Here is a 57,671-nt window from a genome sequence, read left to right as displayed (position 1 = left end):
GGTGGAGGGGATGACGTTCACGGCGCTGCCGGCCGACAGCACGGTCGGCGTGGTGCTGGGCCGCACCACCGCCGCCGCCAGCGCGCCGGCCCGGCCCAGCCGCGCCACGGTGGCGTCGACCGCGGCGTCGGAGCCCAGGTCGACGGGCACGCCCAGCGCCTCCCCGGTCCGCACGAGGTACTCGCGCACGGTCGGCGTCAGCTGCACGGGCCAACGGTGCGCCGCGATCCGCGCGAGCGCGGCGACCAGCGCCACCACCGCGTTGTCCGGGTTGGGGCGCGAACCGTGCCCCGCCCGCCCGGAGGCGGTGAGCCGCAGGTGCATCGTGCCGCGCTCGGCGGTGCCGATCGGGTAGAGGCGCACCCCGCCGACGTCGAGGGTGTACCCGCCGCCCTCGCCGATGCCGGCGCCGCAGCCCGCGAACAGGCCCGGGTGCTCGGCGACGAGCCACCCGGCGCCGTACTCGCCGCCGGTCTCCTCGTCGGCGACGAAGGCCAGCACGAGGTCGCGCCGGGGCGCGACGCCGCGCGAGCGCCAGGAGCGCAACGCGGACAGCACGGTGGCGCACATGTCCTTCATGTCGACCGATCCGCGGCCCCACACGCAGCCGTCCCGGATCTCCCCCGCGAACGGCGGCACCGTCCAGGCGGCGGCGTCGGCCGGGACGACGTCGAGGTGCGCCTGCACGAGCAGCGCAGGCAGGGCCGGGTCGCGTCCCGGCACCCGGGCCACCACGTTCGCCCGCCGCGGCGCCGACTCCAGCACGAGCGGCTCGACGCCGACCTCGTCGGCCAGCACGGACGCGACGAGCTCGGCCGCCTCCCGCTCCCCCTGCGCGTCGCCGGACGAGGTGTTGGTCGTGTCGATGCGCACCAGCGCGGCGCACAGCTGCGCCACGCCGTCTGCCGGATCAGCCGTAGGCACCTTGCACCGCCCCGCTCGCGATCGCTGTGACGATCTTGAACGCCTGCATGGCGTCGGTCATGCTCGCCGCGTCGAACCCGACGCGCCGCACGTCCACCTGCTCCACGGTGGGCACCACCGCCGCGGCGTCCGCGAGGTGGGCCGCATCGAACTCCACCTCGATCCGGTGCGGTCCGGGCCGGCCCTCGCGGCGCCCCGCGCGAGCCGTCGCGGCCCGGGCGGCGTCGCCGATCAGCGCCGCGGTGCGGGCCGGGGGCAGGCAGATCGCGGCGTAGCGGCTCACGCACTCCTTGACGGCCACGCGCGCGGCGTCCGGCGCGTAGTCCGCGGCCTCCGCGCACGCGCGGTCGTCGCCGGTGACCAGCAGCACCGGCACCCCGTGCTCGGCGGCCAGCGCGGCGTTCAACCCGCCCTCCCCCGCCTGCGCCCCGTCGAGCCACACCCCGGTGATCGAGTTCGTGAGGTAGGTGTGCGCGAGCACGCCCTGCGCCCCGGCGCCCGCGTGGTAGCCGAGGAAGACCACCCCGTCCACCCCCGCGTCGACGCCCTGCATCATCGACAGCGGCTTGTGGCGGCCGGTGAGCAGCCGCGCCCGGTCATCGAGGTCCTCGAGCAGCAGGTTGCGCTGGGACGCGTGCGCCTCGTTGACCAGGACGTCCGTGGCGCCACCGGCGACCAGACCGGCCACCGCGGCGTTCACGTCCCCGGTGAACAGCCGCCGCATCCGCTGCCACGGCTCGGTGCCGGGCACGCAGTCATCGGTCCACGTGACGCCGGTGGCGCCCTCCATGTCCGCCGAGACCATGATCCGCATGTCACGCCACGCTATCGGCGGGCTACCCATTGACGCCATCCCCGCGCGGTGGTTGGTTTCCCCCCACCGCCGCAGCGCTGCGGGGGCCGATCGGGGGGAAGCGATGCTCGGGGGAATCGTCCGCAGATCCGTCATGTCCGCTGCCGCGGTGCTGGCCGCCGCGGCGCTCGCCCTGTCCGGCGCAGGCGTCGGGCAGGCACAACCGGCGACCGGCACCACGATGCGGGTGGCGCTCACCCAGGACATCGACTCGCTGAACCCGTTCGTCGCGGTGTTCCTGTCCTCCACCCAGATCAACCGGCTCAACTACGAGAACCTCACGGTGGTCGGCCCGGACAACGCTGTGCAGCCGGGGCTCGCCGAGAGCTGGGAGGCCTCGCCGGACGCGCTGACCTGGACCTTCCACCTCCGCGACGCGCAGTGGTCGGACGGCACGCCCATCACGGCCCGCGATGTGGCCTTCACCTACCGACAGATCATGGACAACCCGGCGGCCCAGGACGCGAACGGCTCGGCGGTCTCGAACTTCGCCTCGGTGACCGCCGTCGACGACCGCACCGTGCAGATCACGACGACGCAGCCGCAGGCCTCCATCCTCGCCACCGACGTCCCGATCGTGCCCGAGCACGTCTGGGCAGGGCGGGTCGGCCGGATCGGCACGCTGAACAACGCCGAAGAGCTCCCGGTGGTCGGCAGCGGCCCGTACGTCGTCACCGGCTACCAGGAGGGCCAGTCGGTCACCCTCAGCGCCAACGACCGGTTCTGGCGGGGCCGGCCGACGGTGGACACCGTGCAGTTCGTCCGCTACGAGAACACCGACGCGGCCGTGCAGGGCCTGCTCAAGGGCGACGTCGACCTGGTCCGCGACCTCACCCCCGCGCAGTACGACTCGCTGGCCGGCAACGACGCGGTAGCCCGCAACGACGGCCGCAACCGCCGCTTCACCGAGATCCTGGTCAACTGGTCGAACCCCAGCGGCGTGGACGGGCAGCCGTTCGGAGACGGGCACCCCGCGCTGCGCGACGTGCGGGTGCGCCAGGCGCTGCACCACGCCGTCGACCCGGCCGCGGTCGTCGAGCGCGTCAAGCAGGGCCACTCCGAGGTGATCCACGGCCTCATCCCGCCGGTCTACCCGGACTGGACGTTCACGCCGTCCGACGGTCAGCGCCGCGACCACGACCCCGAGCGGGCGAAGGCGCTGCTCGACGAGGCCGGCTACCGCCCCGGAGCCGACGGCGTCCGCGTGGGCCCCGACGGCAGGCCACTGACCCTGCGGCTGATCGCCGGGAACCAGGTGGCCACCAACCCGCAGCTGCTCGAGTTCCTCGCCGGCTGGTTCACCGCGGTCGGCGTCGGGGTGCAGCCGCAGATCATGTCGTCCAACCAGATCGACGACGCCACGGTGGCCGGCAACTTCGATCTCGCCGTGAGCGGCTGGAGCGTCAACCCCGACCCGGACGACATGCTCTCGCAGCAGACCTGCGCGGTGAACGGCACGTCGAAGTCCGACTCCGGGTACTGCAACCCGGCCTACGACCAGCTCTACGCCGCACAGCGGGCCGCCGTCGACGAGGGGCAGCGGCGCGAGCTCGTGCAGCAGATGCAGTCGCTGCTCTACGACGACGTGCACGCGATCGTGCTGACCTCGGACACGCTGCTCGAGGCCTACCGCGCCGACCGCTTCACCGGGTTCGTCACCCAGCCCGAGGACGGCGGCGTCATCACCGGGCAGACCGGCTACTGGGGCTACTACGGCGCCACACCGGTCGCCGCCGACGAGGCGGGCGCGGCGGCCGAGGCCGGGGGCGGCAGCGGCGGCACGATCGCGGCGGTGGTCGCGGCGGCCGTCGTCGTGGTCGGCGGCGGCGCGTTCCTCGTCACGCGGAACCGGCGGCGCGGCCGCGACGAGCGCGAGTAGTCGTGTCCGAACTGCCCACCACGGCCGTCCCCGCCGACCGGGCGCCGCCTCCGTCCGGGCGCGGACGCGGGACCGGCGCGTTCGTCCTGCGCACGCTGGGCGGCGGCCTGGTCAGCATCGCACTGATCGTCGTGCTCGGGTTCTTCCTGTTCCGGGTGCTGCCCGGCGACCCGGTGCGCACGATGACGCGGGACCGGCCGGGCAACCCCGAGCAGCTGGCGCGGCTGCGCGCGGAGTTCGGCCTCGACCAGCCGCTGCCCCTGCAGTTCGTCGACTACGTCGTCGACCTCGCCCACGGCGACCTGGGCACCTCCTACGTCTACAGCCGCCCGGTCACCACGATCATCCTCGAACGCCTGGGCCCGACGGTGCTGCTCACCGGCACCGCCCTGGTGATCGCGGTGGCGCTGGGCCTGTGGCTGGGCAGCCGGGCGGCGTGGCGGCACGGCAGCGCGTTCGACCGGCTCGCCACCGGCACCGCGCTGGTGCTGTGGTCGGTGCCGACGTTCTGGCTGGGCCTGATCGCGCTGATGGTGTTCTCGGTGGGGCTGGACCTGTTCCCCACCGGTGGCATGACCTCCCCCGGCGGCGTCGAGGGGTTCCTGCCCGCGGTGCTGGACGTCGCGCACCACCTCGTGCTGCCGTGCCTGACGATGGTGGCCGTCGTCTACGCGCAGTACCTGATGGTGATGCGCTCCTCGTTGCTGGAGGAGATGACGGCCGACTACCTCACCACCGCACGCGCGAAGGGCCTGCGCGAGGACCTCGTGCGCCGCCGGCACGCGGTGCCCAACGCCCTGCTGCCGACCGTCACGATCATCTTCCTGCACGTCGGGCTGGTGATCGCAGGAGCGGTCACGGTGGAGACGGTCTTCTCCTGGCCCGGCCTGGGGCTGCTGACCTACCAGGCGCTCGCGGTGCCCGACATCCCGCTGCTGCAGGGCACGCTGATCGCGCTGTCGGTGGCCGTCGTGCTGATGAACACGGTTGCCGACCTCGGCTACCGGTTGCTCGACCCGCGGGTGCGTGCGGCGTGACGGCGGCGATCGCGTGGCGGCGCAGGCGGGCGGCCGCCGCCGGGTTCGCCCGCTCCTACCTGGCGCAGCCGCCGGGCGTGGCCGGGGCGGTCGGGCTGCTCCTGGTGCTGCTGGTCGCGCTCGCCGCACCGCTGCTGGTGCCCGCGGAGGAGCTGTCGGTGATCACCGCGAGCGGCGGCGTGCTCGAACCACCCAGCACCGGGTTCCCGCTCGGCACCGACGAGAACGGGTTGTCGGTGCTCGCCCTCACGGTGACGGGCACCCGGATCTCGCTGCTGGTCGGCGTGTCCGCCGCCCTGCTGTCGGTGGTGATCGGCACGCTCGTCGGCATGGTCGCGGCGCACTTCGGCGGCTGGTTGTCGGCGCTGCTGCTGCGGCTCACCGACTTCTTCCTGGTGCTGCCGTCGCTGGTGCTCGCGATCGTGCTGTCCACCGTGCTGGAGCGCGGCGTCCTGACGATCATCGTCGCGATCGGGCTGACGTCCTGGCCGTCCACGGCGCGGCTCGTGCGCGCGCAGACGCTCACCGTCGAGGCGCGCCCCTACATCGAGCGCGCGCACGTGCTCGGCGGCGGGCACCTGCACGTGCTGGGCCGCCACGTGCTGCCCGCGGTGCTGCCGCTGGTACTGGCCAGCACGACGCTCGCCGTGGGCAGCGCGATCATCGCCGAGTCGACGCTGGCGTTCCTCGGCCTCGGCGACCCGACCGTCGTGTCCTGGGGCGGCATGCTGAAGTCCGCGCTCGACTCCGGCGCGATCACCGCGGGGGCCTGGTGGTACCTGCTCCCGCCGGGGTTCGCGATCGTCGCCGTCGTGCTGGGGTTCACCCTCGTCGGGCGGGCCCTCGAGATCGTCCTCAACCCGGCGCTGGCGGCCCGCCGATGACCCCTGCGCTGCTCGAGTACCGGGACCTCACCGTCTCCTACCGCACGGCCCGGGGCGTCGAGCCCGCGGTGCGCGGGGTCTCGCTGGCCCTGCACGCCGGGGAGACACTGGGGCTGGCGGGCGAGTCCGGCTGCGGCAAGACCACGCTGGGCATGGCCGCGCTGCGCCTGCTCCCCCGTTCCGCCCGCATCGGCGGTCAGGTCCTCGTCGGCGGCGCGGACGTCGGCGGGCTGTCGTGGGGGAAGCTGCGGGCGCTGCGGTGGGCGCAGGCCTCGATCGTGTTCCAGGGCGCGATGCACTCGCTGAACCCGGTGCGCCGGGTCGGCGACCAGATCGCGGAGCCGATCCACCTGCACCACCCGGGCACCCCCGACGTGCCGGCCCGGGTCGCCGCGCTGCTCGACCAGGTCGAGCTGCCACCGGAACGGGCCGCGGCCGCCTACCCGCACGAGCTGTCCGGCGGGCAGCGGCAACGCGTCATGATCGCGATGGCACTGGCCTGCGACCCGCAGCTGGTCATCGCCGACGAGCCGACCACCGCGTTGGACGTCGTCGTGCAGCAGCAGGTGCTGGAGCAGCTCGGCACCTTGGTCGCCGAGCGCGGCATCGGCATGGTGCTGATCAGCCACGACCTGTCGGTGCTCGCCGCGAGCTGCCGGCGGATCGCGGTGATGCAGCACGGCGAGGTCGTCGAGAGCGGCCCGTCCGCCGACGTGGTCCGCCGCCCCTCGCACCCGCACGCGATGGCGCTCGCCGCGGCGTTCCCCACGGTCGGTGACCCCGCCTCGCGGCAGGTGCCCTCCGGAGCGGACCCGGGCCCCGCGCTGCTCGAGGCCGACGGGCTCGGCGTGCGGTTCCCGCTGCGCGGCGGCGGCGCCGTCCAGGCCGTCGACGACGTCTCGCTGACCCTCGGGGCACGCGAGATCGTCGCGCTCGTCGGGCAGTCCGGCTCGGGCAAGACCACGCTGGCCCGCTGCCTGCTCGGGCTGCAGCGGCCCGACCGCGGCGAGGTGCGGTTCGAGGGCCGGCCCCTGCCCCGCACGGCGAAGGGGCTCAAGGCCTACCGGCGCCAGGTGCAGCTCGTGCTCCAGGACCCGACGGGCGCCCTGAACCCGCGGCACACCGTCTCCGAGGCCGTCGCCGAGGGCCCGCGGGTGCACCGGCTGCCCGGCGACGAGCGCGAGCTGGTGGCCGCGGCTCTGGACCAGGCCGAGCTGCGCCCACCGGAGCGCTACCTCGGCGCGCTCCCGAGCGAGCTCTCCGGCGGGCAGCGCCAGCGGGTGGTGATCGCGGGGGCGCTGGCGCTGCAGCCGCGGTTCCTGGTGGCCGACGAGCCGGTCGCGTCCCTGGACGCCTCGGTGCGCGGGGAGATCCTGGCCCTGCTCGTGCGGCTGCGGGAGACCCTCGGCCTGGGCGCGCTGGTGATCACCCACGACCTGGGGCTGGCGTGGACGATCGCCGACCGCGTGGCCGTGATGCACGAGGGCCGGATCGTGGAGGAAGGCCCGACGGAACAGGTCCTGCTCAACCCCGAGCACGCGTACACGAAGCTGCTGCTCTCCGCCCTGCCCGCCCCCATCGGTCGCTAGCAGGCGCCCACCGCGCGCAGGGTGGTGGCGTCCGCGTCCAGTTCCACCTCCGCGCCCAGGGGCACCGTCAGCTGGCCCCTGCAGTGGCCGAAGCCCATCTCCTCCACCAGCGGCACGCCCAGCCCGGCCAGCCGGTCGAGCACGACGTCGCGCACCTGATCGGGCGGGCCGCAGTCCTGCCACGACCCCAGCGCGATACCGGCCACGCGGTCGAACCAGCCCGCGCGCAGCAGGTGGGTGAGGAAGTGGTCGATCCGGTACGGCGCCTCCGTGACGTCCTCGAGAAGCGCGATCGCGCCGTCGGGCGGCCGGGGCGCACCGGGGACGCCGAGGCCCGAGACGAGCAGGCTCAGGGTGCCGCCGACCGTGACCCCCCGCGCGCGCCCGCCCACCAGCGCGCGGGCGTCCGGACCACCGTGCAGCACGGCGGGCGGGTCGAACAGCGCCCGCCGCAACCCCTCCCTGGCCGCCGGGTCGTCGGCGACGGCCTTCGTGGCGACCATCGGCCCGAACAGCGTGACCAGCCCGCACCGCGGCCCGAGCACGGCGTGCAGCGCGGTCGTGTCGCTCGAGCCGACGAACAGCGTGGGGCCTGTGGCCGCCATCGCCTCGAGGTCGAGGTGGTCGAGCACGCGCAGGCAGCCGTAGCCGCCGCGGGCGCACAGCACCGCGTCGACGTCCGGGTCGCACCATGCGCGCTGCAGCTGCGTGGCCCGGGTCGCGTCGTCGGCGGCGAGGTAGGGCAGGGGCGAGTCCCGGTCCCCCGCGCCGCCGTACGTCCGGATCCGCAGCCCCCAGGACTCCAGGACGGCCAGCCCCGCGGCCAGCAGGCCCGGCGGCGCGGGGCCGGCGGGCGTCACCACGGCCACCCGGGCGCCCGCGCGCAGCGGCGCCGGACGGACCGCGCATGCCGTCACCGCGACCGTGCCGCGACACCCGCGCGCGCCACGCCGGGCCGCCTGCTCACGGCTGCTCCCCACGCAGCCGGTCGGCGCCCGCCGGGCCGTAGCGCTCGAGCACCCGCTGCCGCACCACCGGATCGGTGCGGGGCACCGGCTCGAGGAAGATCTCGCGCAGGTCGGGGAACCGGTCGTGCAGCTCGGCGTCGATCTCGACGCACGCCCGCTCGACGCCGGCGGCGTCGAGGGTGTCGGCGAAGTCGACACGGGCGCACAGCAGCACCTCGTCGGTGCCGAGGGTCATCGTCAGCAGGTCCACGACCTGCTCCACCTCCGCGCGGTCGGCGAGCGCGTCGCGCAGCGCGAGCACGGTGCGCCGGTCGGCCTGCCGGCCGATCAGCAGGCCCGCGTTGGTGCGGCCGAGCAGGTACGCCACGCCGGTGAGCAGCAGCCCGACGAGCAGCGACGCGAGTCCGTCCCAGAACGACGAGCCGGTGAGCTGGTGCAGGCCGACGCCGCCGAAGGCGAGGAGCAGGCCGACGAGCGCGGCGCTGTCCTCGAAGAAGACGCTGCGCACCGTGGGGTCGTCGGTGCTGCGCAGCCAGGCCATCGGCGTCGTCGAATCGCGGCGCGCCGCCTCCCGTACCTGGCGCACCGCCTGCAGCCAGGAGATGCCCTCGAGCACGAACGAGACCGCCAGCACCGCGTAGGCCACCCATGCGAGCGTCTGCTCGCTGTCCTCCCCCAGGATCGTGCGGACGCCCTCGATGATCGCGAAGACCGCGCCGGAGACGAAGATGCTGACCGCGGCGATGAGCGCCCAGAAGAACCGCGCCTTGCCGTAGCCGAAGGGGTGGCGCCGGTCGGGCCGGCGCGTCGAGCGGCGCAGGGCCGTGAGCAGGAGCAGCTCCGTCGCCGTGTCGGCGACGCTGTGCCCGGCCTCCGCGAACATCGCCGCCGAGCCGGTGAACATCCCCGCGACGAACTTGAGCACCGCGATGGTGGCGTTCGCACCGGTGGCCACCAGCACCGTGAAAGTGCTGTCCCCACCCGCCGCGTCCCGCGCCACGCGGCGAGGCTAACGCGGGCAGGGCACCCACCGCCGTGTCCGGCACCGGATCGTGCGGCGCGAGGTCGTCGGCGTTCTGCGGCATCCCGCGGGCGGCTGCCGGGTACCCGGCGAGGTGTCCACCAGCTCCACCGCTCCCGAACCGCCCGCCGGTGCCCGCACGCACCGCCGGACCGTCGTCGTCGGTCTGCTCGCCGATCCCGGCCTGCCGACCAACGTCGCGCGCCGGATGGCCGAGGACCTACCCGACGTCCTCGCCGCGCAGGTCAGCGACGCCGTCGACTGGGCGATGGAGATCGTCGACGAACCGTTCGAGATCGCCACCAGCTACCACCGCGTGATCGACAAAGCGCGATCCCGCGTCGGCGGCACCGACTGGGACATCGCGATCTGCATCACCGACATCCCGATGGCGACCGGCAACGGGATCGTGGTCGCCGACGTCAGCCTGCAGGACCGCGTGGCGCTCGTGTCGCTGCCGTCCCTCGGCGGGTTCTGGCTGCGGCACCGGATGCGCGTGCTCGCCGTCGAGATCATCGAGGAGCTCGTCCCGCACCTCGACCCGGCCCTCCACGACGGCGCACTCGCCGACGGCACCCTCACCGACGGCGGGGTCCCGCCGCGCGAGCGGCCCTCGATCCCCCACCTCGCGCGGCGCGTCGCCCCCCTCGATCGCGACGTGGACATCGAGCTGGTGACCTCCCGCCGGTCCGGCATGCTGCGGCTGCTCGCCGGGACCGTGCGGGCGAACCAGCCGTGGCAGTTGGTCGTCGGGCTCTCGACGGCCCTTGCGGGCGCGGCCGCGGGAAGCGCGTTCGCCATCCTGTACTCGGCGATCTGGACGCTCGGCACGGTGCTCGAACCGTGGCGGCTGGCCGCGGGGACGCTCGCCTCCATCGCGGTCCTCGTGGTGTGGCTGATCGCCGGGCACGGGCTGTGGCAACGCGGGCGACGTCGGCTCCGGAGGCTCGACGACCTGCTGAACATCGCCACGCTGCTCACCGTCGTGAGCGGCGTCCTGGTGTTCTACCTCGCGCTGTTCGTCCTCAACGCGTGCGCCGCCGCCCTGATCATCCCGCCGCAGTACTTCGGCGAGGTCGTCGGCCACCCGGTCGACTGGACCGACTACCTGCGGGTCGCCCTCATGGCCTCCGGCATGGGCACCGTCGCGGGTGCGGTCGGCTCCGGGCTGGAGAACGACGCCACGGTGCGCAAGGCGGCCTACAGCACGCGGGAGCAGCAGCGCCGGGCCGGGTTCGGCGCCTGACCGGGCTCACGCAGGCGGTCGAACCGTCCGGGCGCCGTCTCCGGCACCAGCGCCGGTGACGATCACGTCGGCCACCCGGCGACGATCTCGGCGACGGCGCGGGCGGCGTCGGGTCCGAGCTCGTGGTCGGGCGGGCGGACGGCACGGGCGCACAGGCCGAGCCGGTGCACGGCCTCCTTGACGACGGCGACGTTGTCGGCCGCGCCGCCCCTGGCCCTCAGCTCCTCGAACCGCCGCAGGCGCAGCCAGATCTCCTGCACCCGGTCCGCGTCGCCCGCGCGCAGGCCCGCGAGCAGATCGAGCGACAGCCGCGGTGAGACGTTCGCCGGCCCGGAGGTGAACCCGCGCGCCCCCGCCTGCCAGTAGGCGGGGGCGTATGGCTCGGCGAGGCCGCAGATCCAGAGCAGGTGCTCGACCCCGGTGTCGGCGCGCGTCGCGGCGACGTGCACGGAGGACGGGCTCACGCCACGGGCACCGCGAGGCCGGCGGCGCCCAGCTCGGAGGTCACGAGGTCGGGAGCCCCGCGCCGCAGGAACGACAGACCGATCTCGGCGCGCCGCACCCGCTCGCGGGACAGGGTGACGTTCAGCGCCTCGTGCTGGGCGCCGCTCGGGTAGACGTCGGGGTGGTTGCGCAGCCCGAACTTGACGTAGATCGGTGCGAGCACCCGCACCAGCTCCGCGATCTCGTGGTGGCGGACGAACCCGCCCAGGGTGTCCGGGGCCTCCACGTACATGTCGATCGGCAGCTGCGCGGCCGCCCGGATCGATGCCAGGCGCGGCAGTGGCAGACCCGGCGGCACGTTGTAGGTGTCGGCACCCAGGTCCTGCATCAGCCGCACGCTCACCGGGTTGGACGCCATCATCTGCACCGACACCTTCACCACGAAGTCGGCCGCCAGCAGGCCGGCCTCCTTCATGTGCCGGGTCATCAGCAGCAACCCCTCGTCGGCGACGAGCGCGCCGCGCACACCGAGCTCGTTGGCGCGGACCAGGTCCTCCATCGCGTAGGCGAGCTGGTCGGCGCCCTCGTGCCGGCAGCCGACCAGCCCGCTGGTGGGCGTGCGCGCCTGGGCGCCGATGTCCCACGGCGCCCGCGGCCCGACGAACAACGAGAGCTCGACGCGGCGGGCGGCGCACGCCCGCACCATGTCGGTGATCTCCGCGTCGGTGGCGAGCATGATCCCGCTGCCGGACGACACGCGGTGCACGCGGACCCCGCGCACGTCGGCCTCGTCGAACACCGCCGCCAAGGCGGCCGGCCCTTCCACGCTGGGGATCTCGGTGCGGTAGTGCGCGCCGTCGGGGAAGCGCACCGGCGAGTCGGGCAGGTCGTTGACCTCCCGGGCCGGGTAGCCGAGGCGGGTCAGCAGATCGGCGACGGCGCCGCGGTGCGGGTCGGGGCTCACCACGTCGCCACCGCCTCGCCGCTCCACCTGAAACCGCTCGCCTCGCACGGTGACCTCACCAGTTCCCTCCCGGGGTGCCGCAACGCCTCGCTGTCGCCGGGATCCTCCGTGCCGGACGGGTGCGACCGCAACGGGAGTGGGCCGCGACACACCTGCACGCGGGCCGGCCCCGCGTGACGGGTCAGGCGCCCAGCAGCATCTGCGGGAGCTCGGCGATCGCGCGGCGGAACGCACGACCTGCTGGTGGAGTTCCTCGCCGGCTGACGCCGGGCGGCCGTGATCAGCTGTCACGGGCGTCGCCGGGTGATCACCGCGTAACGCGGCCGGCACATCCCGACGACGTCATCCCGGACGCCGACCCCCGGGAGGACTCCGTGAGCGCCGACATCGACCGACCCGCCTGGTTGGGGCCCTACCGCCTCGAGGGCCTGCTCGGCCGGGGCGGGATGGGCGAGGTCCACCGGGCGTTCGACACCCGGCGCGGTCGCCTCGTGGCGCTCAAGGTCCTCCCCGCCGAGCTCGCGCACGACGAGGCCTTCCGCGTCCGGTTGCGGCGCGAGTCCGACAACGCCGCACGGTTGCAGGACCCCCACGTCATCCCGATCCACGACTTCGGGGAGATCGACGGGCGGCTGTTCATCGACATGCGGCTCGTCGACGGCGTCGGGCTCGACCGGCTGATCGCGGCCGGGCCGATGGACCCGCGGCGCGCGGTCGCTCTCGTCACGCAGGTCGCCGAGGCGCTGACCGACGCCCACGCGCACGGGGTGCTCCACCGCGACGTCAAACCCTCGAACATCCTCGTGACCGGCTCCGACTTCGTCTACCTCGCCGACTTCGGCATCGCCCGTGCGCTCGCCGACGACGCCACCGCCCTGACCCGCAGTGGCGCGACCATCGGCACCCTCGCCTACATGGCGCCCGAGCGGTTCGACGGCGGCGCGCCGGACGCCCGCTCCGACATCTACTCCCTGGCCTGCACCCTCGCCGAATGCCTGATCGGACGCGCGCCGTTCGACGCGACGAGCCTGCCGTCCCTGATGAAGGCGCACCTCACGAGCGATCCCCCGCGTCCCAGCCGCATCCGCCCCGACGTGCCACCCGCGTTCGACGAGGTGATCGCGCGCGGGATGGCGAAGGACCCGGGTGCGCGGTACCCGACCGCCCGCGACCTCGCCGCCGCGGCGCAGTACGCGCTGTCGCAATGGGGGCCGCTCCCGGCCGCGGCGCACGCACCGGCGCCGGCACCGGCGCCGGCACCGGCACCGGCACCGACACCGGCACCGACGGCCATCGCGCCGGTTGCGGTGCGCGGCCGGTCGCGGATCCTCGCGCTCGTCGCCGGCGCGGCGCTGCTCGCGGCGGCCGCCGGGGGCACCGGCTTCGCCCTGGGGCGTACGTCCGCGCCCGCGAGCGTGCAGGCCGCGCCGACCACGGTGCCACCGGCTCCGCAGCCGCCCTCGACGGCGTCGCCCGCGGCCCCGACGACGACGCCCCGCCCGTCGTCCAACGCAGGACCGATCGCGATGGGCGGCGAGCGCGCGCCGGCGTACGTCTACACGGTCGAGTCGAACTACCCCGTGACGTTGTTCTACACCGACAGCCAGGGCGACCAGATCAACGCCACCTCGGTCCCGGCGCCCTGGCGGCTGGAGGTGGACACCTCCGCCTGGGGTGCCGACGCCACGCCGTCGCTCACCGTGGGGTCGACCTCGACCAAGGGCGACACCACGGTGACGTGCACGATCACCGACGACCAGGGCACCGTGGTGGCCACCCAGACCCGAGAGTCCGCCTACGCCTCGGCGTCGTGCGCCGTGTTCTTCTGACGGTCGGTCAGACGGTCAGGTCGACCACCCCGGCCACCGGCTCCGGGCGGTGGCAGGTCGTCGTGAGCTCCACGCTCGTGTGGTCGTCGGCGGCCTGCTGCACGGACTCCATGATCTCCAGCACGTGCAGGCCGAGCTCGTCGCCCGCGCGGTGCGGCCGGTCGTCGGCGAGCGCGAGGGCGAGGTCGGCCAGCCCGTGGCCGCGCCCGGCGCCGAGGTAGCCGGCCTCGACGCCGACGTCCACCCAGCCCTCGTCGGGAGCGGTCGCCGAGAACAGCTCCACGGGGCCGTCGAAGTGGTTCGGGTCCGGTACCGAGAGCGAGCCCCCGGTGCCGTGCACCTCGATGCGCGGCAGCCGAGCCGCCCAGATGTCGAAACTCATGATCAGTGTCGACAGGGCTCCGGAGGCGTGCTCGAGGACGCCGGTGATCGTGGAGTCGACCGTGACGTCGAACGACTCCCCCGCCCGCGGGCCCTTCCCGATCGTGCGGGTGACCGACGGGCGCGCCGAGGCGCCGGTGACGCGCACGACCGGGCCGAGCAGGTGCACCAGCGACGTCAGGTAGTAGGGGCCCATGTCCAGCAGCGGCCCGCCGCCGGGCTGGTAGTAGAACTCGGGGTCGGGGTGCCAGCGCTCGTGCCCGGGCGTGGTCATGAACGCGGTGGCCGCGTGCGGCGTGCCGATGCGGCCCGCGTCGACGACGGCGCGCGCCGTCTGCACACCGGTGCCGAGCACCGTGTCGGGCGCGCAACCCACGCGCAGCCCGGCCGCGGCCGCCGCCTTGACGACCTCGCGGCCCTCGGCGACGGAGCCGGCGAGCGGCTTCTCCACGTACACGTGCTTGCCCGCGGCCAGCGCCGCCAGCGCGACGTCGGCGTGCGTGGACGGAAGCGTGAGCGCCAGCACGGCGTCGACGTCCGGCGCCGCGAGCAGCTCCGGCAGCCCGAGCACGCGCGCGCCGTCGTGCTGCGCGGCGAGCGCCTCGGCGCGGTCCGCACGCAGGTCGCAGACGGCCCTGACCTGCAGCTGCGGCAGCCGCGCGAGGCAGGTGGAGTACTGCCCGGAGATGTTGCCCGCCCCGACGATCCCGACCCTCAGCGCCGAGGGTTCGCTCAGCGCCCATGGTTCGCTCGCACGCTCGCTCACCGCGCCGCCCACAGCAGGCCGCGCTCGATGATCGTCGAGACGTTCGGGTTGCGGACGACGTCCATGTCGTGCCCGGGCGTGCAGACGAAGACCTTGCCCCGGCCCCACTCGCGGGTCCAGATCGCGGGCGAGGTGACGGGGCGCTGCCACGGCTCCCACTCGTGGGAGGCCACGGTGGTGGTGGCCAGCACGTCGTTGTAGGAGTCGGTGAGCACCCAGTACTGCTCGGTGACCAGGTCGAAGTCGCCGATCCCCTGCGTGATCGGGTGGTCGGCCGCGGCAGGCAGCATCTCCACCCGGTACGGGATGAAGTAGTCGGACTGCTCCCCCGTGCGCTCCTCGGCCTTCTTCGGCGGGTGGCAGGCGAACTGCCCGCCGATCATCTGCAGGTAGTCGCTGGAGTTGCGGTAGGAGTCGGCGATGCCGCCGTGCCAGCCGGCGATCCCGGTGCCGTTGGCGACGGCGGCCGTCAGCCCGGCCAGCTCATCCTTCTCGATCGTGCTCATCGTCATGCACTGCACGACCAGGTCGACACCCGCCATGTACTCGGCGTCGGCGTAGACCTTCGGCGAGTCCTCGACCCGGACGGCGAAGCCGTTGTCCTGCAGGTGCGGGATGAAGTGGTCGGTGGCCGCGACCGGGTGGTGTCCTTCCCAGCCGCCGCGCACCACCAGTGCCTGCCGATCCGTCACGGGATTCCTTTCACTTCGAGAAGCCGGCGGTCATGCCGGCCAACAGGTGCCGCCGACCGACCACGTACAGCGCGAGGATCGGCAGCGTCGCGAGCACCACGGACGCGAGCACGGCGGGGACGTTGATCCCGTACTCGCCCTGGAACGCCCACAGCGCGAGCGGGAGCACGCGCATCTCGGGGCTCTGGGTGAGCACCAGGGGAAGCAGGAACGCGTTCCACACCTGCAGCCCCTGGTAGATCGACACCGTGATGAGCGCCGGTTGGGTCAGCGGGAACGCCAGCCGCCACATCGTGCCCCACTCGCTGGCGCCGTCCATGCGCATCGACTCGAACAGCTCGTTCGGGACGTCGCGGATGAAGTTGGCCAGGATCAGCACGGACAGCGGGATGGCGAACGCGATCGAGGGCAGGATCAACGCGAGGTGGCTGTCGTAGAGGCTCAGCCGGATGATGATCAGGTAGACCGGGATGATCACGGCCTGCGTCGGGCACGCCAGCCCCATCAGGAAGACGGTGTTGCTGACCCGCAGGAACCGGCCGCGCCCGCCCCGGACGATCGCGAACGCCGCCATGAACGAGAGCAGCACCGCGGGCACGGTCGCGCCGACGGTGACGATCACCGAGTTGACGAAGTAGGACAGGAAGTCGGCCTCGATCACCGCCTGGTAGTTCTCCAGGGTCGGCTCGGCCGGCAGCATGGGGTTGCTGGTGTAGTAGGCCGACTGCGGCTTGAAGCTGGTGATGACGACCCAGTAGACCGGGACGATGATGATCGCGAGCCACAGGAGGCCCGAGAGGCCCCCGAGGTAGTTGGGACGATCGGCGCCCGCCGAGCGCCGTCGCGGCGCCCGCGCGGGCGCCGGACGCGGCACGGGTGCCCCGGACCCCACGTCGGGGGCGGTGGTGCTGGTCGGTGTGGCCATGTCAGGCTCCTTCCAGCTGGCTCTGGCCCGCGTCCTTGCCACCGAGGCGCTGGATGCCCATCGCGAGCAGCACCGCCACCACGACGATGATCAGCGCGATCACGCTCGCGGGACCCATCGCGTTGCCCCGGAACCCGCGCAGGTACATGTCGAGCGCCAGCACCCGGGTGGCGTCGCTCGGACCGCCCCCGGTGAGCACGAAGATCAGGTCGAAGAACGCCATCGAGCCCGCCACCATCAACGTCGACGACGTGATCAAGGTGTACTTCAGCTGCGGCAGCGTGATCGAGAAGAACTGGCGCGCCCGCCCGGCGCCGTCGATCCGGGCCGCCTCGTACAGCGACGCCGGGATCTGGCGCACCGCGCCCTGGTAGATCAGCGAGTGGAAGGGGATGAACTGCCACGACACGATGAAGACCACCGTGGCGACCGCCAGGACGGGGTCACCCAGCCAGTTCTGCACCAGCAGCGGGATACCCAGCGAGGCACCGAGACCGAAGTTGGGGTCCAGCAGCGCCTTGTAGGTGATCGCGATCGCCGCCGAGCTCAGCAGCAGCGGGGTGAAGTACAGGACCGCGAGCACCGCGCGGTAGCGCTGCTGGCCGGCGATGAACACCCCGACGAGGATGCTCAGCGGGGTCTGCACCGCCCAGGACAGCGCCATGATCAGGAACGTGACGCCGAGGGAGTGCAGGAGGCCGGGTTCGGCGAGCACCGAGACCCAGTTCGCGAAGCCGGCGGGCGTGATCTCCCCGATGCCGTTCCAGCTGGTGAAGCTCAGGACGAGCACGCCGATCAGCGGGATGATCCCGAAGGCGGTGAAGAACGCCAACGCCGGCAGCACGAGCCACGTGAGCGACCCGTGACGCACGCTGACCGGACCGCTGGTCACGACGAGGGGACCGCGTTCATGTTGGCGGCGAACTGCTCCGGGCTGATCGACAGCGAGAACAGCTGCTCGATGTTGTTGAGCATCTCCTCCGCCGGGCCCGGCAGCAGCGCCTGGTCCCAGGAGTGCACCCACGACTGCGCCTGGGTGGCCGAGTCGTAGACGAACTGCTGGAACGCGGCGTCGGGCCCGGAGAACTTGCTGTCGACGCCGTTGACGATCGGGACGGCGCCGCTGGCGACCCACCCGTCGATGTCGGCGTCGGTGAGCAGTCCGTTCGCGAAGTAGTCCAGGGCGATGGCCTTCTGCTCCTCCGAGGCCTGGGAGGACAGCGCGAGGAACGAGGCCGGGTTGCCGACGCCGGTGGTCGGGTCGCCCGCGCCGCCCTCGATCGCCGGGAACTGGGTCCAGCCCAGGTTCCCGCCGGTGACGAAGTCGCCGCCCTCCTCCTTCATGGTGCCGTAGGTCCAGGCGCCGTGCAGCATCATCGCGGCCCGGCCCTGGTGCAGCAGGGCCTGGTCGGCGTTGGCGTCGGCGGCGATCGACTGGAAGCCGTTGACGAACCCGTTCGCCCGCACGAGGTCCTGCACCTTCGTCAGCCCGGCGATCGCGGCCGGGTGCGACCAGGCATTCGGCTCGCCCGCCGCGATGGCGTCGAAGACCTCGGGACCGCCCTGGCGGTCGAACAGGAACTCCAGCCACATCATGTTGGTCCAGCGCGACTGCCCCGCGAGCGAGAACGGTGCGATACCCGCGTCGTTGAACACGGGTACGAGCGCCATCAGCTCGTCCCACGTGGTCGGCGGCTGCGCGCCGACCTGCTCGAACAGCTGCTTGTTGTGGAACATGACGATCGGCGACACCTGCTCGCACGGCATCGCGTAGATCCGGCCGTCGATCGTGGCCGCGGGGAAGGCGGTCTCGAAGAGCTTGGACTGGACGGCGGGGTTCTGGGCGAACCAGTCGGTGAGGTCGTCCACCTGGCCGTTGCGCACGTAGTCGCGCAGACCACCGCCGCCCCAGGTCCAGATGACCGTGGGCGCCTGGTTCGCGCCGACCGCCGTGCGGATGCGCGTCTTGTACGCGTCGTTCTCGAAGAACGTGGCCGCGAGCTGCCCGTCGGGGTGCGCGGCGTTGAAGGCGTCGACCGTCGCCTTGCGGAGACCTTCCTGGGGCTGGCCGGTCAGGTACCAGATGCTCGCCTCGCCCGCGGCCGCCTGGCCCGGGCCCGTGGTGCCGCACGCGGCGAGCGCGCTCGCGCCGAGTGGTGCGGCCATCGCGAGGGCCAGGAACGACCGTCGGGAAAGCGGGTTGTGATCCACGTCGATCTCCGTTGCGCCGGGCCGCACCGCTGCGGCCGCTCCGTTCGAGCGGGGGCCGCCATGCCGATACTTTTCGAAACAGCTGGCGTGCGCCGCAGACGATAGGCAGTGGAGCGGAATCCGGTCAAGAGTCAGATAGAGCCCGTGGCCAGCCCGATATCGGAACGTTTCCCCGGAGCCCGTCTTCGAAAAGTTTCGGTGGCGCCGCTCCCCGCGGTCTGCCTAGACTGCGCCTCGTCAGAGGAGGAGGCACTGCCCTGGGTGCACTGGAAAGACCCGCCGCGCGCCGGCCCGCCGCACGCGCCACGCTCGCGACGATCGCGGCGTCGGCGGGGGTGTCGGTCGCGACCGTCTCCAAGGTCGTCAACGGCCGGGACGACGTCGCCGCGGGCACGCGCGCGCTCGTGGAGGAGCTGCTGCGCCGGCACGACTACGTGCCGCCGTCCACCCGCCGCCCCTCGACCGCGCCGGCCACGGTCGAGCTGCTCATCCACGGCGCGTTCGGGGCGTACTCGACCCAGGTGATCGAGGGACTCGTCCACGCCGGCGCGGAGGCGGGCGCCTCGGTCGTGGTCGGCGCGCTCGACGACCGCCTCTCGGGCACCACCCCGCAGGCGTGGGCCCGCCGCCTCGCCGCCGCAGGGCGGGTGGGCGTCATCGTCGTCACCGGCGCCCTCACGCAGGCGCACATCCACGCGCTCGCGCTCGCCGGCGTGCCGCTGGTCCTGATGGATCCGCTGAACCTGCCGCGCGCCGAGGTCACCAGCGTCGGTTCCACGAACTTCGCCGGTGGCATGACCGCCACCCAGCACCTGATCGGCCTCGGCCACCGCGACATCGCCTACGTCGGCGGCCCCCCGACGGCGGGGTGCAACCAGGCGCGGCTGCACGGCTACCGCGCCGCGCTGGAGACCGCCGGGATCACGGCACGTCCCGAGTACGTCCACGGCGAGGACTTCAGCTACGACGTCGGGCGCCGCGCCGGTGCCGCGCTGCTGGACCTGCCGGCCCGGCCCACGGCCATCGTCGGCGGCAGCGACACGATCGCGCTGGGGATCATGGAGGCCGCCCGGGTCCGCGGCCTGCGGATCCCCGACGAGCTCAGCGTCACCGGCTTCGACGACACGGAGGTGGCCACGATGGCCGCTCCGCCGCTCACGGTGATCCGCCAGCCGCTGCGGGAGATGGGCCGCGTCGCCCTCAAGACCGTGCTGCGCCTCGCGGCGGGCGAGAGGCTCGACTCCCACCACGTGGAGCTGGCCACCGAGCTCGTCGTCCGCAGCACCACGGCCCCGCCGCCCGGCGCCCGCTTCCCAGCCCCGTGATCGGCGAGTCGGCGAGCCGACGTCGACCTCACTGCGTCCGCACCCGGGTCGGGCGCACCCTGATCACCGCCGAGTAGTCGGCGAAGAACTCCTCGACGGACAGCCCCGCGTCCTGCAGGACGTCGTCGTACTTCGCGGTGTACGCGGCGGCCTCGTCCGCGCCCAGGGGACCGGGGGCCGGGGTCGCGACGCCCTCGACGGTGAGCACGCCGCCGGCGTCGTCCGACCGGTCGACCTCGAGGTGCAGGGCGAGCCGGGGGTTGCCCGTGAGGTTGCGGATCTTCTGGCTGCCCGGCCGGCTCATGATCAGGACCTCGCCCCCGTTCCAGAGGAACCCCACCAGGGACGACTGCGGCTGGCCGTCGGACCGGACGGTCGTGAGCCACAGCTCGCGCTCCCCGCGGAGCCGCTCCTCGGCATGGATGCTGCGCGCGTCGTCGAGCCCGGGAAGCATGTCACGTCCTCCTCCTGCCGGTGGTGGCGCAACGGTAGGAGCTGAAGTCAGGTTGAGGTCAACGGCACCGCCGAACGCGGCGACATCTTCTGCGCCGTCATCACCCGGTCCTCTCCCAGCCCCGGCGCGGCGTGCGGGACGCGGGGCCGCCCGCCCGGGAGCGGTAGACGATGTAGGGGCGGAACAGGTAGCCGAACGGCGCGGTGAACGCGTGCACGAGCCGGGTGAACGGCCAGATCGCGAACAGCAGCATGCCGATCAGCGTGTGGACCTTGAACCCGAGCGACGCCGCGGCCATCGACTCGACGTCGGGCTGCAGCACGAACAGCGAGCGGAACCACGGCGAGACGGTCTCCCGGTAGGAGTGCTGCTCGCCGAGCACCCCGGTGCCCAGCAGCGTGGTGGCCAGTCCGGCGACGATCGCGGCCACCAGCACGACGTACATCAGCTTGTCGTTGCGGGTGGTGGCCATGAAGACGGGGCCGGTGGTGCGGCGCCGGTAGACGAGGATCCCGACCCCGACGAGGGTGCAGAAGCCCGCGATGCCGCCGAGCGCGAGCGCCTGCACGTGGTAGATGCCCTCGGTGATGCCGACGGCCTCGGTCCAGCTCCTCGGGATGACCAGGCCGATGACGTGGCCGATGACCACCACGAGGATGCCGAAGTGGAACAGCGGGCTGCCGATGCGCAGCAGCCGCGACTCGTACAGCTCCGAGGACCGGGTGGTCCAGCCGAACTTGTCGTAGCGGTAGCGCCAGACGGTGCCGCCGACGAGCACGGCGACCACCACGTACGGCAGCACCGCCCAGAGCAGCACGTCCAGCACGGTCATCGGGTTCCTCCCGGCGCGAACGGGGCGAGCTCCAGGCCGACCTGCTCGCGGGGTGGTCCGCTGCGCGCCAGCGCCTTCGCGGCGGCGACGTCGGCGGGTGATGGGCCGGGCAGCAGCGCGCAGACCGCCTCGACGGGGGCCGCGTACGGCGTCGCGGCGTCGCGCAGGGCCAGCCGCAGCAGCTCGACGCCCGCCCGGTGCTCCTGCAGCAGGGCGAGCCCGTCGGTGAGGTCGGCGGTGGCGGCGTACTCCAGCACGGTGGGCAGGAAGTCGGGCAGCTCGTTGCTCTCGAGCTCCACCCCGCCGCAGCGGTAGCGCTCCTTGAGCGCGGCGAGCGCGCCGCCGCGGCGGCGGGTCTCCCCGTCGCTCCACCAGGTCAGGTACAGGCAGCAGCGGCGCCTGCGGTCGAACACGGCGACGTAGTGCTCGGCCAGCGCGGTCGGCGCGGTCGCGGCGGCGGCGTCGAGGAAGGTCGTGAGCCGGTCCCGGGGCGTGCCGGGCGGCAGCGCCTCGACGGCGGCGCGGACCAGCGGCAACGCAGCCAGCACCCGCTCGTCGGGTACTGCAGGCACAGGGACGCCGCCTGCAGCACGACCTCCTGGTGGCGGGCGCGCCTCACCGCCGGTCCTCCGACGTGGGCGCGCCGCGCTCCGGTGCCGCCCCGCGCTCGGTGACCGCACCCGGCCCGCTCGGGGCCTCCCGGGGCGGGGGGAAGAGCCCCGGCGGGCGCCCCTTCCCGTCCCAGTTGAGCAGGTTGACGCGCGCGCCGCGGTCGCCGGGATCGGCGACGGCGTCACTGGTCTGCCGGTCGCGCAGCGCGTGGAAGGTCTCGACCGATACCGGCACCGGCCGGCCGGAGGCCTCCCCGAACGGGCCGCTGCCGACCGTCATCCCGGGCCCCCCGTCGACGTCCAGGCTGCACCCGATCTCCTCCAGGTGGTGCGCCTCCGCGGCGTAGGCCGTCGGGATCACGTAGCGCTCGTCGTACTTGGCGATCGCGAGCAGCCGGTACATCTCGACGATCTCGCCGCCGCTCATCCCGACCGACCGGGCGATCGACTCGTCACGAGGCCGGTCGAGGGTGACGTCGCGCATGTAGGAGCGCATCGCGGCGAGCTTCTGGAGCACGCCGCGCACCGGCGCGGGGTCGCCCGCGGTGAACAGCTCGGCCAGGTACTCGACGGGGATCCGCAGTGCGTCGATCGCGCCGAAGAGGTTGCCGGCGTCCTCGCCGTCGTGCCCGGTCTCGGCGAGCCGGTCGACCACCGGCGACAGCGGCGGGATGTACCAGACCATCGGCATCGTGCGGAACTCCGGATGCAGCGGCAGCGCCACCCGGTAGTCCTTCGCGAGCGTGTACACCGGGGAGCGCTGCGCGGCGGCGAGCCAGTCCTCGGCGATGCCCTCCCGCCGGGCGGCCGCGAGCACCTGCGGGTCGTGCGGGTCGAGCAGCAGGTCGAGCTGGGCCTCGTAGAGGGCGCGCTCGTCGGCCACCGACGCGGCCTCGGTGACGCGGTCGGCGTCGTAGAGGAACAGCCCGATGTAGCGCAGCCGCCCCACGCAGGTCTCGCTGCACACCGTCGGCAGCCCGACCTCGACCCGCGGGTAGCAGAACGTGCACTTCTCCGCCTTGCCGGTGCGGTGGTTGAAGTACACCTTCTTGTACGGGCAGCCGGTGACGCACATCCGCCAGCCGCGGCACTGGTCCTGGTCGACGAGCACGATGCCGTCCTCGGCGCGCTTGTACATCGCCCCCGACGGGCAGGAGGCCACGCAGGACGGGTTCAGGCAGTGCTCGCAGATGCGCGGCAGGAAGAACATGAAGGCGCGCTCGTAGTCGAAGCGCACCTTGTCCTCGGACTCCTTCCGGATCCGTTCGACGACGGGGTCGCGGGGCCCGTGCTCGGGGGCGCCGCCGAGGTCGTCGTCCCAGTTGGCGCTCCACTCGACGGCCATGGGCTCGCCGGAGATCAGCGACTTCGGCTGCGCGACGGGGAAGTCGTCGCCGAGCGGGGCGTCGGTGAGCTTCTCGTAGTCGTAGGTCCACGGCTCGTAGTAGTCGCGGATGTTCGGCAGCACGGGGTTGGCGAAGATCGACAGCAGCTTCCGGAAGCGGCCGCCCGCCTTGAGCTGCAGCCGGCCGCGGGAGTTGCGGACCCAACCGCCCTTCCACTGCTCCTGGTCCTGGTAGCGGCGCGGGTAGCCCTGTCCCGGGCGGGTCTCGACGTTGTTGAACCACACGTACTCGACGCCGCTGCGGTTGGTCCACGCCTGCTTGCACGTCACCGAGCAGGTATGGCAGCCGATGCACTTGTCGAGGTTCATCACCATGCCCAGCTGGGCCATCACGCGCATCTCAGTACTCCACGGTCTGGCTGCGCCGCCGGATCACCGTGACCTCGTCGCGCTGGTTGCCCGTCGGGCCGAGGTAGTTGAACGCGAACGACAGCTGGGCGTAGCCGCCGATCAGGTGGGTGGGCTTCACGAGGATGCGGGTGAGCGAGTTGTGGATGCCGCCGCGGCGGCCGGTGGCCTCGGACTTCGGCACGTTCACCACCCGCTCCTGGGCGTGGTAGACGAACACGGTGCCCGCCGGCATCCGGTGCGAGACGACCGCCCGGGCCACCAGCACCCCGTTGCGGTTGACCGCCTCCACCCAGTCGTTGTCCCGCACCCCGATCGACGTGGCGTCCGGCTCGCTCATCCAGACCACCGGTCCCCCGCGCGAGAGCGAGAGCATGAACAGGTTGTCCTGGTACTCCGAGTGGATCGACCACTTCGAGTGCGGCGTCAGGTACCGCACCGTGACCGACGTCCCGTCCCCGCCGTCCGCGTCCGGCCGGGGCTCGCCGAACAACCGGTGCATGTCCAGCGGTGCCCGGTAGGTCGGCAGCGTCTCGCCGAACTCGTGCATCCAGTCGTGGTCGAGCAGGAGGTGCATCCGCCCGGTGAGCGTGTGCCACGGCTTGCTCCGCTCGACGTTGACGGTGAACGGGGCGTAGCGCCGCCCGCCGGTCTCGCTGCCCGACCACTCCGGGCTGGTGATCACCGGGACCGGGCGGGCCTGGGTGTCGGCGAAGACGATGCGCTTCTCCTCGCTGCCCTCGGCGAGGTCGACCAGCCGCGTGCCGGTGCGCCGCTCCAGCTCGCGGAACCCCTGCACGGCCAGCCGCCCGTTGGTCGTGCCCGACAGCGCGAGGATCGCCTCGGCCATCTTCGCGTCGGTGTCGATCGCCGGGCGGCCCTCCCCCGCGCCGCCGAGCAGCACGCCGTTCTGCGCGGCGAGCTGCGCCAGCTCCACGTCCGGCCGGTAGGTGACGGCCTTGGTCGTCATGCCGAGCCGGTCGAGCAGCGGCCCGATGCTCGCCATCTTGTCGGCGATCGCGGTGTAGTCCCGCTCGACCACCACGAGGTTCGGCATCGTGACGCCGGGGACCGGCTCGACCTCCCCCGTCCGCCAGTCCCGCACCCGCCCGCCGGGCTGGGCGGTCTCGCCCGGCGTGTCGTGCTGCAGTGGCACCGCCACGACGTCGCGGCGCACCCCGAGGTGGGTGCGCGCCAGCTCCGAGAACCGGCGCGCGATCGCGTGGAACGCGGCGAAGTCGGTGCGCGTCTCGAACGGCGGGTCGATGGCCGGGGTGAAGGCGTGCACGAACGGGTGCATGTCGGTGGTGTTGAGGTCGTGCTTCTCGTACCAGGTGGCGGCGGGGAGCACGACGTCGGCGAGCAGCGTGGAGCTGGTCATCCGGAAGTCCAGCGCGAGGAGCAGGTCGAGCTTGCCCTCCGGCGGGTCGCCGTCGCGCCAGGTGACGTCGCGCGGCCTGCGGTCCGGCGGGGTCTGCTCGGCCAGCAGGTTGTCGTGGGTGCCGAGCAGGTGCCGCAGGAAGTACTCGTCGCCCTTCGCCGACGAGCCGAGCAGGTTCGCCCGCCACAGCGTGAGGCAGCGCGGCCAGTTCTCCGGCGCGTCCGGGTCCTCGATCGCGAACCGCAGGCGGCCGGCCCGCAGCTCGTCGACCACGTGGTCGGCGACGGGACGCTCCCCCGCCTCGTCGGCGACGTCGAGGGGGTTGCGGTCGAACTGCGGGTAGGAGGGCATCCAGCCCAGCCGGGCCGAGAGCGCGATCGTGTCGATCGTGTGCATGCCCGCGAGGTGGCCCCGCGCCAGCGGCGAGGTGAGCGCGTCGGCGCGGTAGCCGTCGTAGCGCCACTGGTCGGTGTGGGTGTACCAGTACGCGGTGCCGATCATCTGCCGCGGCGGGCGGGACCAGTCGGTGGCCATCGCCATCGTCGCCCAGCCGGTGATCGGCCGGCACTTCTCCTGCCCGACGTAGTGCGCCCACCCGCCGCCGTTGCGGCCCATCGAGCCGGTGAGCAGCAGCAGCGCCAGCACCGCGCGGTAGGTGGCGTCGCCGTGGAACCACTGGCAGATCCCCGCCCCCATGATGATCATGGTGCGGCCGCCGGACTCCTCGGCGTTGCGGGCCATCTCCCGCGCCACCCGCACGGCCTGCGCCGCCGGTACCGAGGTGATCGCCTCCTGCCACGCGGGCGTGTACGGCTCGTCGGCGTCGTCGTAGCCGGTCGGCCAGGTGCCGGGCAGCCCGGCGCGCCGCACGCCGTACTGGGCCAGCATCAGGTCGAGGACGGTCGTGACGACCTTGCCCGCCACCCGCCGCACCGGGACGCCGCGGCGCAGCACCCCACCCGCGCCGTCGAGCGCGTCGAACCGCGGGAGGAGCACCTCCGCGGCCTCGTGCCCGAGCACGGTGAGCGCCGGCGCGACCCCGTCGAGGTCGAGGTTCCACCTCCCGGCGCCCGCCTCGGTGTACCGGAAGCCCAGCGAGCCGTTCGGCACCACCGGCTCGCCGGTGCGGCCGTCCAGGAGCACGGTCTTCCAGGCCGCCCCGTCGGCCGTGTCGCCGAGGTCGGCGGCGGTGAGGAACTTCCCCGGCACGTACGCGCCGTCGCGCTCGTCGAGGGTGACGAGGAACGGCAGGTCGGTGTGGCGCTGGACGTAGTCGACGAAGAACGGCACCCGCCGCTGCACGAAGAACTCGGTGAGCACCACGTGACCCATGGCCATCGCCAGTGCGCCGTCGGTGCCGGGCTGGGCGGGCAGCCAGGTGTCGGCGAACTTCGTGTTGTCGGCGTAGTCGGGCGAGACGACCACGACCTTCTGCCCCTTGTAGCGCGCCTCGGCCATCCAGTGCGCGTCCGGGGTGCGGGTGATCGGCACGTTCGATCCCCACATCAGCAGGTAGGACGCGTTCCACCAGTCCCCCGACTCCGGCACGTCGGTCTGGTCACCGAACACCTGCGGGGAGGCGACGGGCAGGTCGGCGTACCAGTCGTAGAACGAGGTCATCGCGCCGCCGATCAGCTCGATGAACCGCGAGCCCACCGCGTGGCTGACCATCGACATCGCCGGGATCGGGGAGAACCCCGCGACCCGGTCCGGCCCGTGGGTCCTGATCGTGTGGACGTGGGCGGCGGCCACCATCTCGACCGCCTCGTCCCACGACACGCGCACGTGCCCGCCCTTGCCCCGGGCGCGCTGGTAGCGGCGGCGCTTCTCCGGGTCGCCGGTCACCTCGGCCCACGCGAGGACGGGGTCGCCGAGCCGGGCCTTCGCCTCCCGGTACATGTCGACCAGCACGCCGCGGGCGTAGGGGTAGCGCACCCGGGTGGGTGAGTAGGTGTACCAGGAGAACGCGGCCCCGCGGGGACAGCCGCGGGGCTCGTACTCCGGGGAGTCCGGCCCGACCGACGGGTAGTCGGTCTGCTGGCTCTCCCAGGTGATGATCCCGTCCTTGACGTAGACCTTCCACGAGCACGACCCCGTGCAGTTCACGCCGTGGGTGGACCGGACGACCTTGTCGTGGCTCCACCGGTCGCGGTAGAAGACGTCGCCCGCGCGGCCGCCCTCCCGGTAGACGGCCCGCAGGTCGGGCGAGGTCTCCCGGCGGGTGAAGAACCTGCCCGTACGCAGGAGCGCGTCGGCAGCGGGACCGTCGGTGCCTGCGACCGCGCGCCGCGGGCCCGTCTGCGTCATGTCGTCCCTCCGAGTGCTCGGGTGGCCACACCACAGTGACAGCGCCCACACTGCTCGACAACTCCACGACCGAGGGGAGACGGCGTGTCACGGACACGGGACGCAGCGACCACGGCGCAGGGCGCGGGCGCGATGCTGGCCCTCGCCACCGTCGGCTTCACGCTCACGTTCTGGGCATGGGCGCTGCTGTCCCCGCTCGGGGCCGCCCTGCGCGACGAGCTGTCCCTGAGCTCGTTCCAGCAGTCGCTCGTGGTGGCGGTGCCGGTGATCGTCGGATCGCTCGGCCGCATCCCGGTGGGCGTCCTCACCGACCGGCTCGGTGCGCGGCGGATGTTCCCCACCGTCGCGCTGCTCACGATCGTCCCGGTGCTGTACCTGGGACACGTCGCCGACTCGCTCGCCGAGTACCTCGTCGGGGGGTTCTTCCTCGGCCTGGGCGGCACGACGTTCGCGATCGGCGTGCCGTTCGTCAACTCGTGGTACCCGCCGGCCCGCCGGGGCCTCGCGATCGGCATCTTCGGAGCCGGCATGGGCGGCACCGCGATCTCCTCGTTCACCACCGTGCAGCTCGCCGAGGCCGTCGGCCCCAGCTTCCCGTTCGACCTGGTCGCGATCGTCCTCGCGGCGTACGCCGTCGCCGCCTACCTGCTGCTGCGGGACCGGCCCGACCGCGCGGTCGCGGGCGGCTCGGCGGTGGCCGGACTCGTCCGCACGCTCCGGATGCCGGTCACGCTGCAGCTCTGCTTCCTCTACGCGGTGGCCTTCGGCGGGTTCGTGGCCTTCAGCGTGTACCTGCCGACCTACCTCATCACCGCCCACGGGCTGCAGCAGGCCGACGCGGCACTGCGGACGGCCGGGTTCGTGGTGCTGGCCGTCGCCATGCGGCCGGTCGGGGGGTGGCTGTCGGATCGCCTCGGCCCGATCCCGGTGCTCGTCGCGGTCTTCGCCGGGGTCGGCGTGCTGGCCGTGGTGGCCTCGTTCGAGCTCCCGCTGAACCCGGCGGCCGCCGCGGTCTTCCTCGCCATGGCCGCGGGGCTGGGCGCCGGGTCGGGCGCGGTGTTCGCGCTGCTCGCCCGGGTGGTGGAGCCCGAGCGGGTCGGCGCCGTCACCGGCGTCGTCGGCGCGGCGGGCGGGCTCGGCGGCTTCTTCCCGCCGCTGGTGATGGGGCTCGACTACGGGGCGACCGGGGACTACACCATCGGGTTCCTCCTCCTGGCCGCCACCGCCGCCCTCGCGGCGGTCGTCACCGCGACCGCGGTGCGCAGGCGCGCGCGGTAGCAACGGCCGCGGTCAGCCCGGGCCGACCCGCACCACCGCCGCGACGACCGCGGGACCGCTCACCAGCTCCGGGTCGTTGTGCCGCACCCCCGGCAGCTCCAGGTACGCCGCATCCGCCGCGGCGGCGACCGCGCGGCTCTGCCCGACGGGCACGATCTCGTCGGCGCCCCCCGCCACGACCGAGACCGGCACCCGCACCGCCGGCAGGTACTCCATGAGCGGGAACCGGTCCCGCAGCAGCACCCGCACCGGCAGGAACGGGTAGACGCGCGCCCCGACGTCGGCGAGCGAGGTGAACGGGCTGCGCAGCACGAGCGCCGCAACCGGCCGCTCCGTGGCGAGCCGGGTCAGCACCGCGGCGCCGAGGCTCTCGCCGAACAGCACGAGCCGCTCCGGCGGCACGCCGCGGTCCTCCACGAGGTACCGGTGCGCCGCGCGCACGTCGGCGGCAAGGCCCTCCTCCGTGGGCGAACCGGGGTTGCCGCCGTAGCCGCGGTACTCGACGAGCAGCACGTCGAAGCCCTCGGCCGCCAGCGCGCGGGCGAGCGGTACCCGCAGCGCGCGCGAGCCGGCGTTGCCCGGCGCGACCAGCACCGTCGCGCCGCGCGCGGAACCCGTCGCCGGGGCCCACCACGCCGTGAGCGCGAGCCCGTCCTCGGTGTGCAGCACCACGTCGCGGCCGCCGTCGAGCACCGCCGCGGCCGGCTCGTCCGGGACCCCGAACGGGAGGAAGACCAGCCGCCGCTGGAACAGCCACGCCAACGCGGCCACCACGAGCAACACCGCGACGGCGGCGGCGCCCACCCGCACCGCGGCGCTCGCGCTCACGCCGCCTCCACCGCGCCGACGCTACCGGCCCACGGCGGGCATTGCCCCGGGAGCGATCCCCGCCCCGACGGTGGCGCCTGCTACCGGGGCCGCGGCTGGAGGTGGTGGACGCGAGCCCCGCGGGCTGAGCGCGCTCACCCCACGTCCGTCGGCGCGGGCGCGCGACCCGCGCTGCTCTCGCGGACGACCAGCGAGGGCGGCACGACGACGGTCTCGTGCCGGTGCAGGCCGGGCGCGGACACCTCGTCGACCAGCAGGCGGACTGCGGCGGCCCCGACCTCCTCGCCCGGCATGCGCACCGACGTCAGCGGCACGGACCCGCCCCAGGCGCGCTTGTCGTAGTCGCACCCCATGACGGCGATGTCGCCGGGCACCGCGAGACCGGCCCGGCCGAGCTCCTGCACCACGCCCAGGCCGAGCAGGTCGGTCACCGCGATCACGGCGTCCGGTCTCCGCCCCGCCGGCAGCGCCGCGAGCTGGGCGACCGCAGCCGGCCCGCCCCGGGCGCTCAGGTCCCCGACGGGGATCTCGACCAGCTCGACCCCGGCGTCGGCGACCGCGCGGCGGACCCCCCGCCTGCGGTCCCGCACCGGTTGCAGGTGGTCGCGCCCGGCGACGAAGGCCAGCCGCCGGTGCCCGAGGTCGATCATGTGCCGGGCGGCGAGGTGGCCTGCCCGCTCGTTGTCGACCAGCACCGTGCAGCAGTCGGGACGGCCGGCGTCGTAGTTCAGCACCACGACCGGGGTGCCGCGGCGCCGGACGCGGTCGACGCCCGTGCGCGGGTCGGTCATCGGCGCCAGCAGGATCCCGCTGACCCGCGCCCCCTCGAAGAAGTCCAGGTGGACGTCCTGCAGGGCGTCGTCGTTGTCGCTGTTGGCCAGCAGCAGGGTCATCCCGCAGGCCGTCGCCTCCTGCTGCGCGCCCCGGGCGATGTCGACGAACAACGTGTTGCCAAGGTCGACCAGCACGAGCCCGATGGTGCGGTTCTCCCCTGCGGCGAGCGAGCGGGCCTGGGCGTTGCGGACGAAGCCCAGTGCGTCGATCGCGTCCTGGACGCGCAGGCGGGTGGACTCCTTCACCCGCTCCGGGTGGTTGAGCACGTGCGAGACGGTGCCCAGCGAGACGCCCGCCCGCGCCGCCACATCGGCCATGCTCGGCCTGCTCCGCCCCGGCCGCGCCGCACCGCCCGAGGACATGGGGCAACCCTATCCGAGTAAACGCTCCCACCCGGACGAACGGCCCTCTCGTCGATACCTAGCCGACGAAAGTGCCGTTCGTCATGCGGATCCCGTTTTCCCGACCCCTGGTCGGGCTACGCGCGGGCCGTCAGCGGGTGCGGCCGCTGCTCACCGACTCCAGCGCGGCCCGGACGCCCTCCTTGACGTGCGGCGACACCCGGTCCAGGGCGTCGGACAGCGGCCGGTTCGGCAGCCAGCGGGTGCGGTCGCGGAAGTCCCGCGCCTGCGCGGCGTCGTGGCTGCGCAGCGTGGTCACGAGCGCCTCGTAGGCCTCCGGGTCGTCGATCACCTCGGCGAGCGGGGTCTCCAGGCCGACCGTGCCGTGGCCGTTCGACGCCGCCGGCGCCGCCACCTCCCAGCGGTGGGTCCCCGACCCGACCGTCAGCACCTGCGCCGCACCGGGCAGCCGCACGGTGGCGGTCGTGTTCGGCGGCACGACGGCGTCCACCACGATCCGGTCGCCCCTGCTCTGGTCGTTACGGCGCTCCCAGCCCGCCGACGCCCGCCCGTACGGGGTCTCGTGCGCGGTGCGCGCGAAGTCGAGGCCCGGCAGCGGGTGCGGGGCGATCGCGATCTCCGCGTAGCCCGGCGCGGCGGGAGCCAGCCCCGCGACGACCCGGTGCAGCCAGTCCGCGATGGCCCCGAACGCGTAGTGGTTGAACGAGGTCATCTGCCCGGGGTTGACCGAGCCGTCCTCGAGCAGGCTGTCCCAGCGCTCCCAGACCGTGGTGGCGCCCATCGTCACCGGGTAGAGCCAGGACGGGCAGTCGGTCTGCAGCAGCAGCCGCGCCGCGGCGCCGGTGTGCCCGGCCTCGGTCAGCGCGTCCTGCACGATCGGCGTGCCGACGAACCCGGTGGCCACCCGGTAGCCCGCGGTCCGCACGAGCGCGGCGAGGCGGTCACCCATCACCTGCCGCAGGTCGGGGTCGGAGACGATGCCGTAGACCAGCGCCATCGCGTAGGCGGTCTGGGTGTCCGAGAGCATCCGCCCTGCCGGCGTGACGTACTCGCGCAGGAAGGCGGCGCGCACCCGCTCCGCGACGTCCCGGTAGTGCGCGGCGTCCTGCTCCCGGCCCAGCAGCGCGGCGGCGCACGCCAGCAGGTCGGTGCTGCGGAACAGGTGCGCGCTGGCCACCAGGTCCTGGTCGGTCGTCGCGTCGCCGGGGCGCTCCGGCGGGGCGGCCGGGTCCAGCCAGTCGCCGAACTGGAACCCGCCCTCCCACAGCAGCCGCGGCCCCGACAGCCGCAGCAGCACCTCGACCCAGTCACGCATGCTGTCGTACTGCGCGGCGACCACCGCCCGGTCCCCGAAGCGCTCGTGCAGCACGAGCGGGACCACGGTGGCGGCGTCGCCCCACGCGGCCGCGGGCGTGCGCGCCTTCTCCAGGACGTCGGGCACGATGAACGGCACGACCCCGTCGTGGGCGCGCTGCTCGAGCGCGAGGTCGCGCAGCCACGAGGCGAGGAAGCCGTCGCAGTCGAACAGCAGCGACGCCGTGGGCGCGAACACCTGGATGTCGCCGGTCCAGCCCAGCCGCTCGTCGCGCTGCGGGCAGTCGGTGGGCACGTGCAGGAAGTTGCCCCGCATGCCCCACACCACGTTCTCGTGCAGCCGGTTCACCAGGGCGTGCGAGCACTCGAACCAGCCGGTGCGGCGCATGTCGGTGTGCACCACGACGGCTACGACGTCGGCCGGGTCCAGCTCACCGGGCCAGCCCTCGACCTGCACGTACCGGAACCCGTGGAACGTCGAGCGCGGCTCCCACGTCTCCGCGCCGCCGCCGGCGAGGGTGTAGCGGTCGACGGCCTCGGCGGCCCGCAGCGGGCGGGTGCACAGCTCCCCGCCCTCCAGCACCTCGGCGTGGCGCAGCGTGACGGTGCTGCCGCGCTCGCCGCGCACGGTGATCCGCAGCCGGCCGACCAGGTTCTGGCCGAAGTCCAGGACGGTGGCGCCGCTCGGCGTGGTCAGCACCTCGCGGACGGCGACGTCCTCGGTGCGCCGCGCGCCCGGGGACATCCGGGCCTCGGGCACGGGGAACTCCCCGTCGACGCGCACCGGCGACCAGCCGGAGTCGTCGAAACCGGGCGCCGACCAGCCGGGCAGCACGCGGGTGGCGTCGTAGGACTCGCCGGCGTAGATGCCGCCCGCGGTGACCGGGCCCTCCCCCGTCGCCCGCCAGTCCGGGCCGCTCGCGACGGTCTCGGTGCGCCCGTCGGCGTAGTCGAGCACCAGCTGCACGGCCACCGCGGGCTGGGTGCCGTAGAACCGCGCGGCGCTGTCGCGGAAGCCGAAGCGCTCGCAGAACCAGCCCCCCGAGAGCCAGACGCCGAGCGCGTTCTCGCCCTCGGCGAGCAGCGCGGTGACGTCGGTGGTCTCGTGCAGCAGGCGCTGCTGGTAGGTCGTCCAGCCGGGCTTGAGCACCTCGTCGTCGACCTCGCGGCCGTTGAGCTCCACCTGGTAGACCCCGTGCGCCGTGGCGTACAGGGTGGCGCGGCGCAGCGGTCCGTCCACGGTGAAGGCCGCGCGGACCAGCGCCGGCTGCGCCTCGGCCGCCGGGTCGGCCAGCCCGACCATCCGCGCGGTCCAGCCGCCCTCGGCCAGGAACCCGGCCACCACCGGCTGCGGCGCGCTCCACTCCGAGGTCTCGCCGTCGGCCCCGGTGACCCGGACCCGCACCTCGTGCTCCGCACCCGGCTCCAGGGCCTCGAACGGCCAGTCGACGAGCACCGACTCCGGCCCGTCCAGGCGGACCGAACGGCCCTCCCCGCCGGTCTGCAGCTGCACCTCCGCCGCGGCCTGCCGCCAGTCGGCACCGTCGGACTCCGTGACCCACGACAGGCGGGGGCGCGGGGTCGCGACGGTCGCGCGGTCGGTGGCGTACTCGGCGGTGACGCGGGCGACGCGGATGGGCACGAATCCTCCTGGGGTGGGCCTGTCAGCCCTTGATGGCTCCGGCGGTCATTCCCGCCACGATCTGGCGGTTGAAGAACAGGAACATCACCAGCGGCGGGATGGTGATGAGCAGGATGTTCATGAACAGCAGGTTGTACTGGGTGTCGTACTGGCCCTGGAAGTTGTAGAGCGTCAGCTGGACGGTCGCGTTCTCCTCGCCGGGCAGGAAGTACAGCGGGTTGGTGAAGTCGTTGAACACGACCACCGACTGCACGACGATCACCGTGACGACCACCGAGCGCAGCAGCGGGAAGATCACGCGGAAGAACAGCCGGAGCGGACCGGCGCCGTCGATGATCGCGGCCTCGTCGAGCTCCCGCGGGATCGTCGAGATGAAGGCGCGGAACAGCAGGATCGAGAACGACAGCCCGAAGGCGATCTCCACCAGGATCAGCCCCGACATGGTCCGGAACAGGCCCAGCCCCTGCAGCACCCAGATCGTCGGCACGACCGCGGGCGGGATGATCAGCCCGGACAGCACGAGGAAGTTGACGAAGCCCGTCCACCGGGTCCGGCGCCGCTGCAGCACGAACCCGACCATCGCCGCCAGCACGACCATGCCGGCGACGCTCGCGACGGTCAGGATCGTGCTGTTGATGAAGGCAATGATCAGGATGTAGTCCCGGGCCTCCAGCACCGCCTGCAGGTTCTCCAGGAACGCGAGCTCGGTGGGCCAGGAGAACGCCAGCTCGCTCGCTTCCTGCCGCGTCTTCAGCGCGGTGACCAGGATGAAGGCGAACGGGATGATGAAGACGACGGAGAACGCGACGATCGCCAACGTGCCCAGCCAGTAGCGGCTCGCCGATCTCGTCACTGTTTTCACAGCTCCACCTCCTTGCGGTTCAGGAACCGCGACAGCGGCAGGACGATCGCGGTGACCAGCAGGAACAGCAGCACGTTGCCCGCGGTGGACAGGCCGTAGAAGCCGGCCTGGTACTGCTTGTAGATCACCGAGGCGATCACGTCCGAGGTGAACCCGGGGCCACCGCGGGTCATCGCCCAGATCAGGTCGAACGAGCGCAGTCCGCCGATCAGCGACAGGATGATCACCGTGGTCGTCGCCGGGCGGGCCAGCGGCAGCAGGATGTGCCGGAAGTTCTGCCAGGTGCTGGCACCGTCCACCTTCGCCGCCTCGAAGAACTCCTGCGGGATGGACACGATGCCGGCGATGTAGATCACCGTGGCCAGCCCGACGCCCTTCCACACGTCCACCAGCGCCACCGACAGCAGCGCCAGCGACGGGTCGGTCAGCCAGCCCGGCCCCTCGATCCCGATCACCGCCAGCGCCTCGTTGATGAACCCGCCGAACGGGTCCATCAGCACCTGGAAGGTGATCCCGACGCCGATCGTGCTGACCAGCACCGGGAAGAACACCACCGAGCGCAGGAAGCCGCGGGCGATGATCTGCGAGGTCAGCAGGACCGCGAGGAGCAGCCCCAGCACGACCTTCAGGGCGGAGGTCACGACCCCGAAGACGACGGTGTTGACCAGGCCGGTGACCAGCGCCGGTTCCCGGAAGAACTGGACGAAGTTGTCCAACCCGATGAACTCGAAGTCGAACAGGCTCCAGCGGGTGAGGCTGAAGTAGAACGACGCGAACGTCGGGACCAGGAACAGCACGGCGTAGACGACCGCGGCCGGCAGGTAGAACCACGTCGGGTAGGGGCTGCGCGTCCCCCGCTTCCGCGAGGGCACGCGCCGTTCCTCCCCGGCCGGCTCGGGCCTGGTGCCGGTCGCCGGCCCGGTCGTGTCGGTCGTCGTCCTGGTGGTCGCGGCCATGGCCGTGTCCTCCCGCTCGCCGGTGCTGCCGCTACTCCCAGCCCTCCAGGCCGAGCTGCAGCGCCTGCTTGCGGACGTCCTCGTCGTAGAGCGCCGCACCGTCGGCCGCGGGACGGATGCCGGAGCCGACCTCCACCGTGATCTGCTCCAGCGCCGGGCCCTTGATCGGCGACAGGAACTCCAGCGCCGGGCTGAAGGCGCCGGCGTCGATGTAGGACTGGAAGTCGTGCGTCGCGGGCAGCACGTCGTCGGGCAGCTCGCACCCGTTCACGGCGTACGGGCCGGTCGGCGTGGCGCCCTCGGCCTGCGCGGCGCACCCCTCGGGGCTGGCGAGGAACGCCTGGAACTGCCGCGCCGCGTCGAGCTGGGCGCCCTCGGTCGTCTTCGGGACGTACACCCCGGACGGGGACCAGACGGTCAGGCCGTTGGTCGCCGGGTCGTCGCCCGGGATCGGGAAGATCCCCACGTCCTGCGCGCCCTCCGGCGAGGTCAGGGCGAGCACGGCGAGCGCGTTGGACAGCATCGGGTAGTGCGCGCCCTCGCCCGCGCCGAGCTGGCGCAGGCCGTCCTCCAGCTTCGCGGTCGGGAAGTCCTCGTTGTAGTAGCCGGCGTCGTGCAGCTCCTGCAGGTGCTGCCAGCCCTCGAGCGCGGCAGGCGAGGTGGCGTACTTGGCCTCGCCCGCCGTGTAGCGCTGCGCGAAGTCCGGCTCGGCCGAGGAGACGTTGTGGAAGTCGCCGAGGACGAACAGCTGCGACGTGTAGGTGTCGCCGTAGGTCTGGATCACCGGGGTCAGGCCCGCCGCCGCCACGGCGGCGTTGTTGGCCATGAACGCCTCCCACGTCCTCGGGATCTCGAGACCGAGGTCGGCGTAGACGCGCTTGTTGTAGAGCACGGCGCCGGTCATCTGCGGGCCGAACGGCGCCCCGTAGACCTGCCCCTCGGCCGTCACGACGTCCTTGAAGTTCGTCTCGAGGTCGGCGACCCAGGGCTGGTCGGAGACCGGCACGAGGTTCTGCACCGGCCCGATCGCCTGGAACAGCGAGCCGGAGTTGTAGAGGAAGACGTCGGGCATGTCGCCGGTCGCCAGGCGGGTCTTGACGATGTTGTCGCCCTCGGAACCACCGGGGCGTCCTTCGACCTCGACCGTGAGGTCGGGGTGCAGCGCGGTGAACGCCGCGGCCGCGCTCTCGGCGGCTGCCAGGTTGCTCTCGTTGCTGTCGACGAGGAAGGTCAACGAGACCCCGTCCCCGTCACCTCCACTCGAGCCGAGGCTGCCCGCGCTGCAGGCGGTGAGGGCCAGCGCGGCGCCGGCGACGAGGGCGAGCAGGCGGACCTGCCGCCGCGGGGATGTGTGCTTCCGCATCGGGACCTCTTTGTCAGGACGGGAGCGCTACTCGGAATTGAAGCGTTTCAGAGTGCGCGGCCGACCATAGGGCCAGCCCTCGGCGCCGTCAAGGGCGCTCGCACCGATGGCGCACCGGGACCGGTTCGCGATGCGCCGTGGCCACCGGCTCGACGCACGGGCGGCGTCGCCGCGTGAAACGTTTCACCAGGCTCACGAAAAACACCCGCGATCCCGTACCTCGGATCGCGGGTCCGACGGAGCTCGCCCGCCGCATCGGGGCGCTCAGCGCCGCGGCGGCGGCGGGGCCAGGCCTACCGGCGCTCTTCCTTCTTGTCCATCACCCTCGTGATGAAGGCGAGCGTCGCGAGGAGGAGCAGGACGGCAGGCAGGAAGATCGTCACCGTCCAGTAGTCCAGTACGACTTCCCACACATCGTCCAGGTCGCCCATGCCTCATCCATTCAACGCGGTCGCTCTGACACACGGTAGCAAGTCCCTCCCCCGACACGGCCGGACGGGTGAGGGAGGAGTCAGCGCCGGGAGAGCTCGGCGACCACGAACCCGTCGCGCTCGACGGGCGCGCCGACCTCGACGTCGACGGCGTGGGCGAATCCCGGCCCGTCGACGACGAACGTGTGGAACTCGCCGCGCTCCCCGCACGGGTCGATCCCCGGCGGGAGGTCGGCCAGGAACCGCGCGTCGAACCACCGGCCGGCCAGCTCGCCCGGCGCCTGCGCCGGATCGACGCTCGTGACCACGGCGCGCAGCCCGCGCTGCACCATCTCCGTCGCCAGCGCGGCCGTCGGCCGCCCCCACAGCGGGAAGAGCGGCACGACCCCGGAACCGGACAGCGAGCGCTCCCGGTAGTCGCGGACGTCACGCAGGTGCAGATCGCCGAACACCAGCCGCGCCACCCCGTCGCGGCGCGCCCTGGCCAGAGCCTCACCCGTGCGCGCCTCGTAGACCTCGTTGGGACACGGCCACGGCAGCTCGACGACGTGCAGCGGCAGCCCGAGCGCCCGGGCCTGGGCGCGCACCAGCTCGTGCGCGACCCCGTGCACGGGCACCCGCCCGCTCCCCGCGTCGACGGTGGTGAGCAGACCGACGACGTCGAGCGACGCACCGACGACCCCGAGCGCGAACGCGGCGTCCTTGCCCGACGACCAGCTCACCCAGCCCCGACGGGAAGCCTCCACCGCCGACACGCTAGAGGGCAGCCGCCGCAAGCTCCCACCCGGACGAACGGCACTCTCGTCGGTACCTAGCCGACGAAAGTGCCGTTCGTCATGTGAATCCCGCTTCTGGCCGGGTCGATGCGGGTGGGAAGGGAACCGGCGCGTACCGCAGGACGACCTCCGCTGCGGGTGCCGCCGCCCGGCGTCGCACGATTCCCCGGAGGTCACATGCCTGGCCGCTCGCTCCCGCGACGGACCCTGCTCGCCGGCGCGGCGGGCCTGTTCGCCGGCTGCGCCGCCGCCCCGGCCGACGACCCGAGCGGCGGGCCGGCCGGTGGGTCGGCGGGCCGGCTGGTCACGCTCGGCGGCGCCGCGGCCGGACTGGCCCTGCTCCTGGGGCCGACGCAGGTCGGGACGGCCTCGTTCCTGGCGGTCGACCCGCTCCTCGACGCGATCACCCGGATCCAGCGGACGCCGGTGACCGACGTGTCCGGGGCCGGCGGCGAGATCGACCTCGAGCGGCTGGCCGCGCTCGCGCCCGACCTGCTCGTCGGATTCGACACCCCGCCCCCGGATCCGGCGCTGGCCGGCCTCGCGAGCCTGCACGCGGTCCCGCGCACCGGCGACGTCGATACCGACACCCGCGCCCTCGCCGGCGGGATGGGCCTCGCGGACCGCGCCGCGGGAGCACTCGCCGCGGTCCACGCCCGGGCGGCCGAGATCGCCGCCCGGCTGCGGGCGGGCCGCCCGCCGACGGTGTCGGTGCTCTCCCCCGGCCTCGACGGCGCGTCGCTCCACGTGCTCGGGACGGCGACACCGGCAGGCGCGGTGGTCGAGGAGCTGGGTCTGGCGCGCCCCGCGGCACAGCGCGACCTGACCGACCCGGAGCGGCCGTTCCTGCCGGTGTCGGCGGAGCGCTTCACCGAGCACGACGCCGACCTCGTCCTGCTGCTGACCGGGCCGACCGCGAACCCGGCCTTCCTGCGCGACCAGCCGTTGTGGCAGCGGCTCGGCGCGGTGCGCGAGGGGCGCGTCGTCGAGGTCGACGCGATGCGCTGGGCGACGATGTCGTGCCTGCTGGGCAGCTGGTGGGTGCTCGACGACCTGACCGCTCTCCTGCTCGACGGGGGCGCGCCCGTCCGCGGAGCGGCCTCGCCCGCGGGCCTGGCTCGGCTCCACCACTACCGCGCCCGGTTCACACCGTGAGGGCAGCCATCGGACTGCCTCTTCCCGCTCCTCCAGGTACCAGGGGTGTGCACCTCGTGGCCGCCGCCGGGGCTCGCGACCACCCGGGCGCGTGGTCGTCGGGGCGGGCTGGGCCAGGCGCCCGACGTCATCCTCGAGCCCGCCGTCGCGCGGCTGCGGGCACGCGCGACGTTCCACCAGGTGCCGCCGATCGTCCCCGCCACGCTCGGCCCCTGGGCCGGGGCGTGGGGGCGCCGCTCACGGCTCCTCAGCCACCTCCGACAGGAGACGAGCCAGCTCGAGCGGCGCGCTGATCATGGGCCAGTGACCGGAGTCGATGTCCCGGAACGACAGGCGTGCGACCTTCGCCAGCTCGGGCACGTCCCCACGGCTGATCCACTCCTCGGCCTCGGCCGGGGTGAACTCCGGGCACACCACGACCACCGGCAGGTCGTAGCGGCGCTCGTCGGCCAACCGGACCACGCCCCGGCAGACCCCTTCCGGGACCGGGATCGCCGCCGCCGCGATGGCCTCCCGCGCCGCGGCATCCAGGTCGGCGGAGTCCGGCCCGTCGAACGGCCCCCAGCCCGGGAAGGCCATCACACCGTCGTGCGTGGGGAAGAAGTCGGCGTAGGACCCGCCGTCCGCGGCGGGGAAGCCGCCGACGAACGCCACCTTGCCGACCGTGCCGGGACGGGCGTCGGCAGCCAGCCACGCCAGGCTGCAAGCCGCGGAGTGACCCACCACCAGCGGTCTCTCCGCGGCCGCATCGACGGCCGCGACCACTGCGGCCACCTGATCCGCGAGCGACGCCGACGCGTTCCCGTCACCCTGGCCGGGCAGGGTGATCGGCACGGCGCGGTGGCCACGGGCCTCGAGCGGGCCGACGACGTCGTCCCAGGCGGACCCGTCGAGCCAGAGTCCGGCGATCAGCAGGATGTCCATGCCGGGATTCTCGCTCTCCGGTGCGGTGCCCGGTGGTGGGTTGCGGTGGGCGCGCCGTTCCCGGCTCGAGACCGCTGGCCCCACGCCTGTTCCAGGCATCACTCGCCCCGGTCGCGCGATGGGCGACCGACTTAATGAGCTCCGGAAACGGGATCCGCATGACGAACGGCACTTTCGTCGGCTAGGTACCGACGAAAGTGCCGTTCGTCAGGTGGAGAGCCTCACGATGGGCAACACGCTCCCATGCAGCACATGTCCCGTTTCCGCCGATCAAGAGCGCCTGGACGGCCCCGAAGCCCATCCGATGATCACCAGGGCGGGGTGCAACGGGACCACAGCCAGGTGCCCACCCACCCGGCGGGGGACGTTCTCGTCCGAACAGGCCTGGGCCATGTCGGGGACGGCCGCCCGACCGGCCACAATACTCGGTAGTTGCACCAACCCGGCCATCTCGCCGACGAGCGGGGCAGGGGAACCGGCCGACTGCGCCGAAGACCCGGGCCGAGACGGAAGGCAATGGCCTCGAGCCGGGAACGGCCCGCCCACAAAGGGTTTCACGACCTGCCGGACGCCCGCGACACCGGCGCGACCCCACATAATCAGCAGTTCCACAACCGACCCGCCACACCGGCCGCAGCGTTCACTATCGCAAACGCAAACCACCCGAACGCCACCTGCGTTCGAAAACATGTTCGACTAAACTCGGGGTATGTCCGCAGTCGCCGCCGCGCACCAGCACCTCCAGGAGGCGTTGGACGAATTGCGGCAGGCCGCGGAATCCGGCCTGGCCTCGGATCCCGAGTTGTTGTCGGTGCTGACGGTCAGCGAAGGACTGTCACGGCAGCTGGAGCACCTGACCGTCGCTACCACCGCCGCCCTGCAACGGCGCGGGACCTTCACCGAACGCGGTTACCGGGACACCACCGGCGCGTTGACCGACCTGCTGGGCTGTGACCGGTTCGAGGCCCACCGCCGGGTCGTCGCCGCGGAGCAGGCGTGCGAGCAGATCGGGCTGGACGGCACCGTGCTCGCGGCCCGGTTGCCGGCCACTGCGAAGGCGTTCGCCGCCGGGCAGGCCGGTCTGCGTCATGTCGAGGTCATCGCCGGCCTGCTCAACACTCCGGCGGCGGGGCGGCTCACCGACGCCCAGCGCGGCGGGCTGGAAGAACAACTCGCCGCCCTGGCCGGCCAGTACCGGCCGGCGCAACTGCGCAACCTCGGTGCCCAGCTGATCGAAGCCCTCGACGACGACGGCCCCGAACCCGACGACACCCCACCCACCCCGGTCAACACACTGCACCTGCGCCGTCACCGTGACGGATCCGGCGGGAAGATCACCGGCCAGATCGACGACGCCGCCATGTTCGACGCCATCGCCACCGTCATCGACGCGAAGTCGAAGCCGCTCGGCAAGGATGACCGGCGTCCGACCGCGCAGCGCCAGGCCGAGGCGTTGGCCGATGCCTGCGGGTATGTCCTCGCGCACGGCGAGGCCGACACCCTGCCTGAGACCGGCGGGCGCCGGCCGCAGTTGAACGTGATCGTCCGGCTCGAAGATCTGGAGCAGCGGGCCCGGTCGGCGATGCTGGACTTCGGCGGCACCCTCACCCCCGAGTCACTGCGGATGCTGGCCTGTGACGCCGCCGTGGTGCCGATCGTGATGAACGGCGCCGGGCAACCCTTGGACGTCGGCCGTTCGACCCGCGTCATCCCCGACGGGCTACGGCGCGCGGTCACCGCCCGGGACCGGGGTTGCGCCCACCCGGGGTGTGATCGTCCGCCGGCTTGGTGCGAAATCCACCACATCCTCGAATGGGAACACGACGGCCACACCGTGTTGTGCAACCTGGTGATGTTGTGCAAGGCGCACCACGTGCGCCACGAGGCGCTGATTGTTCCGAACGGAGGTGGAACGACTCCGTCGGCGGCCTGTCGCAGCAGGTCGCTGAAGCTGAGGGCAGCCTGATCCGGGAGGTGCCGGATTGGGTGGGAAGCGGCCCTGACAACGCCGGGACGGTGCGGTACTGCCAGACGTGCCGGGTTCGGCTAGCGAGAGGGAAAGGTACACGCGAGAAACCAGCGAGAAGCCCCTTAATGCGTGCGCCGGCTCAAATCTGGTGGATATGGGCCGGGATGGGAGTGCGTAACCCGTTGCCCGGGCGATGGTTCGGGTGCGCGGGGGAACTTCTGGGTCGGTGTGTGGTGGCCGACCGGGAGGCTTCGGTGAAGGCCTGCGGCGTGGCCGAAGCGATGCTCCAGGGGTGGCAGCTGGGTGCCTCCTTCCTCGATCGGCAATCAGTGAACGTGGGAACCAGCCCGAGTTCGTTCCCGAGATCGACCAAGCCAGGTCGGTTCCGGGATAGGTCCACCGTCGACCGAAGAGCCGGACTGGGGCGGAGTCCGCGTAGTAGTCCGAGGCCGGGAAAGCCGGCCACATGGCGAAGGCGGACAGCGAAGTGACGCAGAAGGGAACTGTCATGCCAGGAGCGCCGCCGGTGAACACCGGCGCACCAAGCGAGGTCGAGTTGTATCGGGCCGAGCGACGGGTACTGGAGATTCAGACCAAGCTGCACCTGTGGTCGGGTGAGGATGTGACTCGCCGGTTCTATGATCTGTTCAACCTCGTCGCCGATCCCGCGTTCTTGTTAGTGGCGTGGGAACGGGTGAAGAGCAACACCGGGTCCCGCAGCGCGGGGGTGGACGGCATGTCCGTCACGGCGGCTCGGGCTCGGGCCGGGGGTGAGTTGGCGTTCCTGAACGACATCCGCGAAGCGCTTCGGCAGCAGACGTTTCGTCCGCTGCCGGTGCGCGAGCGGCTGATCCCCAAGCCGGGGAGCGCGAAGAAGCGCCGGCTGGGAATCCCGACGGTGACCGATCGGGTCGTTCAGGCGTCGCTCAAGCTGGTCCTGGAACCGATCTTCGAGGCGGAGTTCATGCCCTCGTCGTATGGGTTCCGGCCACGGCGGCGGGCCCAGGACGCGATTGCCGAGATCGTCTACTACAACACCGGCAACCGGCAGTACAGGTGGGTGTTGGACGCAGACATCGAGGCATGCTTCGACGAGATCGACCACACCGCCCTCATCGGTTTGGTGCGTCGACGCATCGCGGACAAACGGGTCCTCGCCCTGGTGAAGACGTTCCTCAAAGCCGGGATCCTGAGCGAACTCGGACAACTGCGAGGAACCAACACCGGCACCCCGCAAGGCGGGATCCTCTCGCCACTGTTGGCGAACATTGCCCTGTCCGTGCTCGACGAGCACATCGACAAGGCATGGAAACCGCAGGTCGAACGGGCGAAGAGGAAACGCCACGGACTGGCCAACTACAAGATCGTCCGCTACGCGGACGACTTCGTGGTGATGGTTGATGGCCAACGGCATCACGTCGAGCAACTCCGCGAGGAGATCTCCGACGTGCTGGCCGGGATCGGGCTCCGCCTGTCGGCGGAGAAGACCTCGATCGTCCACATCGACGAGGGCTTCGACTTCCTCGGGTTCCGCATCCAGCGGAGACGGAAGCGAGGCACCGGTCAGCGCCACGTCTACACGATCCCGTCCCGGGCGGCACAACAACGCGCCCGGAACCGGATCAAGGAGCTGACCTCACGGATCAAGCACCCGAGTTTCAGCGTTCTATTGCTCCGCTTGAACAGGTTCTTGCGGGGCTGGAGTGCGTACTTCAAATACGGTGTGTCCAGCCAGGTTTTCGAATCCATTCGAAGCTACGCATGGCAGCGGATCGCGATCTGGTTCCGCAGGGAGCTCCGTATGCGATGGACGGCGATCCGGAAGCGGTATATGACCGGCTGGGAGTTTCGTGCACCCGGCGGTCTCACCCTGTTCCGACCCCAGGTTGCGGGAGTGCGATACCGCTACCGGGGGACACTGATCCCCGCTCCATGGACACCCACACCTGCATGACCACAGCCTTCGTGGAGAGCCGGATGCGGTGAAAGTCGCACGTCCGGTTCGGGCGGGCGGCCCCGGGAAACGGACTCGGAGCAATCCGAGCACCGCGCCCGGGGCCGACCCCACCGGTTGATCCACCATTCCGGGTGGACCGTCCGGATGCGGGACGGGCGACCGGAGTTCATACCCCCGAAATGGATCGATCCGCAGCAACGACCCCGACGCAATCCCTGAGGCCGATTGGGGTGTTCGCGAGTGCACGTTCGGGCGGCCTCGCGACGACCCGTCCTACGATCCCCCGGCGACGGATGGACCGGCCAGTTCGGCCGTAAGCTGTTGTGCATGTGCTCCGCCCATCCCGACGAGCTGCCGGCCGCGGTCCTGGACGACGTGGCCGGCGTGGTCGGGGCAGAGGTCACTCCTCTCAGTCGCCTACCCGGAGGCCTCGATGTGGGTGCCATGCGCGTCCAGTTGGCCGGAGGGGCAAATGCAGTGCTCAAAGCATGGCCGCGAGCACGCCCCAACCAGCTGGACGAGACGTTGCGAGCCCGGAGAATCGTCGAGCACATGCGCAGGCGCGGTTATCCCACCCTGGCCTGGCTCGGGGTGGGGGCCACGGCCACTCACGTATGGCATCTGATGAACTTCGTTGACGCGGCTCCCGCGCCAGAGCTGACTCCAGCCATCGTCGAGCAACTGATGGAGATCGTCGAACTCCAGGCCGGCCAGGCCTCCGAGCCCTACGACCACTGGTCGTACGCCTTGCGGCTCGCCACCGGTCAGGAATCCGGTCGAGACCTGGCTCCGGGTTTGACGAGGGCTGTCGCCGGGCTCTCGGGGTATTCCTCCGTGGTGTCGGCCTTGGTCGGGCGCCTGCGGCTCGTGTGTGCCGACGTCCCACCACGACCACGCGAGCCACCTGACATGGTCCATGCCGATCTCAAGCCCGACAATGTCCTGGTACGTGACGGAGCGGTGGTGGCGGTCGTGGATATCGGGAACGCCGGTAGCGGCACGCGGGCGACCGATCTCACCACCCTCACGTGGCACACCTTCCAGGATCCGCTGGACGGTGCCCGAAGGCGGCTGTGGACGAGGATCCTCGACCTGGTCGGCTGGGAGGGGGCGGCGGTGCTCGCAGCGACACAGATCCTCCTGCAGCTCGAGTGGCCAATCCGCCACGGGCACCACGATGTCGTTCCCGAGGTGGTCGAGCGCGGCCATCGCGCCCTCGACGAGCTGAACGCGCTTCGCTGACCGTCACCGAGGACCTGACAGATCAGCAGTGGGGACTGGTCGAGTTCCGGGGGCCGATCCGAGCGCGGTCACCGATGGTGATCACGGCATCGCGTCGCTGTTGACGAACGCGCCCGCACCGATGCGGATCTGTGTGCCGTAGCTGCACTGGAACCTCGGCATCGCGTAGCCCGGTTGCCGTCGCGCCGGACACCGCGGTAGCGTCCGGGAACCGACCTACCTGATCCGCAGGGGAGTCAGCGCGCTGTCGCGCGTCTCCAGCCAGGAGGTCGTACCCGTGAACGTCGACCAGCCCGATCTGTGGCGCTCCCAGGGCAGCCCCGCGCCGACCGTGCTGTGGGACATGCTCGACGGTCCGATGCCGCGAGGTCTCCTCGGTGTCGGTGACCCGAACGTCCACCTCGTCGACGGCCGCTGGACGCTGTTCGTCGGCGGCTTCACCACCACCTTCCGCAACCGCCTGTTCCGTGCGCACCTGGTCGACGAGGCGACCGGGCCCCGAGGTGCGTGGCAGATCGACCGCGACGGCCGCGGGCGGGCCCGGCCGCTGGCCGCCGACCCGCCGAAGGGCGGCTGGGACGCCGCCGGCATGCACACCCCGAGCTACGTCCCGCCGGCCGCGGGCAACGGCGCCCGGATCTACTACACGGGCCGGGCGAACGCGAAGCACTACGGTCCCGGGAGCAGCTACGCGATCGGCGTGCTCGAGTACGTCGACGGCCGGTGGCGGCGGCGCGGGGCGCCGGTTCTGGAGGGCAGTGCCCCGCGGTGGAGCGTGCTCGAACCGCGCGTCGTCCACGCAGGCGGCCGCTACCGGATGTGGTACCAGGCGAACCCGCACGAGATCGGCCCCGGCGAGCGGCCCGACTACGAGCTGCGGTACGTCGAGAGCGAGGACGGGCTGACCGGCTGGACGCCGCCGCGCGTGTTCGCCGGCCGGGCCGAGGGGTTCTTCGACATCGCGATCGCGCGCCGCGGCGACGGGTGGGTGATGCTGCTGGCCCGCGGGTCCGACCTGCACGGCACGGGTGGCTTCCCGCCGCAGGGCCTGTGGTGGAGCACGGCGGCGCAACCCAGCGGCGACCGCGCCGACTGGTCGGAGCCTCGGCGGCTCCTCGACACGGACGCGCCGGGTACTCCGGTGTGGATGGCCCGGGGCACCTACGGCCCGGGGCTCGCGTTCGATCCTGCCGACCCCGCTCGCGCCACGGTGCTGCTGACGGGCGTCCGGGCCACCCCGCGGTGGCCCCGCCTGCTGCTCGGGCGGGTCGCCCGGCTGCGCCGCCCGCCGGTGCCGGCACCGTTCTACCTGTCGGTGGCGTCCCTGACGCTTGATCTGACGACCTGCTGATCGATGCGCTCACACGGCCTGACTCCAGGTCGAGGTAGGGCTCAGCGGGCGGGACCCGGACGGTGCGGCCGCGCCGGGACCGCGTCCACCACGTGACGACGCGGATGCTTCTCCGGCCGCCCACCAGTCTTCACCTGCGCGTCGTACATCGCCCCGTGCCCAGGTTAAAGATCAAGCTCAGAGCCTGCCCACGACGCGTTCCGGGGTGACCCGCACGACCGCCATGGCGACCTCGCCGTGGCGCGCCGCGGCGTCCCGGTTGTGCTCGGCGTAGGTCATGCCGGTGTACTTCACGGCCAACGCGTCGCGCAGCGCGTCACCGCCGTCCGCGCGCATCGCCGCGGTTCCGTGCACCGCGGCGTAGGTATAGGGCGCCTCCGGCGGGGTGAGGAGCACGCTCACCCGCGGGTCGCGGCGCAGGTTGCGCCCCTTCCGGCTTCCCACCGCCACCGCGAACAGCACGTCGTCGCCGTCCCTGGTGACCCAGACCACCGACTGGTGTGGGCTGCCGTCGGGCTGGACCGTGGCCACGGTGGCGAACACCGGGCGGTCCAGCAGCCGGCGCAGCTTCGCCGGGGATACGCCCGGCTCGGCCGAGGCCAGCGGGGACAGCAGGCGGACCGTCTCGGCGTGCAGCCGCCGCGCGGGCCCGACGTCGAACGCCGGTGTGTCCACGTCGATCCGCCGACCGGCGTCGAACGCGCTCAGCGGTTCGGCGGGCGGGTGCTCCAGCACGTCGAGGATCGGCACGATCGCCTCGTCGACCGGTGTGGCGCCCGCCCGCAGCGCTTCGACCTCGGCTGCGGTGGCCGCGTCGTACTCCCCGGAGAAGCTCGTGGCCACGACGCCCGGGAACAGCAGCACGTACCGCGCCTTCGCCGACACCCGGTCCTGCGCCGACGCGATCCCCAGCAGATCGGTGAGTCGCCCGGCCTGGGCGAGGGCGCGCATGCCGTGGTAGCCGCGCTCGCCCTGCAGGTCGTTCCAGTCGACCGCGTCCGCGCCGGCGCCGGGCACGCCGGCGACGTTGAGCACGACCGGCGCGTCGGCGGCGTCGAGCAGGTCTGCCATCTCGTGGGTCAGGACGAAGCGGCTCAGGTAGTACAGCGCGAAGGTGTGCTCGAACCCCTCGGCGGTGACGCGCCGCGTCGACCGGTAGTGGCGAGCGCACAGCACGAGCGCGTCAACCTTCGTGAAGATCCCCCGGATCTCCTCGATCGCGGCGCGCGTGCCCGCGACGAGGCTCAGGTCGGCCCGCACGAAGTGGGCGCGCCCCGCGGCGCCGAGCGCCGCGGCCGCCTCCAGGAAGGCGGCACCCTTCGCCGCGTCCCGTCCGATGACCGCCGCCTCGCCCCCGCGTTCGAGGTGGGCGAGCGCCACGGCCCTCCCGATGCCGTCCGTGCCGCCACTGATGACCATCGATCCCACGTGCGCCTCCCCTGTCGTCGCCCTCGGCACGCCGGCCGGGTCCTAAACTCTCGACCCGAAGACACAGTCGCGCTGAAGAGTATGTCGCCTGGACGACTCTATCGGCTGTACGACAGAACTGGAGGAGAGGGTGCCGAACGAGCTCCAGACCGCCCTGCGCCGACTCGTGGCGGTGTCCACCCGGGTCGACCACGAGGTCGGCGCCACGGCCGGAGTCACGGTGAGCACCTGCGACGGCCACGCCCTGAACGTCCTGCTGCAGCACGGCGCCCTCTCCCCCGGCCGGATCGGGCAGCTGGCGGGCTTCACCTCCTCCGGCACGGTCACGGGCGTGATCGACCGGCTGGAGCGCGCCGGGTACGTGCACCGGAAGCGGTGCGTCGAGGACCGGCGCAAGGTCGTCGTCGAGCTCGACGAGGAACGCCTCGACGCCGGGGACGCCCGCTCCCGGCGACTGGCCGCGATCGCCGAGGACTACGACGCCGAGCAGCTCGCGCTCATCACGGACTTCCTCACCCGGGTGGCCGACGCCGAGGCCGCCGCGGCACTGCCCGGACCCGACGGCGTGCACTAACGTCGAGGCCCACGCGTCCATCGGGGGGTGGCGGGTGCGCGTCATCGTCATCGGCGGAAGCGCGGCGGGCCTGTCCGCGGCGCTGGTGCTCGCCCGGGCCGGACACGCGGTCACGGTCCTGGAACGCGCCGACCTCGCACCGGTCGCCGACGTCGAGGCCGCGGCGGCGGGTGCGCTGCGGCCCACGGCGCCGCAGATCGTGCAGCCCCACGTCGTGCTCGCGACGTTCCGGGAGGTGCTGCGCGAGCGGCTGCCGGACGTCCACGCCGGGCTGTTGGCGGCCGGGGTCGTCGAGGCGCCGCTGGCGACCCAGATGCCGCCCACGCTCGGGGACCGTGCTCCCACGGACGGCGACGACCAGCTCTCCCTGCTGGTGACCCGCCGCTCGACCGTCGACTGGGTCCTGGGCCGCGCCGCAGCCGCCGAACCGGGCGTCGAGGTGCGCCACGGCGTGCAGGTGACCGGGCTGGCGGCCGAGCCGGGCGACCCGCCGCGGATCCGCGGCGTTCGCACCGGGCGCGGCGGGCTCACCACCGACCTGGTCGTCGACGCCACCGGCAGGCGCTCCCCCGTTGACCGCTGGCTCGCCGCGGTCGGCGCGCGGGCCCGCGGCAGGACCCGCGCCGACTGCGGCGTCGCCTACTTCAGCCGGCACTACCGGCTGCGTCCCGGTCCGCTGCCCGGTCCGGCCACCACGCGCGTCGTCGCCGGCCTCCACGAGTTCACGGTCGGCATCTGGGGCGGCGACGACGCCACCATGCAGGTGGCGCTCGCGCCGCTGGCGGCGGACCGCAGGTTCCGGGCCGCGCGCGACCCGCGGGTGTTCACCGCCGTGCTGCGGGCCGTGCCGTACTACGCGGCCTGGCTCGACGTCATGGACCCGATCACCGACGTCGCCGTGATGGGCGGCCTGCACAACACGTTGCGGCGCCTGGTCGTCGACGGCCGCCCGGTCGCCCTCGGCCTGCACGCGGTGGGGGACGCGGTGTGCACCACCAACCCCACCTTCGGTCGCGGGATGAGCATGATGATGCGGGGCGTGGCCGACCTCGCCGACACGGTCGCGGCCCACCCGGAGGACCTGCACGCCCAGGCACTGGCGATGGACCGCCGCGTCGCCGCGCACGTCGCGCCGTGGTACGCCGACCAGGCCGCCACGGACGCGGCCCGCCTGGCGGTGCTGCGCCACACCGTCCTCGGCGCGCCACCACCGCCACCCCCGGTGGGCGTCACGGAGCGGGTCACGTTCGGGCAGCTGCGCTCCGCGGCGCAGGTGGATCCCCTCGCGTTCCGGGCGATGTGGCGGGTGATGGGCATGCTCGGCCGCCCGTCGGACGTCTACGAGGACCCCGCCCTTGTCGCCCGGGTCCGCGACGTCCTGGCCGCGGGCGTCCCGCCGCCGATGCCGCAGCCGACGCGCGCCGAGCTCGAGGCCGCCCTGGCGGGGTGACGCGTCGGGAACGCCGTCGGTCCGGTCCGCGGTCAGGCGTGGACGTCGCGGGGGTTGCCGACCATGGCGCGGTAGCAGGCCGCGACCTCCTCGTGGTCGCGGGCGAACCGCAGGGCGACCTCGGCCCGGCAGCCGAGCTCCCGGCGCACGGCCTTGCGGATCGTGCGCCGCATCCGGCGCACGAGGTCCTCGACGTCGCCCGCCAGGGCCCGGGGGGTGGCCGGCGAGAGCACCAGCGCGTAGGTCAGCTCCTCGCGGCGCCGCGACGTGCGACTGAGCACCGGCACCCACACGACCTCCGGGACGACCGGCGGGTCGAGGGTGGCGAGGGCACGGGTGAGCACCGCCTCGACCCGCGCCGGCCCCGGTGAGTCCGGCAGCCGGATGCGCACCACGGCCGGCACGATCGTCGGTTCCGCGCACGCGCCGCGCCGCATCCGTTCTCCCCTGCAGGTACCGCTGACTGAGAAAACGGACATACCCGATCGCGGCGCGGTCCACTCACAGGTGGTCGCGGGCGATGCTGCGCGACCAGTCGCGGGAGAACGTGCGGTGCTCGCCCTCGTAGGCGTCGAGGTGGCCGTGCACCTCGAACGTGGTGGGCGTGCACGTCAGCACGGTGCGGGTCACCGTGCGCGTGCTCCAGCCGTCACGGGCGAACGACATCGACCACTCGACGTCGCCGCGGGGCGAGGCGAAGTCGTCGGCGAGCGAGCTGTAGCGCTCCACCACGCGGCGACCGGTCGTCATGCCGGTGTCGTCGTAGCGCAGCACCCCGCCGTCCTTGACGATCTCCAGGACGGACCGGTAGTCGACGAGGTCCCGCGAGACCGTCCAGCTGTGCTCGCCGGGCTCGAGCTGCGTGGTGGGCGCGGGTGGCGACCCCTCGGGCTCGTCGAACGGGCGCAGCGCCACCTCGTCGTCCTCCGCGGTCGGACGGACCGGCAGCACCAGGCAGCTGGAGCCGGTGCGGACGGTGAGCGCGGCCGGCTCGGGCGGGGGCCACGCGAGCGGCCAGTACGAGGTCGACAGCGACAGCCGGATCCGGTGCCCGGGCGGGAACGCCTGGGCCACGCCGTTGAGCTGCACCCGCACCCGCTGGAACGCGCCGGGCTCGACGGGCGACGGCGCGTCGTCGCGGTCGCGGTGGGTGAGGTTGAGCAGCCCGTAGCTGACGCGGGTGGCGCGCCCGTCCGGCGCGACGTCCGACAGCCGGGCCGCGACCATCGCGACGGGCCGGTCGGCCGCGACGTCCAGCTCCACGGCGGGGGCGCCGAGGATCTCGCAGCGTTCGGTGAGGGGGTCGGTCTCGAAGACGAGCGAGCCGCCGTCCTCCTCGCGCTGGTCGTAGGGCAGGTCCGGCGGGGCGTTGTAGGAGGCCCACTTGCCGCCGAACTGGCCGACCGACAGGGGCGACTGGACGCCGACCTCGCCCGGCTCGACCTCCTCCCCCTCCCGGGCGATCCGGTGCGGGGCGAGCGCATGGCGTGCGGGCTCCACGTGCGGCGACGGCCAGCTCGGTTCGCCCACCCAGCGCCCGGGACGCTCCTCGTAGGCGGTGGAGGGCGGCACGCTGTCCTGCATCCAGGTGCGCAGCACCGGCCCGTCCTCCGCGCCGTTCTCCCGGTCCTTCAGCCACCGGTCGAACCAGCGCACCACCTCCTGCAGGTAGCCGACCGCCGGGCCGGGCACGCCGAGGTGCGGGTACTTGTGCGACCACGGCCCGATCAGGCCCTTGCGGGGCACGTCGAGGTGCTCGAGCACGCGGAAGACCGCGTTCGAGTAGCCGTCGGCCCAGCCGCTGGAGGCGAAGACGGGTACCTGGACCGCGCTGTAGTCCTCGCACACGGACGCGCGGCGCCAGTAGTCGTCGCGGCGCTGGTGGGCGAGCCACTTGAGGATCCACGGCTCGGCCGCCTCGAGGCGCTCGTGCCACATCTCGCGCCAGCGCTCGCCGACGACGGTGGGGTCGGGGGGCAGCGTGGAGTAGGCGAACATCGTGCCGGCCTCGGCGAGGTTGTCCGAGAGCAGGCAGCCGCCCATGTAGTGCATGTCGTCGGCGTAGCGGTCGTCGGTGAAGGAGGCGATGACGATCGCGCCGAGGCTCGGCGGGCGGCGCGCGGCCACCTGCAGGCCGGCGAACCCGCCCCACGAGATGCCCATCAGCCCGGTCCGGCCGGTGCACCACGGCTGTTCGGCGAGCCAGGCCAGCGCCTCGGAGATGTCGCGGTGCTCCTGCTCGGTGTACTCGTCGAGCAGCGCGCCGTCGGAGTCGCCGCTGCCGCGCAGGTCCAGCCGCAGGCAGGCGTAGCCGTGGCCGGCGAGGTAGGGGTGGTGGATCGAGTCACGCACCGACGTCAGGTCGCGCTGCCGGTACGGGATCGCCTCGCACACCGCCGGCACCGGCTCGCCGTCGGACGCGAGCGGCCGCCACAGGCGCGCGGCGAGCTCGGCGCCGTCGGGCATCGGGATGCGGACGGTCTCGGCCGGGCGGAGGGCGTAGGGCAGGTCGGTGACGACGCGCATCAGTCGTCGAACTCGTAGTGCATGGCGGCCACGGCGCGATCGTAGGAGTCCACCAGCTCCGCCTCGTCGCGGGCGCCGACGATCACGTCGGTGAGCTCGTAGCTGTAGCTGTCCTGCGCGGGCAGCTCGGACAGCCGCTGCCCCACCTGCGGGACCGGCGCGAGGCGCACGCCGGGGATGTCGCGCTCGATGCGCGCGATCTCCTCCGCGGTCGGGACGCGCCGCACCACGCCGTCGGAGAAGCGGCGGTGGTACCACTTCGCCGCGATCTCGTAGGGCCCCTTGCCGCTGGGCATGTCGGGGTCGCGCCCGAGCGCGAGCTCCACCATCGCGTGGTGGTTGGCGATGCCGTCGACGTCGGCGAAGAGCTCCGCGTGGGACTGCGAGTGCCGCGGGTTGATCTCCAGCACCGACACGTCGCCCGAGTCGGGGTCGCAGAAGAACTCGACGCTGAACGTCGTCCAGTCCAGCCCGACCTGCGCGATCACCCGCTCGGACACGTCCACGAGCCGCCGCTGCACGTGCTCGGGCAGCTGCGAGGGGTACTGGTGGCGCAGGAAGCTGGACCGCTCCGGGTACGGGATGGAGTCGAGCACGCCGTAGACGACCACGCGCCCGTCGTGCACGTAGCCCTCGGTGGCCGCGCGCGCCCCGGTCATGGCCTCCTCGACCAGGCACGCCTGCCCGCCGACCTCGGCGATCTCGGGCGGCAGGTCGACCTGGTCGAGCACCCACTCGAACGGCCTGCCCAGCCGGCCGACCCCCTCGGCGATCTCGGCCATCGCGTCGGTGAACTGCTGCTCGTCCCGGACGTGGAACGCCAGCTCGGAGGAGTAGGACTTCACCGGCTTGAGCCAGACCGGGAAGTCGATGCCCTCGGGCAGCCGGGGCTCGTCGAGGTCGACGAGCCCGAAGCGTGGGAGGGCGTCGGTCACCTTCTGCTGCTCGAGCCGGCTCCAGTACTTGTGCTCGCACGTCACCACCGCCGCGAGCGGCGACGAGTGCAGGCCGTAGTGGCGCGCGAGCAGCGGGACCAGCGTGCTGATCGGGAAGTCCCAGAAGCCGACGATGGCGTCCACGGGCGCGTCCCGCTCGTCCAGGGTGGCGACGGCGCGGTCGAGCAGGTCGGGGATGGACACCTCGCCGATCTGCATCTCCTCCGGGCTCAGCACCGGCACGAAGCGGTGCTGCTCGTGCCCCGGCATGCCCCGCAGGACCTCGAGGTTGGCGTCGTCGGCCCCGAGGACCGCGATCGTCGTGCCGTTCGTTCCGTCTCGATCCACACCGGTCCGTTGCCCGCCGCGCGCCCGCCGAAACCCGGCGGCCTGCGCACGGTGCGGATCGTCACCCGAACCAAGAACTCATCGCTTGTTGAACAAATAGTGTCCCGGCGGTAGCGTGGACTCCACCAGACGGTGAATTCCCGGTGCGAGGAGCCTGCCGTGGCCGACTACACGCTTCCGCTGTCGCGCGTCGGACCGCGCGAGACGGCCCTCGTCGGCGGCAAGGCCGCCGGGCTGGGCGCCCTGATCACGGCCGGGTTCCCCGTGCCGGACGGGTTCGTCGTCACCACCGCCGCCTACCGCGACTTCCTGGAGACGACGGGGCTGGCCGGCCTCCCGGCACGGGAGCTGCACACGCGGATCCCGCGCGAACCGGTGCCGGACCGCATCGTCGCGGCCGTGCGCGCCGCTGCCGCCGGGCTCCACGGCCCCGTCGCCGTCCGGTCCTCGGGCACCGCGGAGGACCTGGCCGACGCCTCCTTCGCCGGCCAGCACGACACCTACCTCGGCGTCGACGGCGAGCAGGCGGTGCTCGCGGCCGTGCGCGACTGCTGGGCGTCGCTGTGGACGCCGCGAGCGGTCGCCTACCGCGAGCGGTACGGGTGGGACGAGAGCGACCTCGCGCTCGCCGTCGTCGTCCAGGAGATGGTGGACGCGGAGTGGGCGGGCGTGCTGTTCACCGCCGACCCCGTCAGCGGACGACGCGACCACGTGGTCGTCGAGGCGGTGCGCGGCCTCGGCGAGTCGCTGGTCTCGGGCACCGCCACCGGCGAGCACCTCGTCGCGGACAAGGCCACCGGACGCACGGTGAGCGGCTCCGTGGCGGTGCCCGGCGCCGCCGAGCTCGTGCGGATCGGCCGCGACGTCGAGGCGGCGTTCGGCGCGCCGCAGGACATCGAGTGGGCCTGGGCGGCGGGGCGGTTCCAGCTGGTGCAGGCCCGCCCGCTGACGGCCCTCCCGGACGAGCCGGTCGTGCCGGACGCGCCGCCGCGCGGCAGGCGCCGGAGCAGCAGGCGCCGGGGCACGCGCCCGAGCCAGATCCACGGGATGGCCGCCGACCACATGCCGTTCCCGCCGTTCCCGATGGACACCTCGCTCTTCCTGCGCCCCGCGATCCGCGCGATCCTCACCGCCACCCGGTCGGCTGGCCTCGCCATGCCGACGCTCGAGGAGACCGTGGTGGAGATCGACGACGGCGTGGTCCAGCTCGTCCCGCCGCCGGGGGTGCGACTCACCGGGCGGGCCGTCACCGGCCTCCCGCGCGCCCTGCCGAGCCTCGTCCGGCTGCTGCGCACCTCCACGACCGGGTGGCGGGAGCGGTCGGAGTGCACCCTGGTGGCGCTGTGCCGCCGCGTCGACGCCGCCGACCTGCGCGGGCTCTCCGACCACGAGCTGCTCGAGCAGGTCGACGCCCTGCTGAGCACGATGGGCGGGCTCATGCCCTCGCGGTTCGGGGCCGTTCCGCGCGGCGCGCTGGCCGGTGTGCTCTCCGAACGGTTGCTGGCCGCGGCCGTCGGCCGGGAGCGCGCGGGCACGATGCACGCCGAGCTGATGTCCGCGGTCCCCTGCGTGACGACCAGCGCCAACGCCGCGCTGGAGCGGCTCGCCGCCACCGTCCGGGCGGATCCGGAGCTGCTCGCCGCCTACTGCGAGGAGGAGCCCGCGCGGGTGGCCGAGCGGCTACGCGGGTCGGCGGCCGGGCGGGCGCTGCTCGCCGACGTCGACGCCTACCTGCGCGAGTTCGGCTTCCGCGAGATGTCGATCTTCACGGTCGGCCTGCCGCCGCTGCGGGAGACCCCGGAGGTGGCGCACGGGATGATCAAGGGACTCGCCCGGGGCCGCCCGGCGGAGGTCGACGCCGCCACCCGCCTCGCCCGCGCCCGCGCCGAGCTCGCCGACGCCCGCGGCCTGCGCGCGCGCCTGCTCGCCCCCGTGGTCCGGCGGCTGGTCGACGCGGCGCGCACGTCCGCCGGGTTCCGGGAGGACAGCCACTACCAGCTCGTGATGACGCTGGCGGTGGCCCGCCGCGTCGTCCTGGAGCTGGGACGCCGGTTCTGCGAGCGCGGCCTGCTCGACGCCCCCGACGACATCGCCTACCTGGAGCGCGCCGAGGTGACCGGCCTCCCGCCCGCCGCCGTCCGGGAGACGGTGGAGCGGCGCAAGGCGGCGCGCCGGGCCGCCCTGCCCGGCTACTCGCTCATCCGGGCCGAGCCGGGGGCGCCGGTCGGCGACGACGGCGAGGTGCGCGGCACCCCGGCGAGCCGGGGCAGCGCCGTCGGTCCGGTCCGCGTCGTCCACGACGAGTCGGAGTTCGCGAACCTGCAGGACGGCGAGGTCCTCGTCTGCCCCTACACCAACCCGACCTGGACGCCGCTGTTCGCGCTCGCCTCGGCCGTGGTCGTCGACGCGGGCGGGGCCGCGTCGCACGCCGCGATCGTGGCGCGCGAGCACGGCATCCCGGCGGTCATGGGCACCGGGAACGGCACCCGCGTGCTGACCGACGGGCAACGGGTCGTGGTGGACGGCAACGCCGGGACCGTCGTGCACGCCGGTGCGGCCGGGTGACGACGACCCGCCCCGTCCGGCCCGGCGCGATCACCGCCGTCGTCCTGTGCGGTGCGGTGCTCGGCCCGCTGAACTCCACGATGATCGCGGTGGCGCTGCCACCGATGGCGAGCGACCTCCGGGTCGACGCGGCCACGATGAGCTGGCTGGTCACCGCCTACCTGATCACGATGGCCGCGCTGCAGCCGGTCGCGGGCAAGCTCGGCGACCGGCTCGGGCCGCGGCCGGTCCTGCTCACCGGGTACGCGCTGTTCTTCCTCGCCTCCGCCCTCGCGGCGTTCGTCCACAGCCTGCCGCTGCTCGTCGCGTGCCGCGTGGCCCAGGCGGTGGCCGGCGCGCTGCTGGCGCCGACCGGCCTCGCCCTGCTGCGCCGCTGCGCTCCACCCGACCGGCTGGGCCGGGCGTTCGGCGTGGTCGGCGCGGTGCTGCCGCTGGCGGCGGCGGTCGGGCCGGTGCTCGGCGGCGTCCTCGTCGAGTTCGGCGGCTGGCCGGCGATCTTCCTGGTCAACCTCCCGGTCACCCTGTTCGCCCTGGTGCTCGGCTGGTGGGTCGTCCCGCACGCCGCGCGCCGCGACGGCGGCGGCGGGTTCGACGTGGTCGGGGCAGGCGGACTGTGCGCCCTGCTCGTCGGGCTGACCGTGCTGCTGGACACCGCGCCCGGCGGTGCGGTGCTCGTCGTCGCGTGCCTGGTCCTGGCGCTCGCCACCTGGGCGTTCGTCCGGCACGAGCGGCGCCACCCCGACGCGGTGCTCCCGCCGCGGCTGTTCACGCGCCGCAGCTTCGTGGCCGCGGCGGCCGGCATCGGCCTGTCCAACCTCGCCTTCTACGTCACCCTGCTCGCCGTCCCGCTGCTGCTGCACGACCGCGGGATCGACGGCGCGCAGGCGGGCCTCGTCCTCGGGGCGCTGACGCTCGCGTCCTCACCACTGGCCGTGCTCGGGGGCCGGCTCGCCGACCGGGCCGGGCTGCGCCTGCCCGCCGTCACCGGGCTCGTGCTCGTCCTGGCCGGTCTGGTGCCACTCGTGCTCGACCCGTCCGGGGTGCCGCTCCCGCTGCTGGTCGCCGCGCTGGCCGTGATGGGCGCCGGCGTCGGACTGTCCATGCCGCCCTTCCAGCTCGGCGCCCTGCACGACGTGGCGCAGCACGACACGGGGATGGCGACCGGGGTGTTCTTCACCAGCCGGTACCTGGGCAGCGTGGCGGGGGCCAGCCTCCTGGCCGGGCCGCTCGCCCCCACCTCCGCCGGCGCGGAGACGCTGCTGTTCGGCGTGCTCGCGGTGGCCGCAGCGCTCGGTGTCGCCGCGGCGGCGACGCTCCCCGGCCGC

Annotated in this window: 46 protein-coding genes (2 of these 46 only partly in view); 17 read left to right on the top strand and 29 right to left on the bottom strand. The window is 73.2% G+C overall.

Annotated features, from left to right (window positions below):
* Together FB558_RS22720 and FB558_RS22715 are read right to left on the bottom strand one after the other, a co-directional pair.
* On the bottom strand, window positions 1-897 hold the 5' portion of the coding sequence (locus tag FB558_RS22720; protein ID WP_246106672.1) for a M20/M25/M40 family metallo-hydrolase. 399 nt of this gene lie to the left of the window's left edge; the window shows 897 of its 1,296 coding nt (coding positions 1-897); the start codon lies at window positions 895-897; the stop codon falls past the left edge of the window.
* A 13-nt stretch (window positions 898-910) separates the two neighbouring features.
* On the bottom strand, window positions 911-1,738 hold the full coding sequence (locus FB558_RS22715; protein WP_142056419.1) for a M55 family metallopeptidase: 828 nt from the start codon (window positions 1,736-1,738) through the stop codon (window positions 911-913).
* Window positions 1,739-1,871: 133 nt separating this feature from the next.
* On the opposite strand from FB558_RS22715, the gene FB558_RS22710 reads away from it, so the two are divergent.
* The 4 genes from FB558_RS22710 to nikE are packed head-to-tail and all read left to right on the top strand — an operon-like array spanning window position 1,872 to window position 7,166.
* On the top strand, window positions 1,872-3,656 hold the full coding sequence (locus FB558_RS22710; protein WP_170231471.1) for an ABC transporter substrate-binding protein: 1,785 nt from the start codon (window positions 1,872-1,874) through the stop codon (window positions 3,654-3,656).
* 2 nt (window positions 3,657-3,658) lie between these two features.
* The gene (locus FB558_RS22705; protein WP_281288658.1) at window positions 3,659-4,693 is read left to right on the top strand and encodes an ABC transporter permease; all 1,035 of its coding nucleotides are present in this window, start codon (window positions 3,659-3,661) and stop codon (window positions 4,691-4,693) included.
* The gene (locus tag FB558_RS22700) at window positions 4,690-5,577 is read left to right on the top strand and encodes an ABC transporter permease (protein WP_142056417.1); all 888 of its coding nucleotides are present in this window, start codon (window positions 4,690-4,692) and stop codon (window positions 5,575-5,577) included. Before FB558_RS22705 ends, FB558_RS22700 begins: the two co-directional genes overlap by 4 nt.
* A complete protein-coding gene (gene nikE / locus FB558_RS22695; protein WP_142056416.1) occupies window positions 5,574-7,166 on the top strand; it encodes a nickel ABC transporter ATP-binding protein NikE in 1,593 nt (530 codons plus the stop codon). Before FB558_RS22700 ends, nikE begins: the two co-directional genes overlap by 4 nt.
* Here the strand turns inward: nikE and FB558_RS22690 are convergent.
* Both FB558_RS22690 and FB558_RS22685 read right to left on the bottom strand, forming a co-directional pair.
* A complete protein-coding gene (locus FB558_RS22690) occupies window positions 7,163-8,083 on the bottom strand; it encodes a S66 peptidase family protein (RefSeq protein ID WP_142056415.1) in 921 nt (306 codons plus the stop codon). The two genes, nikE and FB558_RS22690, sit on opposite strands and share 4 nt — an antisense overlap.
* A 46-nt stretch (window positions 8,084-8,129) precedes the next feature.
* Window positions 8,130-9,134, bottom strand: a complete 1,005-nt coding sequence (locus FB558_RS22685; RefSeq protein ID WP_142056414.1) for a cation diffusion facilitator family transporter — start codon at window positions 9,132-9,134, stop codon at window positions 8,130-8,132.
* Between the two features lie 52 nt (window positions 9,135-9,186).
* Between FB558_RS22685 and FB558_RS22680 the strand changes: the two genes are divergently transcribed.
* On the top strand, window positions 9,187-10,401 hold the full coding sequence (locus FB558_RS22680) for a hypothetical protein (protein ID WP_142056413.1): 1,215 nt from the start codon (window positions 9,187-9,189) through the stop codon (window positions 10,399-10,401).
* A 62-nt stretch (window positions 10,402-10,463) separates the two neighbouring features.
* On the opposite strand, the gene FB558_RS22675 is transcribed toward FB558_RS22680, so the two are convergent.
* Entirely contained in the window at window positions 10,464-10,865 is a 402-nt protein-coding gene (locus tag FB558_RS22675; protein ID WP_142056412.1) for a dihydrodipicolinate synthase family protein, read from the bottom strand.
* Complete coding sequence (locus tag FB558_RS22670) at window positions 10,862-11,812, bottom strand: U32 family peptidase (protein WP_246106671.1); 951 nt, start codon at window positions 11,810-11,812, stop codon at window positions 10,862-10,864. Before FB558_RS22670 ends, FB558_RS22675 begins: the two co-directional genes overlap by 4 nt.
* Window positions 11,813-12,183: 371 nt before the next feature.
* On the opposite strand from FB558_RS22670, the gene FB558_RS43985 reads away from it, so the two are divergent.
* Window positions 12,184-13,638 (top strand): serine/threonine-protein kinase, encoded by a 1,455-nt coding sequence (locus FB558_RS43985; RefSeq protein ID WP_211366737.1) that lies wholly within the window; start codon window positions 12,184-12,186, stop codon window positions 13,636-13,638.
* Window positions 13,639-13,645: 7 nt separating this feature from the next.
* On the opposite strand, the gene FB558_RS22660 is transcribed toward FB558_RS43985, so the two are convergent.
* From FB558_RS22660 to FB558_RS22640, 5 genes are read right to left on the bottom strand one after another with little or no spacing between them, the layout of a single operon-like run.
* Window positions 13,646-14,785: a Gfo/Idh/MocA family protein gene (locus FB558_RS22660; RefSeq protein WP_246106670.1), complete on the bottom strand. Its 1,140-nt coding sequence runs from the start codon at window positions 14,783-14,785 to the stop codon at window positions 13,646-13,648.
* Window positions 14,782-15,477: a ThuA domain-containing protein gene (locus FB558_RS22655; protein WP_142056411.1), complete on the bottom strand. Its 696-nt coding sequence runs from the start codon at window positions 15,475-15,477 to the stop codon at window positions 14,782-14,784. Before FB558_RS22655 ends, FB558_RS22660 begins: the two co-directional genes overlap by 4 nt.
* A gap of 10 nt (window positions 15,478-15,487) precedes the next feature.
* Entirely contained in the window at window positions 15,488-16,402 is a 915-nt protein-coding gene (locus FB558_RS22650; protein WP_142056410.1) for a carbohydrate ABC transporter permease, read from the bottom strand.
* Window position 16,403: 1 nt separating this feature from the next.
* Window positions 16,404-17,294, bottom strand: a complete 891-nt coding sequence (locus tag FB558_RS22645) for a carbohydrate ABC transporter permease (protein WP_142056409.1) — start codon at window positions 17,292-17,294, stop codon at window positions 16,404-16,406.
* A complete protein-coding gene (locus FB558_RS22640) occupies window positions 17,291-18,613 on the bottom strand; it encodes an extracellular solute-binding protein (protein ID WP_211366736.1) in 1,323 nt (440 codons plus the stop codon). Before FB558_RS22640 ends, FB558_RS22645 begins: the two co-directional genes overlap by 4 nt.
* Before the next feature lie 218 nt (window positions 18,614-18,831).
* On the opposite strand from FB558_RS22640, the gene FB558_RS22635 reads away from it, so the two are divergent.
* On the top strand, window positions 18,832-19,938 hold the full coding sequence (locus FB558_RS22635; protein ID WP_425468058.1) for a LacI family DNA-binding transcriptional regulator: 1,107 nt from the start codon (window positions 18,832-18,834) through the stop codon (window positions 19,936-19,938).
* Window positions 19,939-19,966: 28 nt separating this feature from the next.
* Here the strand turns inward: FB558_RS22635 and FB558_RS22630 are convergent, their stop codons facing one another.
* The 5 genes from FB558_RS22630 to FB558_RS22610 all read right to left on the bottom strand — a co-directional run bounded on the left by FB558_RS22630 (window position 19,967) and on the right by FB558_RS22610 (window position 27,276).
* Entirely contained in the window at window positions 19,967-20,392 is a 426-nt protein-coding gene (locus FB558_RS22630; RefSeq protein WP_142056408.1) for a pyridoxamine 5'-phosphate oxidase family protein, read from the bottom strand.
* A gap of 100 nt (window positions 20,393-20,492) precedes the next feature.
* Window positions 20,493-21,224, bottom strand: coding sequence for a respiratory nitrate reductase subunit gamma (narI, locus tag FB558_RS22625; RefSeq protein ID WP_142056407.1), 732 nt, complete (start codon window positions 21,222-21,224; stop codon window positions 20,493-20,495).
* Window positions 21,221-21,796, bottom strand: a complete 576-nt coding sequence (narJ, locus tag FB558_RS22620) for a nitrate reductase molybdenum cofactor assembly chaperone (RefSeq protein ID WP_246106668.1) — start codon at window positions 21,794-21,796, stop codon at window positions 21,221-21,223. The genes narI and narJ overlap by 4 nt, the downstream gene beginning before the upstream one ends.
* Window positions 21,797-21,839: 43 nt before the next feature.
* Complete coding sequence (gene narH, locus FB558_RS22615; protein ID WP_142056406.1) at window positions 21,840-23,579, bottom strand: nitrate reductase subunit beta; 1,740 nt, start codon at window positions 23,577-23,579, stop codon at window positions 21,840-21,842.
* A gap of 1 nt (window position 23,580) precedes the next feature.
* Window positions 23,581-27,276: a nitrate reductase subunit alpha gene (locus tag FB558_RS22610; protein ID WP_142056405.1), complete on the bottom strand. Its 3,696-nt coding sequence runs from the start codon at window positions 27,274-27,276 to the stop codon at window positions 23,581-23,583.
* Window positions 27,277-27,360: 84 nt separating this feature from the next.
* Between FB558_RS22610 and FB558_RS22605 the strand changes: the two genes are divergently transcribed.
* The gene (locus FB558_RS22605; protein WP_425468052.1) at window positions 27,361-28,554 is read left to right on the top strand and encodes an MFS transporter; all 1,194 of its coding nucleotides are present in this window, start codon (window positions 27,361-27,363) and stop codon (window positions 28,552-28,554) included.
* Between the two features lie 12 nt (window positions 28,555-28,566).
* Here FB558_RS22605 and FB558_RS22600 read toward each other — a convergent pair whose 3' ends face one another.
* The 8 genes from FB558_RS22600 to FB558_RS22570 form a co-directional block, all read right to left on the bottom strand.
* Window positions 28,567-29,382, bottom strand: a complete 816-nt coding sequence (locus tag FB558_RS22600; RefSeq protein WP_246106667.1) for an alpha/beta hydrolase — start codon at window positions 29,380-29,382, stop codon at window positions 28,567-28,569.
* Between the two features lie 134 nt (window positions 29,383-29,516).
* Complete coding sequence (locus tag FB558_RS22595) at window positions 29,517-30,533, bottom strand: LacI family DNA-binding transcriptional regulator (protein WP_142056404.1); 1,017 nt, start codon at window positions 30,531-30,533, stop codon at window positions 29,517-29,519.
* Between the two features lie 175 nt (window positions 30,534-30,708).
* Entirely contained in the window at window positions 30,709-33,534 is a 2,826-nt protein-coding gene (locus tag FB558_RS22590) for an alpha-L-rhamnosidase (protein ID WP_246106666.1), read from the bottom strand.
* A gap of 22 nt (window positions 33,535-33,556) precedes the next feature.
* Window positions 33,557-34,387 carry a carbohydrate ABC transporter permease gene (locus FB558_RS22585; RefSeq protein ID WP_142056403.1) on the bottom strand — a complete coding sequence of 277 codons (831 nt, stop codon included), beginning with the start codon at window positions 34,385-34,387 and terminating at the stop codon, window positions 33,557-33,559.
* A gap of 5 nt (window positions 34,388-34,392) precedes the next feature.
* Window positions 34,393-35,352, bottom strand: a complete 960-nt coding sequence (locus tag FB558_RS22580) for a carbohydrate ABC transporter permease (RefSeq protein WP_142056402.1) — start codon at window positions 35,350-35,352, stop codon at window positions 34,393-34,395.
* Window positions 35,353-35,383: 31 nt separating this feature from the next.
* Window positions 35,384-36,715 carry an ABC transporter substrate-binding protein gene (locus FB558_RS22575; RefSeq protein WP_142056401.1) on the bottom strand — a complete coding sequence of 444 codons (1,332 nt, stop codon included), beginning with the start codon at window positions 36,713-36,715 and terminating at the stop codon, window positions 35,384-35,386.
* A gap of 293 nt (window positions 36,716-37,008) precedes the next feature.
* Window positions 37,009-37,146: a hypothetical protein gene (locus FB558_RS43345; RefSeq protein WP_170231470.1), complete on the bottom strand. Its 138-nt coding sequence runs from the start codon at window positions 37,144-37,146 to the stop codon at window positions 37,009-37,011.
* An 80-nt stretch (window positions 37,147-37,226) separates the two neighbouring features.
* A complete protein-coding gene (locus FB558_RS22570) occupies window positions 37,227-37,892 on the bottom strand; it encodes a Dph6-related ATP pyrophosphatase (RefSeq protein WP_246106665.1) in 666 nt (221 codons plus the stop codon).
* A gap of 207 nt (window positions 37,893-38,099) precedes the next feature.
* Between FB558_RS22570 and FB558_RS22565 the strand changes: the two genes are divergently transcribed.
* Window positions 38,100-39,077 carry an ABC transporter substrate-binding protein gene (locus tag FB558_RS22565; RefSeq protein WP_142056400.1) on the top strand — a complete coding sequence of 326 codons (978 nt, stop codon included), beginning with the start codon at window positions 38,100-38,102 and terminating at the stop codon, window positions 39,075-39,077.
* Between the two features lie 237 nt (window positions 39,078-39,314).
* On the opposite strand, the gene FB558_RS22560 is transcribed toward FB558_RS22565, so the two are convergent.
* Window positions 39,315-40,001 carry an alpha/beta fold hydrolase gene (locus tag FB558_RS22560; RefSeq protein WP_142056399.1) on the bottom strand — a complete coding sequence of 229 codons (687 nt, stop codon included), beginning with the start codon at window positions 39,999-40,001 and terminating at the stop codon, window positions 39,315-39,317.
* A gap of 709 nt (window positions 40,002-40,710) precedes the next feature.
* Between FB558_RS22560 and FB558_RS22555 the strand changes: the two genes are divergently transcribed.
* The 4 genes from FB558_RS22555 to FB558_RS22535 all read left to right on the top strand — a co-directional run bounded on the left by FB558_RS22555 (window position 40,711) and on the right by FB558_RS22535 (window position 46,520).
* On the top strand, window positions 40,711-41,967 hold the full coding sequence (locus FB558_RS22555) for an HNH endonuclease signature motif containing protein (RefSeq protein ID WP_142056398.1): 1,257 nt from the start codon (window positions 40,711-40,713) through the stop codon (window positions 41,965-41,967).
* A gap of 469 nt (window positions 41,968-42,436) precedes the next feature.
* Window positions 42,437-43,924 (top strand): group II intron reverse transcriptase/maturase, encoded by a 1,488-nt coding sequence (gene ltrA / locus FB558_RS22550; RefSeq protein WP_211366735.1) that lies wholly within the window; start codon window positions 42,437-42,439, stop codon window positions 43,922-43,924.
* Between the two features lie 330 nt (window positions 43,925-44,254).
* The gene (locus tag FB558_RS22545; RefSeq protein ID WP_142056397.1) at window positions 44,255-45,169 is read left to right on the top strand and encodes a phosphotransferase; all 915 of its coding nucleotides are present in this window, start codon (window positions 44,255-44,257) and stop codon (window positions 45,167-45,169) included.
* 277 nt (window positions 45,170-45,446) lie between these two features.
* Entirely contained in the window at window positions 45,447-46,520 is a 1,074-nt protein-coding gene (locus FB558_RS22535; protein WP_211366734.1) for a hypothetical protein, read from the top strand.
* A 177-nt stretch (window positions 46,521-46,697) separates the two neighbouring features.
* Here the strand turns inward: FB558_RS22535 and FB558_RS22530 are convergent, their stop codons facing one another.
* Window positions 46,698-47,939 carry a TIGR03618 family F420-dependent PPOX class oxidoreductase gene (locus tag FB558_RS22530; RefSeq protein ID WP_142056705.1) on the bottom strand — a complete coding sequence of 414 codons (1,242 nt, stop codon included), beginning with the start codon at window positions 47,937-47,939 and terminating at the stop codon, window positions 46,698-46,700.
* Window positions 47,940-48,078: 139 nt separating this feature from the next.
* Between FB558_RS22530 and FB558_RS22525 the strand changes: the two genes are divergently transcribed.
* Entirely contained in the window at window positions 48,079-48,522 is a 444-nt protein-coding gene (locus FB558_RS22525; RefSeq protein WP_170231468.1) for a MarR family winged helix-turn-helix transcriptional regulator, read from the top strand.
* 34 nt (window positions 48,523-48,556) lie between these two features.
* The gene (locus FB558_RS22520) at window positions 48,557-49,972 is read left to right on the top strand and encodes an NAD(P)/FAD-dependent oxidoreductase (protein WP_170231467.1); all 1,416 of its coding nucleotides are present in this window, start codon (window positions 48,557-48,559) and stop codon (window positions 49,970-49,972) included.
* Window positions 49,973-50,004: 32 nt separating this feature from the next.
* Here the strand turns inward: FB558_RS22520 and FB558_RS22515 are convergent, their stop codons facing one another.
* From FB558_RS22515 to FB558_RS22505, 3 genes are all read right to left on the bottom strand, one after another.
* Complete coding sequence (locus FB558_RS22515) at window positions 50,005-50,409, bottom strand: hypothetical protein (protein ID WP_142056394.1); 405 nt, start codon at window positions 50,407-50,409, stop codon at window positions 50,005-50,007.
* Window positions 50,410-50,473: 64 nt separating this feature from the next.
* Entirely contained in the window at window positions 50,474-52,498 is a 2,025-nt protein-coding gene (locus FB558_RS22510) for a CocE/NonD family hydrolase (protein WP_142056393.1), read from the bottom strand.
* Window positions 52,498-53,703 (bottom strand): ATP-grasp domain-containing protein, encoded by a 1,206-nt coding sequence (locus FB558_RS22505; RefSeq protein WP_142056703.1) that lies wholly within the window; start codon window positions 53,701-53,703, stop codon window positions 52,498-52,500. The genes FB558_RS22510 and FB558_RS22505 overlap by 1 nt, the downstream gene beginning before the upstream one ends.
* 237 nt (window positions 53,704-53,940) lie before the next feature.
* Between FB558_RS22505 and FB558_RS22500 the strand changes: the two genes are divergently transcribed.
* Window positions 53,941-56,346: a PEP/pyruvate-binding domain-containing protein gene (locus FB558_RS22500; RefSeq protein ID WP_170231466.1), complete on the top strand. Its 2,406-nt coding sequence runs from the start codon at window positions 53,941-53,943 to the stop codon at window positions 56,344-56,346.
* Window positions 56,343-57,671, top strand: the 5' portion of a protein-coding gene (locus tag FB558_RS22495) for an MFS transporter (RefSeq protein WP_142056391.1). Its footprint extends 42 nt past the window's final position; 1,329 of the gene's 1,371 nt are visible here — the first part of the coding sequence; it begins with the start codon at window positions 56,343-56,345; the stop codon falls past the right edge of the window. The genes FB558_RS22500 and FB558_RS22495 overlap by 4 nt, the downstream gene beginning before the upstream one ends.

The organism is Pseudonocardia kunmingensis (assembly GCF_006716445.1).
Taxonomy (GTDB): Bacteria; Actinomycetota; Actinomycetes; order Mycobacteriales; family Pseudonocardiaceae; genus Pseudonocardia; species Pseudonocardia kunmingensis.
This window is presented reverse-complemented; position numbering and strand designations above follow the sequence as displayed.

Coding starts and splice junctions, on each gene's coding strand:
- FB558_RS22510 (WP_142056393.1), bottom strand. CDS start 52,498: ATGCGCGTCGTCACCGACCTGCCCTACGCCCTCCGCCCGGCCGAGACC.
- FB558_RS22545 (WP_142056397.1), top strand. CDS start 44,255: ATGTGCTCCGCCCATCCCGACGAGCTGCCGGCCGCGGTCCTGGACGAC.
- FB558_RS22555 (WP_142056398.1), top strand. CDS start 40,711: ATGTCCGCAGTCGCCGCCGCGCACCAGCACCTCCAGGAGGCGTTGGAC.
- FB558_RS22710 (WP_170231471.1), top strand. CDS start 1,872: ATGTCCGCTGCCGCGGTGCTGGCCGCCGCGGCGCTCGCCCTGTCCGGC.
- FB558_RS22610 (WP_142056405.1), bottom strand. CDS start 27,276: ATGACGCAGACGGGCCCGCGGCGCGCGGTCGCAGGCACCGACGGTCCC.
- ltrA (WP_211366735.1), top strand. CDS start 42,437: ATGGCGAAGGCGGACAGCGAAGTGACGCAGAAGGGAACTGTCATGCCA.
- FB558_RS22715 (WP_142056419.1), bottom strand. CDS start 1,738: ATGCGGATCATGGTCTCGGCGGACATGGAGGGCGCCACCGGCGTCACG.
- FB558_RS43345 (WP_170231470.1), bottom strand. CDS start 37,146: ATGGGCGACCTGGACGATGTGTGGGAAGTCGTACTGGACTACTGGACG.
- FB558_RS22560 (WP_142056399.1), bottom strand. CDS start 40,001: ATGGACATCCTGCTGATCGCCGGACTCTGGCTCGACGGGTCCGCCTGG.
- FB558_RS22580 (WP_142056402.1), bottom strand. CDS start 35,352: ATGGCCGCGACCACCAGGACGACGACCGACACGACCGGGCCGGCGACC.
- FB558_RS22505 (WP_142056703.1), bottom strand. CDS start 53,703: ATGCCGGGGCACGAGCAGCACCGCTTCGTGCCGGTGCTGAGCCCGGAG.
- FB558_RS22515 (WP_142056394.1), bottom strand. CDS start 50,409: ATGCGGCGCGGCGCGTGCGCGGAACCGACGATCGTGCCGGCCGTGGTG.
- FB558_RS22650 (WP_142056410.1), bottom strand. CDS start 16,402: ATGGCCACACCGACCAGCACCACCGCCCCCGACGTGGGGTCCGGGGCA.
- FB558_RS22530 (WP_142056705.1), bottom strand. CDS start 47,939: ATGGTCATCAGTGGCGGCACGGACGGCATCGGGAGGGCCGTGGCGCTC.
- narH (WP_142056406.1), bottom strand. CDS start 23,579: ATGCGCGTGATGGCCCAGCTGGGCATGGTGATGAACCTCGACAAGTGC.
- nikE (WP_142056416.1), top strand. CDS start 5,574: ATGACCCCTGCGCTGCTCGAGTACCGGGACCTCACCGTCTCCTACCGC.
- FB558_RS22595 (WP_142056404.1), bottom strand. CDS start 30,533: ATGGCCGATGTGGCGGCGCGGGCGGGCGTCTCGCTGGGCACCGTCTCG.
- FB558_RS22565 (WP_142056400.1), top strand. CDS start 38,100: ATGCCTGGCCGCTCGCTCCCGCGACGGACCCTGCTCGCCGGCGCGGCG.
- FB558_RS22630 (WP_142056408.1), bottom strand. CDS start 20,392: ATGCTTCCCGGGCTCGACGACGCGCGCAGCATCCATGCCGAGGAGCGG.
- narI (WP_142056407.1), bottom strand. CDS start 21,224: ATGACCGTGCTGGACGTGCTGCTCTGGGCGGTGCTGCCGTACGTGGTG.
- FB558_RS22575 (WP_142056401.1), bottom strand. CDS start 36,715: ATGCGGAAGCACACATCCCCGCGGCGGCAGGTCCGCCTGCTCGCCCTC.